Genomic DNA, 53264 nt, shown 5'->3' on the forward strand with positions numbered 1-53264 from the left:
AAGGTAGATAACTAGAGATGATTGCTGGTGTTATTCGACCTCTAAATTTGGTAGTTGGTTTGCTGCTATCTTGTTGTTTCTTGCTTACAAGCTGTCATCCGACACAGATGAAAAGCAAAGCATCTCAAGTAGCTCAATTAGTTCTAGTTTCCCTAAATGACCCGACTACTTTTAACTATGCCATTAATGACTCTCCATATAGTGTTTTTTCTTTAATTTACAAGGGATTGATCGATGAGAATGTTATAACTACCAACTTGGAGCCGGCACTGGCAGAATCGTGGTCAATATCTGCTGATCAAAAGCGAATTATTTTTACCTTAAAAACAGGGTTGAAATGGTCAGATGGTGAACCTCTCACGGCAGATGATGTAGTCTTTACCTATCGGGACATTTATCTGAATAAAAAAATTCCTACTTTATATAGAGATTTTTTGCGTATTGGCAACACAGAAACTTTCCCGTCAGTGAAGAAACTAGATGAGCGGCGAGTTGAGTTTACTTTTGTGGAACCTTTTGCCCCTTTTTTGAGATACGCTGAAAAACTAGCAATTTTGCCATCTCATGCCTTGCGTTCTTCTGTACTATCCAATGATGCCAATGGTAATCCTCAGTTTCTCTCAATGTGGGGAACCAATACTGATCCGCAAAAAATTATCTCCAATGGGCCTTACCAAATAGAAAGCTATACTCCTGCTGAACGGGTAATTTTACGACGCAACCCCTATTACTGGCGCAAAGATGTTCAAAGACATCCTCAGCCTTATATTCAACGGATTGTCTGGCAAATTATTTCTTCTACAGAAAATCAGTTACAAAGATTTCGCTCAGGGGAACTGGATACTTTGAATGTGACACCAGCAGTATTTGGGTTACTCAAGAAAGAGGAAAAGCGAGGAAAATTCATTATTTACAATGGTGGACCTACCGCAGGTTTTAGCTTTATGGGTTTCAATCTCAACCGAGCTATTAATTCCAAAGGTAAGCCTTTTATAGACCCAATCAAATCTCGATGGTTTAATAACTTAGTTTTTAGGCAAGCAGTTGCCTATGCAATTGACCGCAACCGAATTAAAACTAATATCTATCGCGGTTTAGGTGAAATACAACATTCGTCAATTGCTATTCAAAGTCCCTATTACTTGTCCCCAGCAGCAGGGTTAAAAGTTTATGATTATAATCCCCAGAGAGCTAGGCAGATGTTGTTAAAGGCTGGTTTTAGGTACAACTCCCAAAAAGAACTGTTAGACCAAGATGGAAATCGGGTGCAATTCAATATCTTGGTGAAATCGGAAGATCAATCAAGAATCGATGCCGCAGTTCAAATCCAACAAGACTTCAGTCAAATTGGTATCAAAGCAGATATGGAGGTAGTCAGTTTTAACATAGTATTGCAAAAGCTTCTCTCTCGTCGAGATTGGGATTGTTATGTCGGTGCGTTTGGTGTTCCTGGTGCAGATGTTGAACCTAATCTTCTATCTTTATTTTGGACTAGTCAAGGCTCATTTCATCAGTTCAACCAAGGTGCTTTACCAGGAAAACCCCCATTCCAAGGATGGGTAGTTTCTGAATGGGAGAGAGAAATTGACAGTCTTTTTGGCGCCGGATTCAAAGAACTAGACCAGAGCAAGCGCAAGGCGATTTATGACAGATTTCAGCAAATCGTTGCTGAACAGTTGCCGATATTCTGCCTTGTGAATCCAATCTCGTTTCAGGCGGTGCGTGAACGTGTCAATCCCATCAAGTTTTCTGCCTTGGGGTCAGCTTTTTGGAATATTGATGAACTGAAAATCACAGAAAATAATTCCAATCAGAGATTTAAGGCATCATAACTAATTCATAATTCGTATAGATCACCGTCAATAACTTGCAACTCTTTTAGTAGCTCCCTTGCAGTTTTCCCGCAGACAGCAAGGGAAATTTCGTCATCTGTCCTAGCGCCGTCAAAACCGCAGCCTAACATTTGACGAGTCAGGCTTGAACATCAGTGAGAAAACCTCTGGACTCTACCCAAGACTTGCGATGCCTAGATTGGGCTGCACCTACGCAAATTGCCTGTCACTCATACTCTTACTCAAGTGTTGAGTACAAAGTTTTTTTTCACCACCGCCAAGCGTTTGAGGTTATATAAGCGTTAGCCTAAGAAGAAGTCTTTTTTAGGGATTTCTAGGAAACTAGTAAATAACTATATAATGAAAAACTTTCAGGAGGAGCGATAGTGAGCCTACAAACTCTCGTTGACCAAGCCACCATCCCCCCAGATTCAGGGTCAGCATCCAGTCCCTTTGATGCAGATAGCTTTAATGAAGCTGTTATGTCCACCTACGCGCGGTTTCCCTTAGCCCTAGAACGGGGTGCTGGATGCCGGGTTTGGGATACACAGGGGCGAGAATATCTGGACTTTGTGGCGGGAATTGCCACTTGTACTTTAGGACACGCCCACCCAGCTATGGTAGAAGCGGTGACACGCCAAATCCAGAAGCTGCACCATGTCTCTAATTTGTACTACATTCCTGAGCAAGGTGAATTGGCAAAATGGATCGTTGATCATTCCTGTGCCGATCGCGTATTTTTCTGCAACTCTGGAGCTGAAGCTAACGAAGCCGCTATTAAACTGGCGCGGAAATATGCCCACACAGTATTAGACATTGAAAAACCGATTATTTTAACCGCCCATGCCAGTTTTCACGGACGGACTTTAGCGACCGTTACCGCCACGGCACAACCGAAGTATCAAAAGCATTTTGATCCCTTGGTTCCTGGGTTCCACTACGTAAATTACAACGATATTAATGCTGTGGAAGTGGCGATTAGCGAGTTGGATGAAGGTGATTATCGGGTAGCGGCGATTCTGATCGAGCCATTGCAGGGAGAAGGCGGTGTGCGTCCCGGAGATATTGCCTATTTCAAAAAGCTCCGGCAGATTTGCGACGAAACTGGCGTTTTATTGATTTTCGATGAAGTGCAAGTTGGCATGGGGCGCAGTGGCAAGTTATGGGGTTACGAACATCTCGGCGTTGAACCGGATATTTTCACCAGTGCCAAAGGCTTAGGTGGCGGTATTCCCATCGGTGCAATGATGAGCAAGAAATTCTGTGATGTTTTTCAACCAGGGGAACACGCCAGCACCTTTGGCGGGAATCCTTTTGTGTGTGGTGTGGCACTCAGTGTCTGCCAGACATTAGAGCGGGAAAATATTTTGCAGAATGTGGAAGACAGGGGTGAACAATTGCGAACTGGATTGAGAGCGATCGCAGCAAAATATCCTCAGCACGTTGGGGAAGTTCGCGGTTGGGGTTTAATCAACGGTTTGGAGTTGCGAGCCGACATTGGGCTAACCGCAGCCGATATCGTCAATGCTGCGATCAACGAGGGCGTATTGCTTGTACCCGCAGGGCCAAAAGTAGTTCGGTTTGTGCCACCGCTAATTGTCACAGAGCCGGAAGTAAACACTGCCTTGCAAGCTGTGGAAAAGGCGATCGCAACTCTCACAAAGTCAACTTAAGTTAAAAGGGCGGTTAGAAACCGCGTCTACACAGGCAAAACCCGCCTGCGCGGGTTAAAAAACCTTAATTTTCTCTTAGTCCAGGTAGCTGTAGCTCTTGTTTGTGTAGCTGCGAATTCTATTCGCCTTTTTCATTCTGAGGAAATTTCCCGATAAGCTTGGCGACACTGTTCATAATTGTCTGGGAAAATCTCGGCATTACCAAAACATAATTGCTCATGAGTGGTAATTAAAGTTTCATAAGGCTGTATGGGAGTCACAGACGATCGCAGCAATTGTAGATATTCTCCATCTGTGCGGCTGAGTTTGTGAGGTGCGATGGCGTTTTGATCCAACTGCTGCAACATCGCTAAATAGACACAACGGCAAGCCTCACGGTAGTTACCTTGACGGTAAAATTGTTGCGATCGCTCCAACAAAAGGGCTATGGATGACTCACTAGAGCGAGTTTTTACGCGAAAATCAGTGAGATTGCCAGTTTTATTCAGCCAAGAATATACATAAGGACTGAATTCTCGCCATAATCGCCAACCCACCCAAGCTATAAATAAGCCTATTACCAGCCAAAATAGGAATTTCAGCAACTCACCAAGCCTTGGGCTAATCGACCATCCAGTAAGCAATTCTGGCAAACCGCGTTCAAAGCGGTAAAACTGGTATTCCCACCATTCTCCCGCTTGTTGTTGAAATTGAGAAAGCTGCCAACTCCAGCTAGTTTTTTCAAAAGTATCTGTCATAGGGGGTAATGGGGAGTGGGGAGTGGGGAGTGGGGAGCAGGGGAAGCAGGGGAAGAAGAACTATTGATTATTGACCAATGCCCAATGCCCAACGCCCAATGCCCAATGCCCCATGCCCCATGCCCCATAACTATTGACTATTGACTACTGACTCTTTTTTTATCACTATCGAGCCGATAACAATAAGTAGCGCACCGAATGCAAGAAATCCTAGATCCCAAATTAACTGATTTGGGCCTGGTTTCACATGATGGATACCGAGAATTTGGTGGTCAATTAAACCTTCAACAAAGTCAAACAACCCAGTTCCAATCACTATTGACCCAATAAAGGTTTGTAATGACCAAGGAACATCATCACGCCCTCCTGCACGCCATAGCAACACAATTCCTACCACGGTGAATACCCAATCCAAGGCATGAAATAACCCATCCCATACCATGTTCAAATCTATATTCGTCGTGTTTGTCAGAGGTCGAATGCTACTGAGCATATGATGCCACTGGAGGAGCTGATGCAGTAATATTCCATCAAGAAATCCTCCAAGACCCACACCAAGACAAATTCCAGCAGTGATTAGCGGTGCGCGTCGGTTGAAGGTTTCACTTTTTGCCTCCATTGTCAACCTCATAGATAGGCTTTCTTACCAAAATACAACTCTTTTAGGAGAAATATCTTCTATCTTGAGGCAAGTACGATCATTCAAATCAAATATTATTTTCACGGTAACTGAAACTTTGGGCATTTGAAAACCCTAGTATAGTATATTGGTACACTAATTAATTGAAAGAAAGCCGTCGTAAAACGACGGGGCTTTAAACCCAATTTTTCGGTAATAAAAGCGATTCCTGGATAAAACAAAAAATTTATATGACTTCAGTTGATTCTAGCAAGCACAAAAAAGCTAAAGCCCTTAAACCTACAAGCCGCCGCCCTGCTAAAGAACTCTGTAGCGAGTGCGGACTATGCGATACATACTATATTCACTATGTCAAGGAAGCCTGCGCTTTTATTAATCAGCAAATAGGCGAACTTGAAGCAGAAACGCACACGCGATCGCGCCATCTCGATAATCCTGATGAACTCTACTTTGGTGTTCACCAAAACATGATAGCGGCGCGAAAACAGCAGCCCATTGAAGGCGCACAATGGACGGGTATTGTTAGCAGTATTGCCATTGAAATGCTCAATCGCGGCTTAGTTGAAGGTGTCGTCTGCGTGCAAAACACCAAAGAAGACCGCTTTCAACCTATGCCCATCATCGCCCGGACTCCAGAAGAAATACTAGCAGCACGGGTAAATAAACCAACACTTTCCCCGAATCTTTCCGTATTGGAACAGGTGGAAAAATCGGGGATGAAGCGGCTATTAGTAATTGGTGTTGGTTGCCAAATCCAGGCATTACGAGCCGTAGAAAAGCAACTTGGTTTAGAAAAGCTGTATGTTTTGGGTACGCCCTGCGTAGATAATGTTAACCGCGCCGGACTGCAAAAATTCTTAGAAACCACCAGCCGATCGCCTGATACAGTTGTGCATTATGAGTTCATGCAAGACTTCCGCGTTCACTTCAAACATGAGGATGGCTCATCAGAAACTGTACCTTTCTTTGGCTTGAAGACTAACCAACTTAAAGATGTCTTTGCCCCATCCTGTATGAGTTGTTTTGATTACGTTAACTCCCTAGCAGATTTAGTTGTTGGCTACATGGGCGCACCCTTTGGCTGGCAGTGGATTGTAGTTAGAAATGACACAGGTAAGGAAATGCTGGATTTGGTGAAAGACCAGTTAGATACTCAACCAGTGATGTCTAAAGGCAACCGGAAAGAAGCTGTACAGCAAAGTATTCCTGCTTACGATAAAGGCGTTACTCTCCCCATGTGGGCAGCAAAACTGATGGGTGTGGTAATTGAAAAAATCGGCCCCAAGGGTTTAGAATATGCGCGGTTTTCCATTGATTCTCACTTTACTCGAAATTATTTGTATGTGAAGCGGAATCATCCAGAGAAATTAGAAGCGCATGTTCCAGAGTTTGCCAAGCGTATTGTTGGGCAATATAAGTTACCAGAATAGAAAAGAATCTGGGGCATTGGGCATTGGGCATTGGGCATTGGGCACAAGAGGCTGAGTGGCAGGGCGCAGGGGGCAAGGGGGAGAATTAAAATTACCTCTTTCCCCTCTGCTCCCTACTCCCCATTCAGTCGCAACAAAGCACGAGCGATCGCTAATCTTTGCCATTGTCCCCGTGATAGATCAATCTCTATTTCACCTCGACAGGACTACACTTAACACCCAACTCCTAACCAATCTCTAACAATATCTTCAAAACACCCCGACTCTGAGCGTGTTCAAAAGCTGCAAGCCCTTCAATCAAGGGGTAGGTAGCATGAATCAGGGGTTGCACGTCAACTTGTCCTGTGGCTAGTAGCTGGAGGGCTGGGGGAAAGGGGCCACAACGAGAGCCGATGAGGGTGATTTCATCCACTACTAAAGAAGAGGCATCCAGACTGAGTTTGCCAGAATAAGTACTTTTAAGTACAAGCGTACCACGGGGACGTAGGGCGCGACGGGCGATCGCAAATCCTTCTGGATTGCCAGTACATTCTACTGAGATATCGAAATATCCATCTGTAACAGCGTCGGCTAGACTCGTTTTTATTCCCCGTACCTCTAAGTTGGCTAGTTTGTCTCGATGACGCCCCACAGCTAAGAGTTCACAGCCAGTTAGGGCTAATGTTTGGGCTACCAACTGCCCTAGTTTGCCATCTCCAACCACTAGCACTCGGTCATTTGGACGCAATGGTACTTGCTGCTGAATTTCCAAAGCTGCTGCTAAAGGTTCAGTAAATGTTGCTACTTCCGTTGACACATTATCAGGTACGAGATGCAAGTTCTCTATCGGTAAACAGAGATATTCACCAAAAGCTCCATTCCGGTTGACAATACCTAGAACTGTGCGATTTTCGCAGTGAGTTGGTTGTCCACTGCGACAAAACCGACAATGGCCACAGACAGCGTTGATTTCTCCAACTACGCGTTTGTTAACTAAGTGTTCTGGCCCTTGTTCCACGATGCCAACAAATTCATGACCTAAAATACCACTGTAAGGATAGTAGCCTCTGAGTAGTTCCAGGTCAGTGTTACAGATACCTGCACGCAAGACACGTACCAAGGCTTCTCCCGGTGGTGGTTCAGGAATGGCAATATCTGTGCGTAATTGCAACTGCTTGTTTTCGAGCCAAAGTCCTTTCATTTTTATTCAGTCCTTTGCCTAATATTTTGTCATACCATTTTCAAAAATTTTTCATCTCGTTCCCAGTCTCGGACTGGGAATGCCTATGTGCCTTGGTGTCAACTTAAGCCCAAACCCCTTTAAAATCTCGTTTACAGCCTCTGGCTGGAAATGCACCTCATTGCGCCTCTGCCGCAAGTTTTGAGGCGGAGCCTCACATAGTCTATGGGTGTCAATTTAACATTACGCTCTTGCTAGCAAACTTGCAATTTAGCACTACCTACCCTACCAAGGAGTTGCAGCAGGTTGGTCATTAATGTTAACCCAATAGCGGGTACACTGTGCTAAACCGTTTATATCGCCATAGGCTTCTGCCCAAAAACTCCATCCAGCATTAATACCAGTACCATCATGAAATTCTGCCATCCGATATCCAGAGGTACCACGAACGATTTGTCCTACCTGGTTGCATATATTATCTGCAACTGCTTGAGATGTTAATTGTTTTCCTTGTATATAGGGAATTACCAACACTGTACCACCAGACCAAGAGTTGTTAGTCGCACCGCCAGGACTGATAATGGACGGAGGTAAACCTGCTGGTGCAGGATCATTTGTCTTTTTAATGCAGAGCAGTGAACGATAGTCGTTGATATTAGTGTCGCCTTGATAAGGATCAGTGCCACCAAGTTGACCATTATCCGAACCAAACAAAACATAGGTTTTAGAGTTAAGCACTAGAGGCTTTCCGAACACTTTTCAGGTCATTGCTTTAGGGTTGGCTTGAGCCGCAGAAATTGAAACAGTCATCATCAATCCAACTGTTACAACACTTGTTGCAAAAATTTTGTGGAACATGGTATTTTTTTAGCTTTAGGACTTACGCACAAGTTACGGAATAACGAACCACAGAGGCGCAGAGGACACAGAGAAATCAGAGTTTGAGAGATATTTTGCGTAAGTCCTAAGCTTAAACAACGCCACATTTAAAATTACAACAAATTAGGTAATTTCTCATATCAGTAATGTAAAAATGCACGAGTGATACCGCTCCCGTCACGAGTGATACCGCTCCCATCACGAGTTAGACCGCTCCCATCACGAGTTAGACCGCTCCCATCACGAGTTAGACCGCTCCCATCACGAGTTAGACCGCTCCCATCACGAGTTAGACCGCTCCCGTCACGAGTTAGACCGCTCCCATCATGAGTTAGACCGCTCCCATCACGAGTGATACCGCTCCCGTCACGAGTTAGACCGCTCCCGTCATGAGTGATACCGCTCCCGTCACGAGTGATACCGCTCCCGTCACGAGTTAGACCGCTCCGATAGAAGCGATCGCATCCCTTGACTTTTAAGACAGTCGCTACAGATTTTTATTTTTAGGGCAAAACCTACGCAGTATTGCCCTAAAATTGATGGGTAAATAAGTTCAGCAAGATCAGAATACTTCATGCGGCGAGACTCGATATTTTACAAACTATTTCAACAATCTCCCACATTATTATTTGAATTATTAACTAATCCGCCGACAAATGCTAACGCTTATCGATTTGACTCAGTAGCAGTCAAAGAACCCAAATTTGAAATAGACGGCGTATTCCTCCCACCAGAAAATGCCGGTGCAGGAGTAGTGTATTTTTGTGAAGTCCAATTCCAAAAAGATGAACAGCTTTACGAAAGAGTATTTGCTGAGTCATCACTATATTTTTACCGCAACCGTGAGAGATTTAGCGATTGGCAGGTAGTCATCATTTACCCATCTCGCAGTTTGGAACAAAGCCAGATTCATCCCCATCGCTCATTGCTCAATGGCGGACAAGTGCATCGAATATACTTAGATGAATTGGGGGATATTCAGACCTTACCTTTATGGGTAGCGCTGATGGTATTAACGACAGTTAAGGAAGAAATTGCACCAGAACAAGCCAGGTATTTATTAACCAGAACTCGGCAAGAACTATCATCGCCCACAAGTCGCGCCATAATAGAGATGATCATAACGATTATGGTGTACAAGTTTGAGCAGTTAAGTCGAAGGGAGGTAGAGTCAATGCTGGGAATCACACTCCAGGAAACGCGAGTTTATCGGGAAATTAAGGAGGAAGGACGCGAGGAAGGACGCGAGGAAGGACGTGAGGAAGGACGCGAGGAAGCAACAGTTAATCTAGTTATGCGACTGTTAACAAAGCGATTTGGCGAACTGACTCCAGAAATGCGTTCCGCCATCAGTGGTTTATCTTTACCTGTTCTGGAAGACTTGAGTGAAGCACTGTTAGATTTTACCAGTGTGGCTGATTTGCAGTCGTGGTTAGAAGGGCGATAAGCCAGATCCTCTGTAGGTGCTGCTAAGATAGAAGCGATCGCATCGCTTGACTTTTAAGACAGTCGCTACAGAGTTGAAAGTGTAAAAAGTCTAAACTCAGAGCATCTGCTGTACCCGGTAAAAAACTAAGGAATCATCGCTACCTTAATAACCTGACGCGCCTTCATCTCACAAAACACCTGTTCTAAATCTTTTAATGGCCGCTGTTCACTAATAAGTAACTCAAAGGGAATTTTGCGACTAGCGATCAGTGCCAGCGCCTCCCGCACATACTTTGGTGTATTATGAAATACCCCTTTAATAGTAAGTTCGCTGTAATGTAACTGTTCTGTATTGACTGTAATGCTGGTATCCCGTGGACATCCACCGAATAAATTGACTGTTGCACCAGGACGGGCGCAAGCGATCGCAGTTTCCCAAACACTTGGTACACCAGTGGCTTCAATTACTACATCTGCGCCCCATCCTTGAGTGAGTTCTTTCACCACACTGGGAATATCTGGGATTCGATGATAATTAAAGGTCTGGATTGCACCCAATTTCTGACCAATTTCTAGCCTGTGGTTATTACCTCCCCACAACAAAACCTCAGCTTTCTCACTCAACGCCGCCACAAACATCAGCCCGATCGCCCCATCTCCTAAGACGACTACTTGATCTTTGGTTTTGACATCAGAACGCGCTACACCATGCAACACACAAGCTAAGGGTTCCGTCATCGCTGCCAATTCCCACGGCAACTCATCGGGAATCTGCAATAAATTATGCTGTACTATTGGTGCGGGAATCTTCAGGTATTCCGCAAAAGTTCCATTATTCCAGGTCAGATTCGGACATAATGAATACTCTTGGCGTTGACAAAAAAAGCACCGGCAGCATGGGGCGGAATTATTAGCGACAATGCGATCGCCTATTTGCCAATCAGTGACACCTGCACCCAAGGCAACTATTCGCCCAGCAGCTTCGTGACCAAACAGCGACGGCGGTTTCAGCATCTTGGCATGACCACCACGCCCCCAGACTTTCAAATCTGTACCACAAGTTGTTGCTACCCCCACCTGGATCACAACTTCGCCAGGCGCCGGAATGGGGTCAGCAACTTCCTCTAAGCGTAAATCTTCTTGACCATAAAGTAAGGCTGCTAACAAAGCTTTATACCTATCAATTAGCTCCATCCGATTTTATCAGTTGGAGCTAATTGATAGGTGTAAACTCGATTTTTATTAGGCTTGATATGTGGAAAAACTAGGTATTCACCACTGGGTGGGCAACCACTCCGGTGTTCCGAGTTTCCAGATTAGGCAAACGAGTAGCAGTTAATAGCGGTACTTCTTGTCGGCACGACAGGCAAAACCAATATAGTTCACCATGACGGGCATGACGCAGCAGGGAACCACCGCAACATGGGCAGGTGTTAGTTCTCGTACTCATACCAATGTGCTCCTTAAAAAAAGTTATTGTTTAAGCTGGATAAAAAAGCAGTTGATTAAAACTAGATTTTGGCAGCACGAATGCGGCCATTTGATTTTATGCGGTCTTTAATAATTTGTCTGTAAACAGCTTCATATCCGTTAACCATTTGGCTAACGCTAAAGTTGTTTTCCACATATTCTCGACAGGTTTGACGATTGAGTTCCAAAGCTAGTGGAATCATTGCCGCCATTTCTGTGTAGCTTTTGCAGATAAAACCTGTTTTATTGTGGGCAATCACTTCCGGTACAGAGCCTAAATTCATGGCAATCACTGGTGTACCAGTTGCCATTGATTCAATCATTACTAGGCCAAAAGGTTCTTGCCAGTTAATAGGGAAAAGAGTTATGGCAGCATTGCCCAGAAGTTCAGTCTTTTCGGCGTGGTTAATTTCGCCTAGATATTCGATTTGCTGACCATCTATCAGGGGGGCAATCTCTTGTTCAAAAAACTTAGAGTCTACTGGATCAACCTTTCCTGCCATCTTCAAGCGCCAACCACTCTGTTTCGCAATGGCGATCGCATGTTGTGGTCCTTTTTCTGGCGAAAAACGGCCTAAAAAGGCCAAATATGGAGGTGATGACGGTTGGGCTACGAATGGATAATCTGCTAGCTCAATTCCGTTATAAACTGTGCCAATATAATTGAGATCGATTTGACGCTGCGAGTTACTAATGCTGACGTATGGTTGCTTTTGGTGGTAACTAAATGCGTGACGGTTGTCCGTTGTAAACTTACCGTGCAGGGTGTGAACTGTAGAAGTTGCTGTAATCAAACTCGCTAAAGCTAATGCCGAAATCCCTACATGAGAATGGATAATATCGAATTGGGCAGCACTTTGGTAAACTTGGCTCAGTTCCAACATCTCGTACACTGCATACTCTTTGACATTTGGATCTAAGCGTAATGCCTGCGGAAAAACTGCTTCTAAGTGAGCTAAAGTTTGAGAATCGCCAGAGGCAAACAAAGTTACCTGATGACCGCGACGAACAAGTTCATCAGTCAAGCGACTCACGACCAATTCGATTCCTCCATAATTAGGAGGTGGAACCCTTTCCCATAAGGGGGCGACTTGAGCGATTTTCATAAGTTGTTTTGGTTCAGTCTATGAAATTGTCCTATATATAATGAGCTACATCATTATATTATGAGGAAAGAGGATTTGCACTTACTCTTTTGACATTTAAATTAACCTAACAGGCTACTAAAAGCGCAATAAGAGTTAACCCAACCGCAAATTTTCTACCGACAAATCTAATAGACTATCGGCAAAAGTCAACCTGGAGCTACCCTTCTAACCGTATAACTAATCTATTACTTGTTGCATCTGTCTTGGGGATCATAATGAGGTAAAATATTTTGTAGCAGAACTTACAAAATGGCAGAATTTGTAGCTGACAACACTAAAATATTCAACGGGATCAAGTAATTAAAGCTGCGTTTAAACGTAATTGGGAAATGGAACAGAAATTATAAGCATTAAGTAATTGTACAAAAACTACATAACGTGTAATTAGTAATTTACAAAAATTCTGATAACTAACGAATGAAAATCGCTACTTGGAACGTCAACTCAATTCGCACTCGCCTCGAACAGGTTATCGATTGGTTAACCCTGAATCCTGTTGATGTTCTCTGCTTGCAAGAAACCAAAGTTGTGGATGCCGAGTTTCCGCGATCGCCTTTTGAGCAGTTAGGCTATAACCTTTATATATCAGGACAAAAATCTTATAATGGTGTAGCCCTGATTAGTCGCCAGCCACTCCTAGACGTAAGTAGCGGGTTTCGGGCGATTTTGCCCGATTTACACCACGAATGGGATGACCAAAAGCGGGTGATTACAGGTGTAATTGATGGTGTTCGGATTGTGAACTTATATGTTCCCAATGGCGCAGCAGTCGGAACTGAAAAATACGAATACAAACTGCGCTGGTTGACAGCGTTACACGAGTATTTGCGGTTGCTCGTGCTGTCAGAACCGGCAATTTGTGTGTGCGGAGACTTCAACATCGCACTGGAAGACAAGGATATTCACGAGCAAGTGAGTACAGAAAATCATATTATGGCAACAGAAGCAGAGCGCCAAGCCTTACGGGCTATTCTGAAATTGGGATTTGCCGATGCTTTTCGCAAATTCACTACAGAAGGCGGAAATTTTAGCTGGTGGGATTATCGCGCCGCCGCCTTCCGTCGCAACTTAGGTTGGCGGATTGACCATCACTATCTTACACCCGTGCTATATGAGCGTGCTAAAAGTTGCATCATTGATGTCGCACCCAGAAAATTAACCCAACCCAGCGACCATGTGCCGGTAATTGTGGAATTTTGAATTGGGCATTGGTTCATCATAATTCGTAATTCGTAATTGAATAGGGGTTAATACTCCCGTTTATATAGGAACGTGGATTAAATAAAATGTAAAACTTCATCCTGTCTCACTATCCCTCTCCAATATATCGGAGAGGGATTGAGGGTGAGGTAAGCCAGGGATATAAATTGTATGTTATTTAATTCTTATTCCATAGCGGTTCTCAATTGCATGGAATACAGACCTAACAAGAACATCTGTAGAGCGACGAATTATTTGACCAAAACGGCAGATTATTTGTCACCAATTAAAATCCTTGTGCTAAAGATCCAGCGACTCTTCAATGTTCCGGTCAATCATACCAAAGTTGAGCATCAGATGCGCCATTGCGCGGTTGCGATGCCCTGTACTCCGTTCTGAGGTAAAAACTGAAATGTCAACGAACACGTCGCGGCCAATATATCGCTGGAACATATTTAGCATTCGGTTGAGGCGTTCGCTTGGGCCGGAACCTCTGATTAAGCTGGTGGTAGCGATCGCTCCAGGATTTACCATTGGATTATAAGGTCGCTTCGATTGTTCATCCAAAATAATCGCGTTGAATGCATCCCCCGTCAGTTCCACGCCAACTCTAGTCAAAACATAATCCAACCCATCATCTTCTAAGGCAAGTCCATAAGCAAACACCTTGGAAATTGACTGAATGGTAAAGAGTTGTTCCCAGTCCCCAACTTTGTAAACCTCACCATCTACTGTCACAATACAAATGCTGAACAAGTCCGGGTTTACTTTTGCCAGTTCGGAAATGTATTTTGCGACTGCACAGTTGCAAAGATTTTTGAAAAGACAGCTTGCTCTAAAAAATCATCCTTAAGTAATTACTTAGGCTAAAAAATAGCCATTGTAATTTTTGCTACATTTAAATTTTTATCTCCAAGCGATCGCGAAGATTTCCTAATTTTTTCATTATTAATCACAAAAAATATCAAGTTGAGTATTGCTCTTTTTTTATACTCAGTAACACTGTTGCCATAAGTTACATTCATCACTAGTTTAAGTCTAGTTATGGAGAATAAAAGTCATGATTAATCTAAGTAGAAAAAACTTGGAAAAAAGATATTACGCTCAAACTAATTTGGATAATTATCTCAGATATAACTCCGATGACGACTTATTCATAGGTAAATCAAAATATTTCATTAAATAAGGGATTTTAAGTATTTATGCCGATGATATTTAATTAAAATTATATTATGTCTTTAGAGAAAATCCCAAAATAGATGTTATCTATAATACACGGGTAGTTGTAAACCTTTAGAACTGACATCAATAGGGTATCGTCACTTTGGTGTGCAATCACCGTAACGTTTTTTTAAGAAATTTTTGACTTGCCGAAAAAAGCGTTACATAGCCAAAGTCCCCATTTGAAAAAGGTTTCGCCCTTAAAATTGGAATTATAATTTCAGGAGGTGGCCTAAAATTACGCTAAAACCCTGATCCCCAAGCCAAAAGGTTCATGTTAGTCTGTTGCAGTTATAAATAACAAAAGTGAAAGCGGAACGAGTTCGAGTTTTTCAGAAGGGAAATCACTTTCACAAAGTGACAAATCCCACGAATCATAAAACTAAAGTTCTACAGTCGCTTTAAAAACGAACGCATGAATCAAAGACATTTGTGGACTATTGTTGCCCTGTTTATGACTGTTTTGGGAATACCCACAGTCGGTTGCACTCAAACGACCAAGGCAAATCCGCTAGCTTCCCAAAAATCACCTGCACCTGATGTAGTGAAGGTGGGAGAGTATCAATCAACAGCAGGGAAACAAACCTTGGATGCTGTGATTACAGAAATTCACTCTCACAACATCGGAAAACGTAAGGCAGCAACCCTTTTTATCAAAAATATTCCTGTTCTCACTTTTTTGAGTTCCGTATCAAATGCGAGTCCTGAAACTAAAAAAGTTGGTACAATTGGAAATTCTGGGGGCATACAATCGTATGCCCTTATTGCTAGCAATTCACTAAAGGCAGTGAGTACTGGGGACGTCACAGATGTGAGTAACCAGATTAGCTCTGTTGACAATGACCCAGTTCAGATAGCTGGTGTAATAGCAGCTAAGATCAACCAGTTGAATCGGGAAAATGTGGACGGGACTAAGATTACCGTAAGTTGGAAAGCAGGGGAAAAATCTACTGCCAATCAAGCGCAAAACAAAAGCGCTCCCCTCCAGCAAAATGGCGATTGCTATATAATCAAAATTAATGGCGAAGAATTGGTCGAAATCAACGAAGATACGCAATTAGCAGGTACCACCAACAATCTGGCGCAAGATGCATTGCAAGCAACCAATCGTCTGCGAAGACTACTAGGCAATGCATCTCCATTAAAAGAAATTGCGAATTTACCAATTCGTCTGCCAATATCAATACCAAAACTACCCCAACAGATTGCCGTCGGAGTAGTGCGAATCTCTTTCGGAGGCATAGCTTCCTATTACGGGTATGATGGTTCTGGTAATAGTACTGCTAGCGGTCAGAGGTTCAATCCAGAAGGCATGACTGCCGCCCATCGTAGCTTACCCTTTGGTACACAAGTTCGTGTAACCAACACCCGCAATGGTCGTTCTGTAGTGGTGCGGATTAATGACCGGGGTCCATACGTTCGGGGTCGAGTCATAGACCTGTCTGCTGGCGCAGCTCGGATTTTAGGAATGATGGGCAGTGGAGTGGCACCAGTACAGATTGAAGTCTTAAAGTAGTTATTAGTAAGTAGGGAATAGGGAGTAAGAATTTTAGATTTTAGATTTTGGATTAAAGAATTGAAATTTAATCCAAAATCGTCAATCCAAAATCAAAAATTGAATTGCCCTGTTTGTCCAATGCCCAATGCACAATGCCCAATGCCCAATGCCCAATGCCCAATGCCCAATTCCCAATTCGCAGTTCCGTATCACTTAATTCCCCTAGATCAATCATCTCTTCCCCTATTTCAGATATAAACTAACGGGGGAGGGATCGATAAGAACTAGGGGTATTTTTGTGCGCCTGCTAACAACAGTCGCAGCTTTACGCTGCTATTTAACTAAACGCTGCTCAGAAAACAAGCTGATTGCTGTTACCGAGGATCAGAGACTAGATGAGATGACTGGCTGGTATCAGACGGCAGTCGGTCTGGTGCCAACGATGGGAAATTTGCATCAAGGTCATTTAAGCATGATTCAACGGGCGCGGCAAGAAAATTCTACGGTGATTGTGAGTATTTTCGTCAATCCCCTGCAATTCGCTCCCAATGAGGATTATCAACGCTACCCCCGCACTTTAGAGCAAGACCAACAACTTTGCGAACAAGCTGGGGTAGATGCCATTTTTGCACCGACTCCTGAAGAAATGGCAGTTCCCCAGAAAAGTATCCAAGAATCAAAGGTTACACAAGTTATCCCCCCATCTGCTATGATAACAGGCTTGTGTGGTCGTTCTCGGATAGGTCACTTTCAGGGTGTAACTACGATTGTTACCAAACTTTTCAACTTGGTACAGCCTGATCGTGCCTACTTTGGTCAAAAGGATGGTCAGCAACTAGCAATTATTAAAAGGCTGGTAGCTGACTTAAATTTGCCAGTAGAAATTGTTGTTTGTCCAACAGTGCGGGAAGCATCGGGTCTTGCCTTCAGTTCTCGTAATCAATATTTGACGGTGACGGCAAAAGAGCAAGCAGAGGTATTATATCGCGGCTTGAGACGAGCTGAAGCTGCGTTTCGGGCTGGCGATCGCAATAGCAACAAGTTGATAGCAGTGGTACAGCAAGAAGTGGCAATGGTCAGCACGGTTTTAGTGGAATATATTGAATTGGTTGAACCGACTACGTTGATGTCTTTAGAAAAAGTTGAGGAGGAAGGAATGTTGGCGATCGCAGCTCGTCTTGGTGCTACACGTTTGATTGACAATACCATATTGCGCGATCGTCAACCTATCATCGCCATTGATGGTCCAGCTGGTGCTGGAAAATCTACAGTGGCGCGTCAAGTGGCAGCAGACCTGGGCTTAGTGTATTTAGATACAGGAGCGATGTACCGTGCTGTCACTTGGTTAGTAGTGCAAAAGGGGATTGCTATTGATGATGAGTGTGCGATCGCAGAATTAACTAACCAGTGTAAAATTGAACTTACTCCTAACCCCGATTTACAATCTACCGTGCGGGTTTGGATTAACGGTACTGATATTACCCAGGTAATTCGCACCATTGAGGTAACATCTCTTGTATCGGCGATCGCGGCACAAAGCGCTGTACGTCAAGCACTGGTTAAACAACAGCAAAACTGGGGTAAAAGAGGTGGTTTAGTCGCTGAAGGACGGGATATCGGTACTCACGTATTCCCCGATGCCGAAGTGAAAATCTTCTTAACCGCTTCTGTGAGTGAACGCGCCCGTCGCCGCCAGCAAGACTTTAACAAACAAGGTCAACCCAAAGTTAGTTTAGAGCAGCTGGAACGGGACATTGCCGAACGTGACTGGAAAGATAGTACACGCAAAGTTTCGCCTTTACAAAAAGCAGCAGATGCGATCGAAGTTCAAACCGATGGTTTGGACGTGTCTGAAGTCACGGCACAAATCGTTAACTATTACCAGCAGCGTTTATCTCAGTGCTAATCACCACTATTTGCTGTTAGTTTTTTAGTTTCAAAGGGTGGTGGGTGAGTGATTATTCACTTACCATCCTCAAAACTGATTTAAAAACAAAATAGATAATTTGACGATTGGCTATCTTGATTGAAAATCAAGCCTTATACTAGAAATATTAAATTATTTAAGTATTAAATCATCTCGCTATCGAGTGATTTATCATATCGCAATTAATCCTACTAAAGATAGAAGTATGAAAACTCTAATTGCTAAATGCTAGTTACATATTGGACTTTCACTATGAGATATTAGCCATTTTTATTTAGATTCATTAATGACTAGCGATTTGACTAATCACAAAAGTATTTTGTTTTCATCTTCACTTGATCTTCACTTTGGTAGTAGAATAACGATGTTAAGTTTTATGTTTGATCATGAAAGACATAAAGCTATCAAAAACAAAAGCTGTTAATTTCCTAAGCTTCTGGAATAGTTTAAGACTAGAAACCGATAAAGAGAGGATTTCACACAATGGTATTTGTACAAGAACCACTACCCTTTGACAAGAATGCTCTAGAGCCATATGGCATGAAAGCTGAGACTTTCGAGTATCACTATGGCAAGCATCACAAAGCTTATGTAGACAATCTCAACAAGCTCACTGAAGGTACTGAACTTGCCGATAAGTCTCTGGAAGAGGTGATCAAAATTTCCTTCAAAGACTCCTCTAAGGCGGGAATCTTTAACAACGCTGCTCAAGTTTGGAACCACACCTTCTTTTGGAATTCCTTGAAACCCGCAGGTGGTGGCGCACCCACTGGTGAACTCGCAGCCAAGATTAATAAAGATTTTGGTAGCTTAGACAAATTCAACGAAGAGTTCTCTAACGCCGCCACAACTCAATTCGGTAGCGGATGGTCTTGGTTGATTGATGATGGTGGTACGCTGAAGGTGATTAAGACACCAAATGCAGAGAACCCTCTAGCTCATGGTAAGAAGGCACTCTTAACTTTGGATGTTTGGGAACACGCCTACTACATTGACTACAAAAATGCCCGTCCAGCGTTCATCAAGAATTTCCTAGAAAAGTTGGTGAACTGGGACTTTGTTGCTGAAAATTTGGCTAAAGCTTAATCAATTGCCAGTTTTGAAGTGGCTGTTATGCCTTTTGACAAGCTGCTTTGCGTCTACGTGGCTTGTGCCAGATAAGTAGTCAGATAAAATTAATTACACAACGTCATTGCGAATGTAGAAAAGCGTAATGTTCGCCCTACAGCCCTTCGGGCATCTTACGGCAGGCGTTTCCGCAGGGGTAGCAATTCCCTTGCGGTTGGGATTGCAACTCTTGGAGACACCCCGCGTAGCTTGCTTGTTTGTTCGCATAGCGTCCCGTAGGGAAGGAGTACGCCCTGTTCGCAATGACTGTAAATATTTTTGTTTAGCTACTTATGTAAAATAGAAACAATCAGTTAATTGACCAATCTTGTTAGCAGTCACGAACTAGTCTCGTGACTGTTTTTAGTTGACTGTTGAGGGGATGGGGGAGATGAGGGAGCAAAATCTAGCTTTTCTGAGAATTGCGATTCATTATGACCAGGATAATGCTGTTGGTTTTGGGTCACGAATCGTAAAATAGCATTTGGATCGTAACTGGGACATACTCTATTTGCCCCAGGTTAGAGCTAAAAACTTTGAAAACTGGACTTAGGAGTAAAAACAATGGTGCAAGCTGTACAACAAGAACTGACACTAGAAAAGGTAAATAAAGCTATTGAGGCAATCCTCAATGTTTTGGAAGTCCCCGAACCCGGAAATGATTTACACGCCAAGGCTTTATCTGCCTTTGCAAATGGCGATTACCAAACTGTAAAGCGGTTAGCCTCGACCAATTTATCTGATTGTTATGTTAAGGCACTGGGTTATTTAGGTGGGGCTTTGAAGCTAACGCCAAACACTGACACAATTCTGGCAGAGTCGGCACGGGCAGCGGCTGACTTTGCACGAGAGAGAACATTACGTAAACTTGGGGCTGCGATCGCATCTGCACTAAACTAATAATTTTTCTGAGAGGAAACGCAGAGGCACAGAGAGAAAAATGAGATTTTTCGAGTCACCTGGAAAGGGCTAGTTGAAACCCTTATCATATATAGATTTTATTAAATTCGAGCAAATGTCAAAAAATGAGCTAACGGGCAGTAGTAAAGAACTAGCGCAATACATCGAAGCAACGAATAGCATCACTAAGCCTTGGCTATTGGTACAACTGCGCCTCAAGAAATTGCAAGAGCGTCGAGCCACTCTTACAAACGATGTCTACACCAAAGAATTAGAAGACATTTACCAAGACTTGATGAATTTGGGTGAATGGTGGCGCGGTATTGAAGATGAGGTATTTTAAAGTGAGGAGTTATGAGCTACGAGCAATGAGTTTTCCTAACTCCTAACAGACGCGATTAATCGCGTCTGTTAACTTCTAACTTAAAACGCAACCTGATGGCTCAAGCTCTCGATCAAGTCGATTATCATACTCTCGATGCCGCAAAACGACGCTTCATCGATGCCGCAAAACGCACACTTGGCTTTGCAAGCGCTTATGGCATCGTGCCCGCGTCGGGTCTGGGAGCAAGTGCTAACGCTTTCAGCTTCAACCTCGCTCCGTTTCTAGAGGCGGGGGCTAGAGAACTTTCTATGACACTTGTCCCCGAAGGACTGGGCACCGCAGACGATACCCGCCCTGACGACCTCTGTGAAGAGGAGCTTCGACGATTCTGGTGGAACATTGGTATCAAGATCATCTCGTGTCTTACGAACGACGCCGCAACTTCCGGTATGCAGACTATACTTCTCGGTCTTTATCTGCCGTCGAGTACTCCTGAAACAATCTTTACCCCCGCTTTTCTTGATGGGTTTCTGGATGGAGTGGTTGAGGGGTGCAAACGAGTGGGATGTGTCTATCTCTCAGGGGAAACTCCTCAACTAAAAACTAAGATGATTCCAGGGCGGCTCGACATCGCCGGCTCGGTTTTTGGGGTTATGCCGGTTGGTATCGCTCCTATTGATAGCTCGCGTCTGGATGCCGGAAATACCATTGTTCTTGTCGAGAGTTCGGGACCCCATGAAAACGGCTTTACCCCACTGCGAAAGCTTGCCGAGTCTCTCCCTGATGGATACAGAACAAAACTTCCAAGTGGGCAGGAGTTCTGGGAAGCGATGAATGCTGCGTCGTATCTTTACACGCCGCTTGTACAGGCGGTGCTTGGCGAAGGAATTCGTCCTACGGCGATGGAAAATATCACTGGACATGGATGGCAAAAGCTGATGCGGTCGGTGAAGCCACTCCGGTATGTCATCGAAACGATGCTCCCAGTGCCGGAGATATTTACGTTTGTCGAAGGTCATCTTGAGGGCGGGGCAACGACGATGCTTTCCGTATTCAATTACGGTGCAGGATTTGCATTCTATACTGAGTCGGAGCAGGATGCAGAGAGGATCGTTCTGCTGGCAAGAGAACATCAGCTAACGGCCGTGATTGCAGGAAGGGTTGAAGCGTCCCTTAGCCGAGAGGTAGTGGTAAAACCGCTTGAAGTCACCTTGAAGGGAGATTCTTTTGGGATTGCACGAGGAGTATAATCAGCCCCAAGTGTAGGCATAGCCCGTCGTAGACATCGCCACTTTTCTGGGAGCTATTGTAGATTCACAGGATTTTCTTACTTTTGCGATGCCTGGGTTGGGCTACGCCTACGCACAATTTATTACTGGTTAGATAAAACCAGTGTAACTATTGAGATAAATAAGGATTTTTACACACAAAATAAAATTGCATTTCCGGCTTATTAGAGATAATTACTCTAGTAAGCCTTTAGTATATAAGTAATTCAACACAGATACTATAGACGTATTTATGAAACTTTGGATGCAATATTGATTACTACCTAAAATTGAAGTAGTTCAAAATACCCATGACCACTTAGATTAAGATTTGCTAACGTAGTCTTAACATATTAAAAAATTTGCTGACAAAGCTGAGAAAGTAGCAGCCAACACTAATTTTATATTGTTGGGTCTTTCTTATCTGTAGATGTAGCGTTTTAGTGTGTTAAGAATATACATTTTTGTTCCGAGGGGGTTATGGTTGTAAATTTGGCCCAAACTACTGCTTCGGCAGAACTTTTGAAGCAAGTATTCCATAACATTGATGCACATAGTTGTCCAAGGTTATTCAACTTTCATATGCACACTGTCTACTCGGATGGGAGATTGCAGCCGAGTGCATTGATGGAGCAGGCGATCGCGATTGGACTAAAAGGTTTAGCCATCACGGATCATCATGGTATTATCGGCTATCAAGCATCACTTGCTTGGTTAGAAGACTGGAAGTGGAGTAATCCTGGTGCAAGCACTCCTCACCTGTGGAGTGGCGTGGAAATCAATGCCAAGCTTTTGGATATAGAAGTTCACATTTTGGCTTACGCTTTTGAAACAGAACACCCTAGTATAAAACCCTATCTGCAAAGAAGGGCGACTACAGGGCAAGAATATCAGGCAAGTAACGTGATTGCCGCTATTCATGAAGCTGGGGGATTGGCAATTTTGGCTCATCCAGCTCGTTACAAGCGATCGCATTTCGACTTAATTCCAGCTGCGTCCCAAAAGGGTATCGATGGCGTGGAAACTTTCTACGCCTACAATAATCCTAACCCCTGGCAACCCAGCATAATGGAATCAGAACAAGTGCAAAAGTTGGCTGATGAATACTTTCTTTTCAATACCTGTGGTACTGATACCCACGGTTTGAGCCTGCTACAACGCTTGTAAAGCAATACCTTGTCCGTAAAGGACACGCTACGCGAACGCCAATTTACCAGGCTTGGGAATAGGGTTTAAGCCCATCTTAAAGGTCAAACAACAAAAATCCATCGGCTAAATTAATTGGCCACAGGTGGAGCGTCTCCGGCTCCGCAAAATTCTTCTGTCCAGTAGTACTTGCGGCTAATATCAGCTTGTCTATTAGTCACGCCCATCAACTGCTATGCGATCGCGTTGTGCCATTACTAGACGTAAAATCAAACTTACACAATTGACGTTTCCTCAGTAGGTAATAACCACCTCACTTTAATTCAAAAGTTATTTTTATTACAATCTATATAATTGTCTTGTTAGTAGAAAGACAGATGAAATCCTTGTCCATATTAGTAAATAACAAAAAATCTAACTCTAATCCGCAAAAATTACGTAGACATCATATATTTATATTAAAAGATATACCAGTATATTGGCTGGTTGCAATCTAGCATTAGCATCAATATAATGTATTAAAATAGACATAATCTTCTACTTAGGTAGGAGGTTTTGAGCTAATGACTATCAATACAATTACCCTCACCCCTCTTACCTTCGGTGATCCGAATCAGTTGGTTGTGAGTTGGTAATTGAATGTGTGCTTTTAATACTTTGATATTCCTGCAACAAAGTGGGAAAGTTCCTTTCGCTCTAATATTAAACATTGAAATTGAGTGTAATAAACATGCAAGAAGTACTAGCGTTGATTGAACAAAAAAAACAAGAATATGCTCAACTGCCCTTGTTTGATTTTATGCAAAACAAAACTATAAATCCCAGACAAAGGTTAGCTTGGGCACCATGTGCTGCTCATTTTATTATGAATTTTGGAGAACTGAATAAGTATTTTTTGCGAGTAGAACCAACTAGTGATCCAATCCAGACACTAATTAACAGGCATACTTATGAAGATGACCATCATTGGCTGTGGTTTTTGGAAGATTTGAAAAACCTAGAACTTGACAGATCATTGAAATTTACTGACGCATTAAAATTTCTTTGGAGTGAAGAAACTAAGAATGCTCGCTGGTTAAACTATCAACTCTATCGATATAGTTCACAAGCTACTCCTATTCAGAAAATTATAGTTATTGAAGTTACCGAAGCGACGGGTAACATAATGTTTTCAACGGCAGCAGAGATTGGCAAGGAAATTAAAGCAATTACCCAAAAACCATGCAGATATTTTGCAGATTTTCATTTGGATGTTGAAACTGGTCACACGACAGGTGCATCTGGAATAGAAGGAATTTTACAACATATTCAACTATCAGAAGTAACTCGACAAGAAGCTTTGGAATTGGTTGAGAACTTATTTACAGCTTTCACGCAATTTACAAATGAGCTTTTGGTATATGCTGAAACCCATAAAATCGAGCAACAATTGAAAGCCGCAGAAATTCTTGAACAAGCTTTTTGAATTTTGAATTCCCCAAAGGGGTTGACTTTCATACTTAACTTTAGACTAAAAGAGGAATTTTAAATATGTCACAGCATATACAAAATGTTGTAATTGTTGGTGGTGGTTCAGCAGGTTGGATGACGGCAGCTTATTTGAGTAAAGCACTAGATAAAAATATTCAGATTACTCTGGTGGAATCATCTAACATCACAAAAGTTGGAGTTGGAGAAGCAACTTTTAGTACCATCAAACTATTCTTCGATTTTCTTGGGCTACAAGAATATGAATGGATGCCAAAGTGTAATGCCACATATAAGATGGCAATTAAGTTTGTCAACTGGAATGCGAAGGGGCAAGATTTCTACCATCCTTTCCAGAGATATGAGGTGATTGACGGCTTTGATATCTCTGAATGGTGGCTGAAAATGAAAAAAGATCAAGAAGCATTTGATTATGCCTGTTTTCTAATTCCCTGGCTGTGTGACCATAAAAGTTCTCCTAGATATCTTGATGGGAAAGTCTTTGATAACAAAGTTCAAAATGAATTTTCTCAGGAGCATATTCTCAAGAAAAACATCCTAGATAATTTGAAGATTCAGTATCCCTACGCCTATCATTTTGATGCGAATCTACTCGCCAGATTCATGAAAGATTATGGAATGGAAAGGGGAGTGAAGCAAATTGTTGATGATGTGGTGGATATCAAGTTAACTGAAGATGGGAGTATAGATAGCCTGACAACCAAAGAGCATGGCATTCTCAGTGGGGATCTTTTCATTGATTGTACTGGTTTTAGTGGTCTTTTAATCAACAAAGCGCTTGGTGAGCCATTCATTTCTTATTCAGAGTCGCTGTTGTGCGATCGCGCGATCGCAATGCAGATACCAACTGATCTAAAAAAAGATGGCATCAACCCTTACACCACAGCAACTGCGCTTTCGTCTGGTTGGGTCTGGAATATACCTTTGTATGGCAGAAATGGTACAGGGTATGTTTATTCGAGCGCATTCATTTCTCCTGAGGAAGCAGAACAGGAATTTCGCCAGCATTTGGGAGCCGTTGCTGATAATTGCAAGGCATCTCATATCAAGATGCGGATTGGACGTAACAGAAACTCATGGGTGAAAAACTGTGTAGCAATTGGTCTTTCTAGTGGATTTGTGGAACCACTAGAATCTACTGGCATCTTCTTTATTCAACATGGAATTGAAGAGTTAGTTAGCCACTTTCCCAGCAAATCTTTCAATGAAGAGCTAATTCACAGCTATAACAAAGTTATCGCTAACTGCATAGATGGTGTGCGAGAATTTTTGACACTTCATTACTATGCTAGCGATCGCACTGACACAGAGTTCTGGAAAGCGACTAAGAACAATATCAAAGTCTCAGAAGAACTACAGGAAAAATTAAGATTATGGAAGAATAGACTGCCAAGCAATAAGAGTATCAACCCGAAATACCACGGCTTCGAGTCTTACTCTTATTCGGTAATGTTGATGGGGCTAAACTATATGCCTGAAAGCAGTCTTCCCATTTTAGAGCATATCGGAAATCACAATGCCCAAGCTGCATTTGGGGAAATTAAGGAAAGAGCCAATTACCTGACTTCAACCTTGCCGTCTCAGTATGAATACTTAACTCATATAATTAAGTCACAAGAACAGTCGGAGTATCTGAGTGTGGTTAGCGATCGGCCACAGCAGATTCCTGCACTAATTTCATAATTTAGGAGAACCGAAGATGACGGTCAAAAAAGTATGCGTGATTGGCTCTGGAGTTAGCGGATTAGTCTCAGCAAAGACATTTATTGAGGAAGGTTACGAAGTTACATTATTCGAGAAACGGCAGGGACTTGGTGGTGTGTGGGAAAAATCGAGGATGTACCCCGGACTGTCGCTCCAAAATCCCAGAGACACATATGCTTTCTCAGACTATCCGATGCCAGCCTCTTATCCAGAATGGCCTTCAGGAGAGCAAATATCCGCTTACCTTGAATCCTATGCCCAATACTTTGGCGTAGCAGAAAAAATTCAGTTCGGTGCGAAAGTAACTAAAGTAGAGCGCAAATCAGAAAATACTAATGGATGGATGGTTAGTGTTAGCTTTCAAGAAGATGGTAAGGAAATAAGAAAACAAAATTACGAGTTCGACTTTGTTATTGTGTGCAATGGCACTTTTGATATTCCCTACATTCCGAACTTGCCGGGAATGGAAGAGTTCATTGCAGCCGGAGGTCAGGTAATACATAGTAACGACTTTAATGACAGCTCTGTAATTGAGGGCAAGCGAGTGGTTGTTGTCGGTTTTGGCAAGTCAGCCACCGATATTGCGAATATCGCAGCTAGCAAGGCCAAGGAATGTACCCTTGTGTTCCGTCAAGCGCTGTGGAAAGTTCCCAACTTCTTTCTCGGTCTGTTCAACATCAAGTATATTTTCCTGACTCGGTTTGCAGAAACTTGGACACCCTATCATAAACTTCAAGGATGGGAAAAGTGGCTGCATAGTTTTGGGAAGCCACTGGTGTGGGCATTCTGGCGGCTAAATGAGACTATCCTGCGCTTACAATTTCCGCTTGATGCTTGTGGGATGGTGCCCAAAGAACCTATGAGCAAATTGATCGGTTGTGGTATCGGCTTGGTGCCTAAAGGCTTTTTTGAGTATGTACGCGCAGGCAAAATTCATGCTGTCAAGACAAAGATCAACAAATTTTTTGCTAGTGGCGTAGAATTGGATAACGGTGAGCAAGTACAGGCAGATATTGTTGTCTTTGGCACAGGATTTCTTCAGGATATCCCCTTTTTAGAAGAGAAGTACCACAAGCAAGTATTTGATCAGCAAGGCACTATCCATCTTTACCGCCATCTGATTCACCCTCATGTTCCACAGATGGGTTTTGTTGGTTATAACTATACTTTCTGTGCCCAATTATCAGCAGAAATTGGTGCTAGGTGGTTATCAGAGTATATCAAAGGAACTATACCTTTACCGTCTGAGCAACAGATGCTAGAGGATGTAACGGCAGAGTTGGAATGGAAGAAGAAAGATCGGCCATATGCTTTCGTTAGTGGAGCATGTATAATTCCTTTTACATTCCATTACATTGATGAGTTGCTTCGGGATATGGGTCTGAATAGCCGCCGTCAAGGAGGGAACTTGCTTGGGGAGTTGCTGATGCCAATAGATCCATCTGCCTACAAGAATCTGGGCCAGGAATTACAGGTAAAACAACATCCATCTCTCAATGATTCAGCGATCGCGGCGGCAAGTGTAGAGGTAAGAAGCGTTCGTTGATAAGCTGATGTGCAGCTAAATTGTATAACACGAAAACGTAAAATTATTGTAGTGCGGGCATCTTGCCCGCGTCGCATATACAGCACTTCCTGCTGCTATGAGGTACAAATACTTGGAATGCTATTAGCACAGACAAACGGTAATTCGATCAATTAGTGTACCTCATAACTTCGGTAAGTGCTGTACAAATTACAGCTATTTTCAGGTAAATAGACCACGCAGTAAGGGCACAGCATTGCTCATTGGTGTCAACTTAACGTGAAAGCTAGTTATAGACTGGCTTTTAGAGATTGTCTCCTTTCTCTACAAGTACCATCGGTGCGAGAGTTACATCGATTATTAAATCGAGAAGACAATGCTTGTTGTGCAAAGCGACTTGCGTATCACAACAAGCATTGTCTAAGCAATTTCTAGTGTCTCTAATCGAGAACTTGACCACGACCTTATTGCTTATCTTACTTCTCCTAAAAATCGAGATTTGGGAATTGTTAAATATCAACCCAAATCTCGATTGCGAGATCCTTTGGACTTATCTCCATACCCCACTTGACATTTTGGCGTAGGCGTAGACCGTCGTAGACATCGCTTTAAGTATGAGGTAAATTATCTTCAATCCGAAATTAGTGTCGCCATCCGCGCAATACTGCTCCTAATGTAGCGATTCCCTCAACAATCTTCTGTGTTGGCTGAAAGCTAAAAGCTAATCTGATGGCATCATCCCCCTGTCCATTGGCGTAGCAGCGAGTTCCTGGCAGAAAACTGATGCCGTGTTCACTGGCGGCAGTTAGGAGTGCTTTGGCGCTGATGTCTGGCGGCAATTTACACCAAACGAAGAAGCCCCCGCCTGGTCGTAAGGCAACTATATCACTGGGAAACTCGTGAGCGATCGCTTCTAACAACAAATTACACTTATGCTTATAGCAGGCGATTAACTCTTGAATATGATGATCTAGTTTGCCTGTAGCACAGTAGCGGGCGACCACATGGCTGACAAATGGCCCCACAGGTCCCTCACTTTTGAACATTGCCAACCGCTCAATAATTGCTGGATCTCCACAAGCCCAGCCTAGCCGGATACCAGGCGCAATAATTTTCGAGAAGGTACTCACATATAATACCCACCCCTCCTTGTCGAGGGTTGCCAAGGGTGGCACCGTTTCCCCTTGGAAGCGCAAATCGCTATAAGCATCGTCTTCCACCACTAGCACGCCATATTCCGCCGCTAACCCTACCAGTTTTTGGCGGCGAAATAACGGCATAGTCGCGCCTGTGGGATTATGGAAAGTGGGGATGGTGTAAATAAACCGGGGTCGAATGCCCTGTTTCTTCAAGTCGCTCAATGTTACTTCTAATGCATCGACATCCATCCCCAACTCATCCACGGGAATGGTAATTATGCGTGCGCCAGCGTGGACAAATCTGGCAACTACTCCCAAGAAAGTTGGACCTTCCACAATTACGACATCACCAGGTTCCACAAACACATCTGGCAGCAAGCCGAGAATCTGACTAGAACCGTAGCCAATGAGCAGGCGATCGCGATCGGCAGCAATTCCTTTAGCCTGCAAGCGGAGGATAATTTGCTCATACAATTGGGCTGAAGGTGGCCCGTAATTGAGGGCGATCGGAGCCTCTTCTGCCAGCACAACGGCACTTGCAGCAGCCAAGTCAGCGTGAGGAAAAAGAATTGGGTCCGCTAGACCGTAGTCAAAGCTAACAGTGATAATTTTGGTTAACTCTGTACCATAGGTTGGTGGTGTCAGATTTCTAGCTCTTTTGGCGAACAAATCAGTAATTCGGTAAGCAGAAGTAGTGGGAGCCATAAGTAGTTCAAAATTGAAAGTCAGAATACAGAACACACAAAAAGGCAATTGGCGAAAAGTCAGATCGGAAGCTTCCCCTGATCTAAACTTTTCAAGAGAGTGGGGGTCTTAAACTTTCCTTAAGCGCTCAGAATTCATGGTGGATTCTGGCTCCTGACGAATGTATTCTTTTTTATAACATCATGACAAGTATCGTGAATATTGACTGATAGAAGGGAATTACTAGAGTGAAATCAATTAACTTGAAGTGGCAGCAGCTAATTCTAGGCTTAGGCTGTCTGCTACTAATCATTGCCTGTAAAAGTTTCTATCCCACTACTAACTCAGATGCTAAACTTCTCAAGGTGGCGACAGACCCCACCTTTGTCCCTTTTGAAATCCAAACAGCTAGCGGTAACTTTGAAGGTTTTGATATTGATTTGATGAATGTGCTCGCTAAAGTAGCAGGTTTTGTAGTCCAGTTTGAAAGTCTACCGTTTGATGGTATGATCTCGACTTTGCAAGCCAAAAGAGTCGATGCCGCAATCAGTGGGATTACGATTACGCCCGAACGCCTAAAAACAATTGCTTTTTCACGACCTTATTTTAAAGCCGGACTAGCGATCGCTGTCCGCGAAGACAACCAAAATATTAAAGACTTCAAAAGTCTCCAGGGGAAAAAAATTGCTGTACAAATTGGTTCAACTGGGGCAGATTTTGCCAAAACCATCCCCAATGCCAAAATTAGTACTTTTAATTCTGGGCCAGAATTTTTCCAAGACTTGCTCAATGGCAACGTTGATGCTGTGGTTAGCGATGCTTTTGCTACTTTGTATGCGATTAAAAATGGCAAACTCAAAGGCATCAAAGTTGTTGCCAATCTGCTCACCCAAGAATACTACGGGATTGCTACGCCTAAAAACTCTCCCCATTTAGATGCAATTAACAAAGGTATAGAAACTTTGTTATCCAATGGCACTTACAAGCAAATTTATCAAAAATGGTTTAACGCTGAACCTCCGCAATTGCCAGACTCTTGGGCATTGGGCATTGGTCATTAAACTTATCTGTAAATTAGGTTTTAACCCCTGATTTATAAGGCTTTGAGGTTAATTCGCGGATATCTCTATTGGAAATTGGTGATTGTTCTTTCTTTTTATTACCCATGCCCCATGCCCAATGCCCAATGCCCCATTTCCCATTTATAAGCAATTGACTGCCAATATATTAAATATTTATCTAATATGCGTCACAATTAATACTGCCACCAAAATTCATTGATAAACTACAATTTCTTGTAGGTCTACTGTAGTCAGGGACAGCCAATTGTGGCATCTTGGATCTTAGTGGCTAAAAGCACCTTGGAACGGGAATTAAGGAACTTCCACTATGCTGATTTGCCCTCAGTGTAAATTTGAAAACCCCAATAGCAACAAATTCTGTCAAAACTGTGGCACGTCTCTGACTCACAAAGTCTGTCCTGAATGCAGTACCGATGATGTAGCTGTGAATGCACTACGTTGTCATAAATGTGGCACGGACTGTGGAACAGTGTTTTGGGCAATTATTGCTAAGGAAACGACTGGGGAAGCTTTGGTAGTAGAGGGGGATAAGGGAGATGTGGAAATAGAGAAAGATCAGGGAGATATGGGAGATGAGGGAGCAATCTCTTCCTCATCTCCTCTATCCCCTAGTTCTCAAATTGCATTAGGCTCCTATTTAGACTCCCAAGAGCGCTATCAATTGTTAGATCCGCTACCTGCCCAAACGGAAACTGCCACCATTACTGATGTAGGTGTAAGAGTTCTAGACTGCCAGCCGTATGAAATATCACCCATTGGGGCGATACTAGCAAGTCAGCAATCAGATTTAGTCACGCCATCAGTGGAAGCAAGTGGAATTCCTCGCCTTGCTAAACTTTATATTGCCCTACAATCCCAAGATCAGCGAGGGATACCGCCGATTCACGATGCATGGCAGCAGGGGGATATGCAGATAGTCATAATCGAAGACCGCTCGCATTGGCAGCTTTTACTCGACCTCTGGCAAGAAGAAACGACGAGTTCGTTAAAAATTTTACACTGGTGTTATGAAATGACCCAACTTTGGGCATTATTGGAACCAGTAAATTGTCGTCAAAGCCTTTTAGATTTGTCGAATTTGCGATTGGATGAAGACCAAACACTGGCGCTGCAAAGGTTGTATGTGGAATCATCGAATTCTCAGCCCACCACCGAGTCGTCAGAAGATGCCCAAGCCCAAACATCTGCTATTCTAGAGCAACCGTTAACTATCCAAGCTTTGGGGCGGGTTTGGCAAGCGCTATTTAAGCAGTCTCAACGCACTCAATTTGGCTCTGTAGTCCAGATGTTGGGGGATTTAGATGTAGGTAAGATTCAGACGATCGCCCAGTTGCGATCGCGTTTGGAGGAAATCTCTATTGAACTGGAAACACTATCAAGCGCAACTTTACCCCCAATAAAGGAGAAAAATACTGCTGTGGCCACTATCCCGCAATCAGATGAGCCAGAAGATATCATTAGGAAAATTGATGATATGCCAACTGTTGTGCTGGCGATGCAGTTAAGTAGCTTGGAAGATGCAGGATGCACAGATGTGGGGCGTCAACGTCATCATAACGAAGACTACTTTGGCATTGAAACCAAAATAATTAAACTAGAGTTGCCTAAAAGTCAAGTTCTGCAAGGGCATGGTTTATATATTCTCTGTGATGGTATGGGTGGACACGCTGGCGGCGAGATAGCCAGTGAGTTAGCAGTCAACACCCTACGGCAATACTTTCAAGAACACTGGATTGCCAACCAACTACCAACAGAAGATAGCATTCGTGAGGCAGTGTATTTAGCTAATGACGCGATTTACAAGCTCAATCAACAAGATGCCCGTTCTGGAGTCGGGCGCATGGGTACAACTTTGGTAATGCTCTTAATTCAAGATACTCAAATAGCAGTTGCTCATGTGGGAGATAGCCGTCTCTATCGCTTGACGCGCAAGCAGGGACTAGAACAAGTCACAGTAGATCACGAAGTTGGGCAACGGGAAATTACGCGCGGAGTGGAAGCAAGCATAGCTTATGCCCGCCCGGATGCCTACCAACTCACTCAAGCCTTGGGTCCTCGTGATGAAAACTCGATTAATCCTGATGTCGGCTTTTTCGAGATCAATGAAGATACTCTTCTGTTGTTGGCATCGGACGGTCTATCAGATAATGATTTATTAGAAACTCATTGGCAGACTCACTTAGAACCCTTACTTAGTTCTGGCGCTAACTTAGAACGGGGTGTAACAGGCTTAATTGATTTGGCGAACCAACACAATGGTCACGACAACATTACTGCTATACTTATTCGGGCAAAAGTACGCCCAAATCTGGAAAGTTAATAATCCAAGTTGCGGGTTATCAATTGATGTGTACTTATAATTCTCAATTCATGCGATGCCTGGGTTGGGCAACGCCTTAATACGCTTGGGTTAAGGATAATTGTAGGTTGGGTTGAACATTCGTGTTACCCAACATTAAACGTTAATTGTTGGGTTTCGTTCCTCAACCTAACCTACGCAGATTAAGGCTTTTGGCACTAATCCAAGCGTATTGATCTACGCCTACCCTTACAACAAAATGACGCCACCGCCCCTTAGACTTGATTGAGAATTCAGTTACGTAAAAGAAAAAATAAATACTTGTATGATATTTTAGAGGGTAGAAAAATCTAGATGTTTTGGTTGTCTCGATGGCTAGTGTTAGGAACTATACTTGTTAGCTTAACTTTTAGCAGACCTCTATTTGCCAGTCAATCTATGAACCAAAAAGATATCCAGATATTAATAGAAAAGGCTAAAGATGCCTGGGTTGCTCAAGATGTCGATGCTCTTGCACAGCTGTTTACGGTTGATGGGGAACTAATCGTGCCTGGTGAATGCTGGCGGGGGCAAGAAAGAATTCGAGAAGAAGTTACCCATTTTAAACAACAATATTCAGATGTCAAAATAGACATCCAGAGGATTATCGTTGGAGCAAATCAGGCAGCAGTAGAATGGTACTACGAAGATACGGAAAAGGCAACAGGTCGTCGTAATAAAGCTGATGATGTAATTGTCGTAGATTTCAAGGATGGTCAAATTAGTCGTTGGCGTGAATATTTTGATACACAAACGCCAGCTAACAGCTAGTTGCACTAGCCGGGTAGTCAAGTCTCCTTAGTTCAAAATTAATTAAGGAGATTTGACTATCAGAACTAAGTTATAATTTACAAAGACACAAGACGTTTACCACCTCAGACCGCTCTGATGAAGAGTTTAATCTTCCCTTAGTGATAATAAAATGGAGGAAGCGACAAAAACTCCACACCGTCAATGCCTTTGATTGATTAATACTGTTCAAACATCTGCGATCGCTCTCCTTCGATGTCTAATAATGGGTCACAGCGGCATAACACCCAGACAGTATTCTTTGTTTTCATTTACAAGAATAGCTAACAGTTGGGTGAAAAACCCAGACTCTAGGGTAGGATACTAAGTAGCTAAGGGAAAGAGCTATATTGGTTATACAAGCCTATCTAAAGTAAGATTTTAATTCTTTATCTTTGAATTGTTACCTGCTCATTTGACGCCGTTGGGATTGTGCTTGGTTGAACTGCTTTTGTTGTGGTGTTAATTGGTTGTAATCACTTGAAGATTGCATATCCCACTGTAATTCCGCTAGTAACAGTAAACTAACAGTCATAATTAGCCCCGTTGAGAGAAACTGCATGACACCGCAGTACGGTAAAACTAAGATTCCCAGCAAATGAATAAACCCCATGAAAACATTTCAAGGCTTTTAGCTAGATTTTTCAACTACCTTTTGGCGATCGCAGCACGAAGATATCAAATAAGCGTGGTAGAGTGGCGATCGCTCCTTCACTCATCCACGCTTAAGTGTTAACTAATCTAACCCTCTATTTACGTACTAGGTTGAGCAGTTCTTTAGGAGAAGCGAGTAAGTCAATCCCTACAAAGAAGATTTTGCCTTCGGGATTTAGCAAAAACCGCCATGCAATATTCATACCCACACTGGCACCGAACCAAGGGCTTTGAACTTTGCCTGTGACTTTAACTTGTGTATAGCCATCTTCCACTGGCTCAGAGACACCGCGCTCTGGGATCATCTTCAATCCCTGGCATTCTTCACGCATATAAACGCGGATTCCGTCCTGACCAACAATCGGTCTTTCAAAGGGAGGTTGTAAGGCACCTTCAGAGGTAAACAGAGCAACCGCAGCATCAAAGTCATTGGCATTCATGTTGTTGATATAGCCCAGCACCGTAGCATTCTCAACGCCTTCGATGGTGACTTTAGTCCGAAATGCTTGTGCAGTGGGAGGAGATACCGGCTCTGAGACTTTTTTGTAACTACCGGGAGCGTTCGGGTCAAATCCCATGCTGACTACGGTATTGCGTAGGATTGTGATTTGTTGACCTGAATCAGCATTGCGGATGGCTTCCAACACCTCGGCAGCCTTTGGAGAAAGCTTGTAGCCTTCTGGGATTGGAGCAACGATTCCCTGGGCCATCCATTCTCCTAACTGATACCAGAAGCCCAACTTGATGTTCACGGTGAAAGATGCATAGGAACGGCAGAAGGGAGTGTCAGCAGAGTTAGCCAAATCGTACATGACTTGCGTTTGAGCCTCAAAAGACATCTGCTTAATTTGTTCGAGTAAGCCTTGTGCGAGGATCATGTTGGCTGCTCCAGGAGCAGCAACCGTAATACTTTTACCCATCTCGGTATAGGCAAACCAGAGTAATGCTAGTTGATCTTCAGCATTGAGCTGAGAGAATGATTCGATAACAGTTGGAACAACGTCAGCAATTAGGGTGCCGGGAAAAATACTTTGAGCCGACTGGATGGTAAAAGGCATAGCAGAAATTCCCAAAAGAAAATTACAGTTCTATCGAATCTAAAAATCAAATGTGCAAAGACGGAGGGTAAATGCGTTTAGCTGTTAACAAAGGCACTCAGCAGTCTTTGCAATTGCTTTACCAAAGACCATAGCAATTAATGTTGCCATTGAGTTTGGATACTCGGCAAGGCAAATCGCAGGCTCAACTGCATAGTTATTTAGATACCTTTAATCAACAGTGGTTTAACGCATTATATTGCTTTGTATCTTTCTGTAAAGAAAGATATCAATTTTGTTACAAAGAAGCAATACTTCCTCAGTTATACATTAATAATTTCTGTTTATACAAATAAGTAAGTTTTACTGAAGTCAAATTAAAGGCAATTGATGCCTTTGTGTGTATTCACTTCCAAGAGTGATGCCGAACAGCCCGCACTTCCACAAAGCTCAGTGACCATCGTAGACATCGCACTCACGCATCAAACTTCCGTAAATAATCCTTAATTGAACCTATAGCAGCTCTGTGTTGGGTGCAATACGCCCGCTTTTTGGGAAGTCAGAAGCCAGAATTCAGGTAAAAATCGCTATATTGCGATGCCTACCTTCTCGCACAAATCCAAAATACGCTAGTTGCTTAGTACGGATTTTACCACCTTATCTTTATGTCAAGTACTTGCAAAGAATATTTACAATAGTTTATATTGATTTACAGATAACAAAAATAGAGAGTAAAAGATGACAAATAAAGGCTTTACCATTAACGAGCGCGGTCAACTCAACAGATTTGCGATTGAACCCAAGGTTTATGTTGATGAAACCTCACGGACAGGCTTCACCGAATATGCCAAAAAACTCAATGGCCGTTTGGCAATGATTGGTTTTGTCTCACTCATCGCTTTGGAAGTTCTCACCGGACATGGTTTGATTGGATGGCTAACCAGCCTTTAGATAAGACACTTCAGATTTACAACTTTTCCTTACTTGACAAATAAAACAATTTAGAGAGAAACTATGAAAACTGATTTTGATTACCCCAAAAAAGATTTAATTGGGACTGTTGTTTTTAGACCTGATTTCAACAACTTTGAGATTATCAATGCAAATCAAGCCTGGTCATTGTTTTTCACAGTCGGTCAAGACGACAAGGGACTGGGACAAGAAATTGAATTCGGCAGATTTTTCACTAACTTTTTAATTGCCATTGGAGCAACTGGAATTCTTTGGGCGATTTACTTCAGCCAATTGGGATGAGCAAGTTTGTTCATTTCTAGTGTGTGATAACTTCAATGGAGGTCTTGGATTTGGATACCAGCACTTCTTTTAACTTTTCAATAGGTCTAAAAAACTCTGTTTAGCTTTGGAAAAAGTTTGATGTTGATTGGATTTATAAAGCTTCCCAATTTGTCGCGGTATTGTGGATACGTGGGCTTAGAAGTAGCACAAACGGTTTCTAAATATCTTGCAGTTCAAAATAAAACCTATGTAATTCAAAATAGAAGGTTATTAATACATCAACTTTTAAAATCTGGTCTGGATTCTCATACAGCAAATCGAACTATTACAGTACTTATATCAAGCCCGTCTTTACAATTAACCAACAAAAACCAGTGTGCAATTAATTATAGTATAGGCGAAACTAACTATACAACAGGCATTGATAACGATATTAGACCTGCTTTGAAAGAGTGGTGAGTGGTGAGTGCTGAGTTAAAAGTTAGGAATTAATTTTGAAATTTGAAATTTGAAATTTTCTTGTTAACTCTCTTTTCTCCTCAGTCCACAGTTCAACGCAAACAACGAATCGCCTCTAATAGACCTCTAGCTTTATTCAGCGTCTCTTCGTATTCTTTCTCTGGCTCAGAATCAGCCACCAAACCTGCACCAGCTTGTACGCTGACCGTATTATCATGCACTACCATTGTGCGAATTGCGATCGCAGTATTTAATTGTCCTTCAAAATCGTAATATCCATACACACCGGAATAAACTCCGCGACGGCTAGACTCTAACTCGTGGATAATTTCCATCGCCCGAATCTTGGGTGCGCCACTTACCGTACCTGCTGGGAAGCAAGCTTTCAATAAATCCCACGCTGTTTTATCAAGTGCTAATTTACCCACAACATTGCTGACAATGTGCATCACATGGGAGTAGCGCTCAACTACCATTAATTCATCAACTTTGACGCTACCATTTTGACAAACACGCCCCAAATCATTCCGCCCTAAATCAACAAGCATCACATGTTCGGCAATTTCTTTCGGATCTTGGAGTAAATCCTGAGCGAAGGCTGCATCTTCCTGGCTAGTTTTACCCCGTGGACGCGTCCCGGCAATTGGGCGTACCGTTGCTATCACTCCACCATCAGGATCGGTTTCGGCTTTCACCATCACTTCAGGACTGGAACCGATGATTTGCCAATCTTGAAAGTTAAAGTAAGCCATGTAAGGCGAAGGATTTATCTGACGTAGGGAGCGGTAAAGGGCAAATGGATCGCCTGTGTATGGTGTTGATAGTCGCTGGGAAATTACTACTTGAAAAATATCGCCTGCTTTGATGTGAGCTTTTGCTTTTTGGACACTGGCACAAAAATCAGGACGGGTGAAGTTGCTAGTATATTCCTCTGCTCCTCCAGATACGCGACTTTCAGGTGGTTTCCATTCCAATCTGGTTTTTTCTGGAGATAGTGGCAGAGATAGCTTTTCAAGCATTTGGGTGACGCGATCGCACGCTTGTTGATATACTGCTTTGAAGTCTACTTTCTCTTCACGTAAATCAGCATAAGCGATCGCCCAAATTTTCCGCTTCACCTGGTCAAAAATCAACAGGTGGTCTACCTGCATCCACAACCCATCAGGGATATTTCGCTCATCTGGTGGATAAATTGGCACGCGCGGTTCAATCCAGCGAATCAATTCATAGCCCCAAAACCCAAACAAACCGCCAATTCCTGGTGGTAGCTGTGGTAATTTAACTGGGTGATAAGATGCTAAACATTCGGCTAAAGCTGTAAAAGGGTCGCCTGCGAAAACGACTTGCGAACCATCGCGGTTTTTCTGGGTGGTGCTCCCGCCCCTTGCTTCCAAAACCCACACCGGATCACAGCCCACTAAACTATAGCGTCCTAGTTTTTCCCCACCTTCTATCGATTCCAACAAAAAGCTATAGGGCTGACCTGCACAAACTTTATACCAAGCAGATACGGGCGTATCTAAGTCCGCTACCCATTCTTGATATACCGGGACGAAGTTGCCTTGTAGAGCTAGCTGAGAAAATTCTGAGAAATCGGGGAATACCATAAATTGCTTAGGGATAGGGCATGGGCATAGGGCATTGAGAAGAGGCAGAGGAGCGGGGTGCAGGGGGCAGAGGGGAAAACTCTTCTCCCTTGATCCCTGCTCCCTGCGCCCTTGCTTCCTCACCAGTCCCTAGTCCCTATGGCTCGTAGGTAGCTTTACCACTGAACTTGAGTTGTGATTGATTGGGGTTTTGCCCAATGCCGCGTGGGACATAACCGACTTTTCCACGACCTTCATTCACCTTCTCAGGGAAGACACCATCAGCTGGGTGAAGTAAAGTAGTTTCTCCGTTGGGTAAAATCCGGTAAACTTTGTAATCTGTAATTTTGAGTTTACGGAGTTGCTGACCGCCCAAAAAGATGCCATATTCTTTACGAGCTATATACAGCAGGTTTTCACCTTTCCGCATAATAGCAGCACCACCTGTAGGTAATTCAAAAACTTGCTCTTTCGGGCTAGTCCAAGTGATAGCGTACTTTTCTTCCACTTGTGCTTTGTTTAGCAAGCCACCAGTGCTGCCAGCAAATAGCGGGGTTTGTCCAGAGAGTGTTTCTGCCATAAATGATGATTCTCTCAACGTTTTTAGGGAATCCTAACACCGCAACCAGGATCATATTGCGATCGCGTCATAGACTGTAACAGTTTTTAGTCATTTGTCCTTTGTTCTTTGTCATTTGTTAAAAATTAGTACCCAATGCCCCATGCCCCATGCCCAATGACCTATTTACTCTTGACTTTTGTCCGCTTTTCCTCATAGCTATTGTGAACAATCGGTATAGTGAAGTGAAGCTGACTACCCTGGTCTTTGCCAGTTGACTCTGCCCAAATTTCCCCACCCCAGCCATTAACAATTTGACGGCAAATAGCTAAACCAAGTCCAGTTCCGCCAGTGGTGCGGCGTAGCGCTCCCTCTTCTTGATAGAAGCGGTCAAACACTACTTCTAAACGATTCGGTTCAATGCCGCGTCCAGTGTCAGCCACAGTCACCTCGACGACCATTTGATGGCTATTGTGAATCGCTTTAATGGTGATTTCTCCTTCGGGTGGCGTAAATTTATAAGCATTGTCCATGAGTTTTGCCAGTACCTCTACTAGCCAATCACCGTCAGCTCTTACCAGAGGTAGGTTTTGAGCAATTTGAGTTTTGATTTGGGGCGGCTTTTCCGTTGAGGAGCGTATGCGATTTCGGCTGAGTGCTAAATCTATACACTCTTGTAAGGTGAGGGATTCTGGATGCCATTCCACCCGACCGCTTTCCAAATTAGAAAGTGTGAGGAAATCTTGTACCAATTTTCGCATCCGCTCTGAGTCGGAAAGAGCAGTGTTGAGCATGATCTGCTGCAACTCCAAGGGCATATCCGGCTCACTAGCGAGACTTTCTAGGCAGACTTGAATTGTAGATAGGGGGGTACGTAGTTCATGTCCGGTAATGGCTATGAGGTTGCTGCGGGTGCGGTCTAGGGCTTCTAGCTGCTGGTTAAGTTCTTCTAGGTTGGCGTAAGCTTCCGCTTGGATAAGAGCTGCTCCCACTTGGGTAGCGATCGCTTCTACCAGATCCAATTCCCCAACTTGGCACTCGTGAGGTGGCATCCGGCAATAGTGTAACTCCACAATGCCTAATAATCGCCCCTGATAGAACACTGGTTCCATCAGCCAAGAACGAATGGCAAACTTTTTGGCGATCAATGAAAGTCCTGGCGAATTGGTAACGCGAGGGTCACTCAGCGTATCGCTTACACAAACTCCTTCGCCTTGTTCCACTATGTCCCGAAATAGGGAATTTTTCTCTAACTCCCAGGTTTGCCCACAAACAGATAAAATACCGGGAGTCAAAAACTCGTGTTCAATTATGGCTTGCCTATCTGCGGATTGAGCGCGGTAAATTAAACAGCGACAAGCTTCTAAGTGTTGTCCTAATTCTTGTGCCGCCACCTGGAGAACTTCGTGAGGATCGAGCGATCGCCGAATGGCAGTGCTAATGGAGTTGACTAATCGTTCTTTTCGTGCTTGAGCAGCAATGGAACGGTAGGCTTTGTGCAATTTATACTGGCTAGCTTGCAAATAAGTTACTAAGCGCTGCACAAAGGGATCTGTATCGATGTCACAAGCATATTCGTTTACTTGTTCTGCTCCAGAGTAGCTTCTCGGCTCCCCGATGCCAAACCTCTGACGGGCTTCCTCAATTTTACTTGCCAGTTCTGGTCTGTAAACCAAAATCCTGTCTAATAGCAATTCGGCTGCTTTGAGGCTAACTCCCCTTTCCGATGTCCAAATTCCCTCAAATCTTCGCGCTGTGTCGATATCCAGATTATGGCTTAGTTCCGGTAGTTGCTTGTTTTTGGCAATAGAACCAAGGTTTTCCCGGCAAACCAGACAAGTTGCATAATTGTCAGCAATAACTACCAAATGCCACTCTTGACTCAAGCCATCCTTTGGCTCAAAAGCCACCTTTTCGTAGTGTTCCGAACTGTTGGTGAAATCCGTTTCTGGAGCAGATAATACGTATACTTGATTACTTCGTAAGGCAAGTCGCTGGTAGCGATGAGCTTCTTGCCGGTAGAATCGCTCTCGCTGAAAACTAGCAATTACAAGGGGTTGGGCTAAAGTCGCAGCCAAAACTTGATCTTCCATCGCGTGGGAGAGCGCCGTTAGTGAAGCCTTAAAATATAGCTGGGGCCGCAAGTATGGTAGGGACTTTAGCAGATCACTCAGCACAGAAGTCGAAATGCTCATGAATTATTGTTAAACGCTCAACCTCGATAAGATCCAAGTCACAGCTGCATTGTACAAATTCCAAGGGACTCTGAAGTTAAATAGACAGTTGCAATATGTAAAGAACGCTAAAAAGCACTTTCCGCCAAGCAGGCGCAACATTTTGTTACCAAATTGATTTGTTGATTGACAACTTACTACGCCCAATATACATTCTTGACTAACTTTGAAATATGCTTGCACAGCTAAAATCTTTCAATCATAAGTACAACATAAATAATTATTGTATTCTTTAACTCTTTTCTTTTCAATAACTACTGATAATTGATCGCCCACGCATTGGCGTAGCCGGTGGTAGACATCGCCTACTTAATATTTACACCCACTCAATAAATTTTCTTACCCAAAAACCATTACTGCCACATACCATATAATTTAATCCGTAATGATTGATTAATTTTAATCAATCAATTAATTATCATAAATTTGTGTAATTAAACATCAAGATATTTAAAACAAAATCGTATAATAGTTTCGGGAAGAAGTGCTACCTGTACCCGATAAAGACTAGGAATTTCGCATTTTTGCTGAGTATACTATATGTCTTGTATCTTGAGAAAGTTCAACGACTAAGGAATTATCTCAAAATTCTCAGTTTTCAGTCTTGAGTTTAGACTTATACAATATAAATATTATCAAAATTTACTTATATTGATTTGAGCGCTGCTATTTTGTCAGCAGTACGTAAAAATTATTTTGGCTAGAATGGCTCAAACAAGTTTTATAGAGCGTCTTTTTTCTACAATTTGTGAGGCTTCAAGACCTCTACTGCGAATACCACAAATATCTACGACCTGTACACGGAACTTTGGCTAATGACACCGGATACGCTAATCACCCCGGAAAAAATTTTCCTGGATGGAAAAACTTTTATTCCAGCCGAACAATTACCGATCCCGGAGTGGCCTTGTGTTGTGAGTGAAAGACCACAACCGACACTGACCGTTAAAGATGATGATTTATTTTTTGTGACAGATACTATTGGGAATATTTCTGGCTGTTCCCTCAACGATGGCAATCCCAGCATGGGACTGTTTTGTTGTGATACGAGATTTCTGAATCGGTTGGAGTTGCAAATTGAAGGGCGATCGCCTGTACTCCTCAGTAGTACTGCTGAAAAAGGGTTTTCACTCTCAGCTTTGTGTACTAACCCCAGAATTGACGAACGCCTGAAACCCGACACTATCGGAATTCGCCGGGAAATCGTGCTGAATGGGGCATTATTTGAAGAAATAGAAGTATCTAACTACAGCACAACAACCGTCAGTTTTGAACTAAGCATCAGCTTTGATGCAGATTTTGTTGATTTATTTGAAGTCCGGGGTTATGACAGAGAAAAACGAGGTCGGCTTTTACGCCTAGTGGAACTGACGGCTGAGGAAGGAACATTTTCTCAGGTCGATGGCGTTGCGGCTGTACCTAAAGAGCCATCCGCCTCTAGGGAAGAATCCTTAACACTCGCCTATCAAGGTTTGGATGGCTCGGTGATGGAATCCCGGATTCTATTTCAACATCGGCAACCAGACTCTTTCAAGGGTTACACTGCGGTTTGGCAGCTAGAGTTGGCTTCTCACGAAACTCAAAAGCTGGGCTACCGAGTGAATATGTTGAGAAACAACCAATCCAGTTCAACTGTGAGCGCCGCCTTCACGTTAGGACAGGCAAAAGCCGCTGAGTTGATGGAGGAGCAAAACTGGGTACAACAAATTACACGCATTAGCTCAGATAAGAATACCTTCAATCGAGTGATTGAGCGGGCTGAACAAGATATGTATTTGTTGCGCCAATCTTTTGGTAAGCATAAAACTGTTTCTGCCGGAGTGCCCTGGTTTTCGACACTATTTGGGCGAGATTCGCTGGTTACAGCTTCTCAAACCCTGATGTTAAACTCGCAAATCGCCAAAGAAACCCTGCTACTACTTGCGACATACCAAGGTAAATTCGACGACGAATGGCGCGAAGAAGAACCGGGTAAGATTTTGCACGAGTTACGTTTGGGAGAAATGGCTCGTTGTCAAGAAATTCCCCATACACCTTACTACGGTACAGTTGATGCGACTCCCCTGTGGCTGATGCTCTATGCCGAACATTATGCTTGGACTCACGATCAAGAACTCCTAGAGCAACTTTGGCCGAATGCTCTAGCAGCAATGGAGTGGATTGATCGCAATAGCAAACAAACCAGCTACCTCAGTTACTTCCGTAAATCCAAACGAGGTCTTGTTAACCAAGGTTGGAAAGATTCTGGTGACTGTATCGTAGACCACAAGGGAGAATTAGCCAACGGACCAATTGCCCTGTGTGAGGTGCAAGCTTATGTTTATGCTGCAAAAATGCGCCTAGCAGAAATAGCTAGGATGAAGAAGCGGCTTGATTTGGCAGATCGTTGGCAAGAAGAGGCTAGAAGTCTTAAGGTTCGTTTTAATCGAGATTTTTGGGTGGAAGACCAGGATTTCTGCGCTCTAGCTTTGGATGGAGATGGCAAGCCAGTAGACAGTATTACCTCAAATCCAGGTCAATGTCTGCATTTGGGTCTGTTCAGCCACGAAAGAGCCTATAGTGTGGCAGAACGCTTGCGGGCACCAGATATGTTTAATGGTTGGGGTGTACGTACCTTGAGTAGTTTGTCACCTGCTTACAATCCAATGGGCTATCACACTGGTTCGGTTTGGCCCCATGATAACGCTCTGATTGCAATGGGATTGCGATCGCTCGGTCTGATCGATCAAGCTCTGGAAATATTCCAAGGTTTATTCGACATGACTGACCAGCAACCCTATCAACGTCCTCCAGAACTTTTCTGCGGCTACGAACGGAATGGTGATAATGCCCCTGTGCAGTATCCAGTTGCCTGCACTCCCCAAGCTTGGGCTACTGGTAGTATCTTCCAACTACTACAAATGATGGTCAACTTGGTACCTGATGCTCAAAATAACTGCTTGCGAATAATCGACCCCGCTTTGCCAGAATCGATTAATCGCTTGTCTTTCCATAATTTGCGAGTTGGCCCCACCATCCTCGATTTGGAATTCGAGCGTTCTGGAACTACCACTGCTTGCCGCGTTGCTAAAAAACGGGGTAATTTGCGAGTAGTTATCGAAGCTTAAAAAGGGAGTAGGGAGTAGGGAATTTATCACTCCCTATTTTATGATTAGTGCGATCGCTCGGCGGCATGACCTGAAATTCAGCATCAGGGCTTGTCCTACTATCTACTACAACCAAGACAGTGTTAGTGGGACTTAGACAAAAAATACCCCAAAAATAGCCTCAAATCTATATACAGAAACACTTTGACATCGCTTTGGTTAGTTTCTTGATATATCTGGGTTTGGGCTATTTTTGAGCCTTTGGTGTATTTCCCTTACCCTGCATAGATTTGAGGCTTGTTTCTCCCTCAAAAATGTTTAAGTCCCATTAGTCTGCTTCATCGCCAGTGTGTAGAGTTTTCAAGAGTTGCTCTGTAAGCTCGATCAATTCATATACAGAATTTTGCGTAAGTTCTGTAGTTTTGAAGCCATGAGCAATAGAATTACGTAATGGGAGTAAATTCATTAGTAACTGATACTCAGATTTTGAAATTACACCTTCAGTTGCTAATTGGTTTATTAAGTAGCGTGGATCAAATCTTTCTAAACTTAGTGAAATTATTGTCAGCAGTGAAGAGATAGCTGGGTAATAATTTCATCTTCCTTGCCAGATGCAAAATGAGCAAAGTGCTTTGCCAAAGGTGGTATGATTACCAAAGCATTGCTAAACCCAGAGAATAGATAAACGCTCTCAAATCCTGGGATAGTACCAATCAAGGGTAAGCGATCACTACTAAATGCCACCAGACAATGATGGCAGGTTCCTGGTAAATTTTCCAAAGCTGGTAAAAACTGACCGACACTTTTTCGCAGCCACTTTTCACTCGCTTCTGAGTTTACCTTGGCATAAGGATCTGTGAGAACACGGCTAATCTGACCAATACGAAAGCTACCATCTTGAAACTGAATCGCACCCGCATCTAAAATTGGAAGTACTGGCTCATTACCTAGTTCATCCCACAATTTATCAACTTGAGTAGATTCAGCTTCTAGTTGAAACCTTTGTACATTAGCTGGCATAACTAAGGTGCGTAACTGCACATCCATAGGTGGGGTTTCAATTATTTCTGCATGGGTAAAATACAGCTTGACGGGAATACCAGCAAATTTTAGTAGTTGGCGGCTGAGTCCACCCGCACAAATGACAACTTTAGCACTGTGGAAAGTTCCAGTAGTTGTTTTTACACCATCTTGCAGGACTTGCAATACTGAGGTAATCTGTATTTTACCCCCAGCACGTTCAAAAGCTTGGATGTAAGCTTGTGCTGTTTTTTCTGGGTGAATATGACCGTGTTTGATAGTTAAAGCACCAGATATCACCTCTCGATTTAGCTGTGGTTCCAACTCATAAGCTTCTTGAACACTCAGTAAACGGGGTGGAATGGCAAAATTATTATATGATGCAGCCGTTGCTTCTGGGTCATTAGCGGCTGAAATAGTAAGTAATAAATCTAATTCCCGAAATTGGATATCAGCGTCTAACTCTTGAGATAAGATATTGTAACGCGCGATCGCATCTTCGCACAATTGGCGAGTTAGTGGCGTATTCCCCGACCAATAAGCAAGCCCACCATAACTATAGCGAGTTGCATTCTGTGGTGTTTCGTATTGCTCCAGCAAAAGTACAGCAAAACCCGTTTTTACTAATTCATAAGCGAGTGTAGCACCCGCAATTCCACCACCAACCACAATCCAGTCATAGGTTTTCATATATGAATTACGAACTACGAATTTTTATAAGTTGCTTGTAAACGACTTAAAAGATATTCTCCCGCTAGGATAGACAGATAAATAGGCGATTGTTCTTTCTGGCAACTTTCCAGACAAGCAATTTCTGTATCATCATTATATGCTAGTAACCCTGAACACAAGCAGATAACTCCCGCTACTCATTATTGCGGCTTGCATCAACAACCACTAGAAAAGGATCGAAGAAAGCTTCTACGGCTTGCTGAAATGTTATGCCGTCATGATTGCTTGGATTAATCCCAGCTTTCTACTCGTTCCAAAGGAAGGTGACACCATTCACCACGAAAAAACATCCATACCTCATAATCTAGGCAAGATGTATTTACGTTGTTAATACGCTTTGTTGTAAAAGTTTACAATTACAATTCAAGGCTGAATCATAATTTACACCCAAACAGACGCGATTAATCGCGTCTCCTAACTCCTGTACAGACGCGATTAATCGCGTCTCTTTTACGCTTCCTCAGAATTTTCTCTTTTATGTCCTGGAGATGCTTCGTAAAGTGCATCAAGATGTTGACGCGCATCTTCAACGTTAATCGAACGCATTACCAAAAGTGGCTCTTTAATTAAGTTGCCCGCGCTATCTAATAACTCTGGATGGGGTACAAACTGTTTTTTTGATGAATAATAACCATAGTTGCCTTGATTATTCATTGGCGAGGAATTTGTCGGGTAAGTTCGATCGCGATCAAAACTGAACATGATCAGGTTACGAATTAAGTTGCCAACAGCTATAAATGCAAGGATTGTAAAAGCAAGAATGTAAAGCAGGTGTAACATTAGATTTTCCTCCAGGGCAGCAATTTTTTAAACTTTATTTTTTAACGCTTTGCTTCGCCGACACTGTTACTCACAGTTAAGACGAGTATTTGACGCACTCTTTGTGCGATTACATCCATATGAAGCTATTTGTCAACCGTTATTCCACTTACGGTAGCATAGGATACATTATTTTGTTAATCTAAATAATGTTAAGAAGTTGTTAAGAATTTTCTACTATCTCTTTGACGACTGAGCTAGCGTCTTGTCGTTAGACATTACTAAGTAGTCTGCCGAAATTTAGCAGATGCTCTCAACTGCTGCTTAGACTTCACGCCCTTGACGAAAGCGCATTGCGACATTCCAACATTCTGTTACTAATTGATGCCAAGGCATTAACGTTGCCATCTCAATCCCGACTTGTTTATCAGTAGCATTAAACAGCATCTTCACTGTGTTTAGTTCATCCTGCGCTTGCTTAACCCGGAAGAGCAAGTCTGATTGCTCTTGGTCACTCATAAATGATAGTTGCTCAGTTTCGAGTAAATGGCGCGATCGCGTAAACCAATGCTGAAAATCTTCAAGCAGGGGTTCTAAAACCGTTTTCAGCAATTCAGTCCCTGGTAAATTTGAGTCTGACATAAATGAGAAGCATATTTTCAACTTGCTTACTAATATTAACGTTATTTATGTTTCTTAACATTTTTCTTATTTTTCTCATAATTCCGAGGATCTAAAAATATGTAACAAAGAACACAAAATTTATCATATAGTCTTGATATGGAGTTTGTATAGTTCCTTTGGAGAGGCGTCTATAGGTATATATGACAGCGAGTTGTAATTCATCAGATAATTTAGCGATGTCTACGACGGGCTACGCCTACGCGTGGAATCCTGAATTTCACACTCAGGTAAGCAATCAAAAATTTATCTTTATCGCCGATTAAAAATTAATCCAGTAGTGGGAACATAAAGCTGAACTGGCAAAAACCAAAGTCGTTATAGTTGAATAAGCCTACAGATTCAGATAAATCACCTTTTGTAATCACTTCGCCAATGGTTCAGCAGCCAATGTCGCCAAATTCATCAAATCAGTCACAACAGTCAGAACAAGTTGAAAAAATCTATTTACCGCGTACCAGCGAATCGGAGAACTTAAAAAAGATTCGCCACACTGCTTCCCATGTAATGGCAATGGCAGTACAAAAGCTGTTTCCCAAGGCGCAAGTTACAATCGGCCCTTGGATTGAAAACGGTTTTTACTATGACTTTGACAACCCAGAACCATTTAGCGAAAATGATCTCAAAGCCATTAAGAAAGAGATGGCGAAGATTATCAATCGCAAGCTGGGAATAAGTCGGGAAGAAGTCAGCCGCGAAGAAGCCGAACGCCGGATTCAGGAAATTAAGGAACCTTATAAGCTAGAAATTCTGGCAGATATCAAACAGGAACCAATCACGATTTACCACCTGGGGAATGAATGGTGGGATTTGTGTGCCGGACCTCATCTGGAAAATACCAGTGAATTAAACCCGAAGGCAATTGAACTAGAAAGCGTTGCTGGTGCTTATTGGCGTGGGGATGAAACTAAAGCCCAATTACAACGCATCTACGCCACCGCTTGGGAAAGTCCAGAACAACTCACTGAATATAAGCGACGCAAAGAAGAAGCGCTGCGGCGAGATCACCGGAAACTTGGGAAAGAACTGGGATTATTTATATTTTCTGATCTAGTCGGGCCGGGTTTACCTTTGTGGACGCCAAAGGGTACTCTGTTGCGGAGTACTTTAGAAGACTTCCTCAAGCAAGAACAATTAAAACGGGGTTATCTACCTGTGGTGACTCCCCATCTTGCTAAAGTCGATTTATTTAAAAAATCTGGACACTGGCAGAAATATAAAGAAGATATGTTCCCTTTGATGGCGGATGACGAGGAAGCTGCTGCCAAAGAAGAGGGCTTTGTCCTCAAGCCGATGAACTGTCCCTTCCATATCCAAATATATCAAAGTGAGTTACGCTCCTATCGGGAACTACCGATGCGACTGGCAGAATTTGGTACTGTTTACCGCTACGAACAATCAGGAGAATTGGGCGGTTTAACGCGGGTGCGCGGTTTTACCGTAGATGATTCTCACTTGTTCGTCACCCCAGAACAGCTAGATAGTGAATTCCTCAGTGTGGTGGATTTGATTTTGTCGGTGTTCAATAGTCTGCAACTGAAGAACTTTAAAGCTAGACTCAGTTTCCGCGATCCTGCTAGTGATAAGTACATCGGTGATGATGAAGTTTGGGACAAAGCCGAAGGTGCAATTCGCCGTGCAGTTGAAACCTTGGGGATGGAACACTTTGAAGGTATTGGAGAGGCAGCATTTTATGGGCCGAAACTCGACTTTATCTTTAGTGATGCTTTAGATCGGGAGTGGCAATTAGGAACTGTGCAGGTAGATTACAATTTGCCAGAACGCTTTGAGTTGGAGTATGTCGCCGAAGATGGGGTTCGCAAACGTCCGGTAATGATTCACCGTGCGCCTTTTGGTTCACTGGAAAGGTTGATTGGGATCTTAATTGAAGAATATGCGGGCGATTTCCCTTTGTGGTTAGCGCCTGTGCAAGCTAGATTACTGCCAGTGGGTGATACACAGTTAGATTTTGCTAAAGATGTGGTGGCGAAGATGAGAGCGTTGGGCATCCGTGCAGAAGTTGATACCAGTGGCGATCGCTTAGGTAAACAGATTCGGAATGCAGAGAAAGAAAAAATACCCGTGATGGCTGTGGTGGGAGCGAAGGAAGTGGAAACTAACACCTTGAGTATCCGTACCCGCGCCTCTGGGGAATTGGGAGTTATAGCTGTAGATGAGGTGGTGGATAAGATGAAAGATGCGATCGCTAAGTTCGAGAATTTCTAAAATTTAACCTCGATCATTTCTAAAATCTAACCCCAGACGCACACTAATTATAATTGGTGTGCGTTTTGTTTAGTAGATCGGAGCATTGGCTAGCTGGTAGGTTTTGGTAAAGGTGCGATCGTAACGTATGTAATACAATACGCTTGGGTTAAAGCCAAAAACCTTAACCTACGTAGGTTGGGTTGAGGGATGAAACCCAACATTTTCGGGACTTTGTTGGGTTTCACTACGTACCCCTATGGGGAAGCAAGCTACAACCCAACCTACAATTATCCTTAACCCAAGCGTATTGGTATGTAATATCAAAAACTCATTAATGGAGTTCAAAGACTCGTTAACGCAGTTCAAAGGTGGATTCATCCAGTTCAAAGACTCCTTAACGGAGTTCAGAGGTGGATTCATCCAGTTCAAAGACTCGTTAACGGAGTTCAAAGGTGGATTCATCCAGTTCAAAGACTCGTTGACGGAGTTCAGAGGTGGATTCATCCACTTCAAAGACTCGTTGACGGAGTTCAGAGGTGGATTCATCCAGTTCAAAGACTCGTTGACGGAGTTCAGAGACTCATTTTAATTAAATCAAGAATTTACCCTCAACCTATAAGTCTCTTTCTTAATTACGAATTACGTTAGCGTCGAGGGGCGTAGCCGATTACCAATTACGAATTAATCTCACGCCCTTGGCCGCAACAGTTGCACAAAGGTATCACTCACAGTATGGTCTTTGGTATCGGCGGCGTATTGAACTAATTTTTCCTTCAGTTCTTTAGCAGCATCTAAAGGCAGTAAGTTGACTAGCAAAAAGTACACACCCCGAAAACGGGAGTCGCCCATCTGGTCAATCAGTCGATTTTTAGCTTCATCTTTCTCGCCGAGAAAGTTCTGCACCAAAAAGAAATCCATAATCTTATCGTGGCGGAAATACCATTCTCTCTTGGCTGCACCTTCTTCGTTTTGCCACTGACGGCTGACGACCATTTTATATTTCTCATCTTCTAAAGATTCTAATACTTTGAAAAATTCATCTGCGGGTAGGGCCTGTTCATCGTTCAACCGCATTTGATAAACAGCATCGGAGAATTTTTTTAAGGGAAATTCCTGGTTCCACTCTTGCAGGTATTCTCCTGCCATCAAATTATATTGCTGTTCTTGCAAGTGAAACAGGTCGGGGTATGCGCTTTGGGAGATCATTAACGCCACAACAGTTAAATCCATTGGGTTAGAGAGAACCCTTTGATTAGCAGCTAATTCCTCTGATGATTGCTGGTTGCTGAAGGCTTGAGTTAAGTAATTATTGCAAGCTTGTTTGTAATCATCACCTTGTACTTTGGCATTTTTGGGCAGTCGTGGCTGACGGGAAATCAAAAATTGCTGAATTTGGGCTGGCTCAAGGGGCTGTAATTTATATATCTTGGCTGTTGAAGGTGGTGTCCACTCTAGGGGCTGGGTAGTCATGATGATGTTACCCCGGAAATAGCTTTCGACAAACTGACAAATTTTTGCCCTGGTGTCGGCTGTGACTTCGTTAAGTCCGTCAATGCAGATATCTAAAGCACCACTATAAATTAAATTCTTGAGAAAATCAGCATCTTGTGCTTGCCCGTGTAGCTTGGCTTGAATTGCTTCAATTACCCCCTTGTCGCACTTGCGGGCTGGTAGATAAACCACAATGCGCGGTGAGGTTTTTACCAGATGGCGCAGAAACATCGACTTACCCAAGCCGGAATCACCTTCTAGAACAATCTGCCCGGTGATGCTGGGTAGCACCTGGGTAATTGCTTGGGGTTCTTCTGCACTGGGAACTTTCACCTGAGATTCTGGGAAGTATGTTTGGGGGTTAAAATTATCTAACCCGGCATCGGCTAACAGGGAAGGCTTGAAGGGTTCAAATAATTTGCGACGGAAAAAGGGAATCCAAGCGAGGAGAAAGCCGACGTAGCCCACGCCTAAGATGCGCCTTACCCAAGGGTTCCAGAAGAAGATAGCTTGGACTTGGGGAAATTTGGGATAGGCAAAGATGAGGAGAAGCCAAAAGATGATGTGAATTAAGATTATATTTCTGGCTTTGAAAAACCACTGCCAATATTCCAAATGACTAATTACTGTCTGTAGTGTATCAGCTTGGGTAAAGTTAATTTTTTTGAGGTTGCTATAATGAGTTTGCAGTAAGTTAATATCCTCGGCTTTCCAATAAACTTTTTTGTTGGCAGCAACTTCAGAAATTTTTTGTGCTAAATCTTTTATTAATTCATCTAGTCCTTGGCTGGCTTCCCAGGCTTTGCGAAAGACTTCTAGTGTTTTTACACCTTCAGCGTGTGTCAGCTTATCAGGAATTGCTTTCGGTTTGCCTAGCCATGTGAGCAAGGTTTTGACATCATCAGTGCCGCCACCCAGGAAATATGTCAAAAATCGCCACTGTTTAAGTTCCTCATAATCTGCGTAATAGATGCTATCTAGAATTACAACAATATTATTCAGGTTGAGTTGTTCTATCTTACCCAATGCCTGTGCTGCACCGGAAGCAACATAAGACTCAACGGATTTATCCTTGAGGAAGTCGAGGATGTCTTTGACGTAGGGTTTTGCAGCCTCCCCCAGATTTCCCAATGCCACTGCTGCACCGGAACGAACATTTGAGCGAAGGGTTTTATCCTTGAGGATGTCAAGAATGTCTTTGATGTAGGGTTTGGTTAGCTCCCGCAGATTTCCCAATGCAGAACTTGGAAAGTCAACATAAAAACTGCCAACAATTTCATCCTTGGGGAAATCGAGGATGTCTTTGACGTAGGGTTTGGCTGCCTCCCTCAGATTTCCCAATGCCTCTGCTGCACCGGAACGAACCATAGTTTCAACAGTTTTATCCTTGAGAATATCAGCGATGTCTTTGACGTAGGGTTTGGCTGCCTCCCCCAGATTTCCCAATGCCACTGCTGCACTGGAACGAACAGTTGAGTCAACGGTTTTATCCTTGAGGATGTCAGCGATGTCTTTGAGATAGGGTTTGGCAGCCTCCCCCAGATTTCCCAATGCCTCTGCTGCACCGGAACGAACCATAGTTTCAACAGTTTTATCCTTGAGAATATCAGCGATGTCTTTGACGTAGGGTTTGGCTGCCTCCCCCAGATTTCCCAATGCCGATGCTGCACCGGAACGAACTCTTGAGTCAACGGTTTTATCCTTGAGGATGTCAGCGATGTCTTTGACATAGGGTTTGGCAGCCTCCCCCAGATTTCCCAATGCCGATGCTGCACCGGAACGAAC

The 53264-nt window shown here is 43.1% G+C and carries 45 protein-coding genes and 1 pseudogene; 25 read left to right on the forward strand and 21 right to left on the reverse strand.

Going from position 1 to position 53264, the window contains the following annotated elements; all coding sequences use genetic code 11:
• The first annotated feature begins 17 nt into the window (after nucleotides 1-17).
• On the forward strand, nucleotides 18-1832 hold the full coding sequence (locus V7K31_RS00265) for an ABC transporter substrate-binding protein (RefSeq protein WP_335091892.1): 1815 nt from the start codon (nucleotides 18-20) through the stop codon (nucleotides 1830-1832).
• 386 nt (nucleotides 1833-2218) lie between these two features.
• Nucleotides 2219-3505, forward strand: coding sequence for an aspartate aminotransferase family protein (locus V7K31_RS00270; RefSeq protein ID WP_335091894.1), 1287 nt, complete (start codon nucleotides 2219-2221; stop codon nucleotides 3503-3505).
• Nucleotides 3506-3636: 131 nt separating this feature from the next.
• On the opposite strand, the gene V7K31_RS00275 is transcribed toward V7K31_RS00270, so the two are convergent.
• Complete coding sequence (locus V7K31_RS00275; protein ID WP_335091895.1) at nucleotides 3637-4242, reverse strand: DUF4129 domain-containing protein; 606 nt, start codon at nucleotides 4240-4242, stop codon at nucleotides 3637-3639.
• A 15-nt stretch (nucleotides 4243-4257) separates the two neighbouring features.
• Here V7K31_RS00275 and V7K31_RS00280 point away from each other — a divergent pair, with 15 nt between their 5' ends.
• The gene (locus V7K31_RS00280; protein WP_335091896.1) at nucleotides 4258-4386 is read left to right on the forward strand and encodes a histidine kinase; all 129 of its coding nucleotides are present in this window, start codon (nucleotides 4258-4260) and stop codon (nucleotides 4384-4386) included.
• Here the strand turns inward: V7K31_RS00280 and V7K31_RS00285 are convergent.
• A complete protein-coding gene (locus V7K31_RS00285; protein WP_335091897.1) occupies nucleotides 4373-4861 on the reverse strand; it encodes a DUF2243 domain-containing protein in 489 nt (162 codons plus the stop codon). The two genes, V7K31_RS00280 and V7K31_RS00285, sit on opposite strands and share 14 nt — an antisense overlap.
• Nucleotides 4862-5112: 251 nt before the next feature.
• On the opposite strand from V7K31_RS00285, the gene V7K31_RS00290 reads away from it, so the two are divergent.
• Entirely contained in the window at nucleotides 5113-6312 is a 1200-nt protein-coding gene (locus tag V7K31_RS00290; protein ID WP_335091898.1) for a Coenzyme F420 hydrogenase/dehydrogenase, beta subunit C-terminal domain, read from the forward strand.
• Here V7K31_RS00290 and V7K31_RS00295 read toward each other — a convergent pair.
• The 3 genes from V7K31_RS00295 to V7K31_RS00305 form a co-directional block, all read right to left on the reverse strand.
• Complete coding sequence (locus V7K31_RS00295) at nucleotides 6301-6477, reverse strand: hypothetical protein (RefSeq protein ID WP_335091900.1); 177 nt, start codon at nucleotides 6475-6477, stop codon at nucleotides 6301-6303. The genes V7K31_RS00290 and V7K31_RS00295 overlap by 12 nt on opposite strands.
• A 61-nt stretch (nucleotides 6478-6538) precedes the next feature.
• Entirely contained in the window at nucleotides 6539-7492 is a 954-nt protein-coding gene (locus V7K31_RS00300) for an MDR/zinc-dependent alcohol dehydrogenase-like family protein (RefSeq protein ID WP_335091902.1), read from the reverse strand.
• A 264-nt stretch (nucleotides 7493-7756) separates the two neighbouring features.
• The gene (locus tag V7K31_RS00305) at nucleotides 7757-8209 is read right to left on the reverse strand and encodes a hypothetical protein (protein WP_335091903.1); all 453 of its coding nucleotides are present in this window, start codon (nucleotides 8207-8209) and stop codon (nucleotides 7757-7759) included.
• Nucleotides 8210-8924: 715 nt separating this feature from the next.
• Between V7K31_RS00305 and V7K31_RS00310 the strand changes: the two genes are divergently transcribed.
• Entirely contained in the window at nucleotides 8925-9797 is an 873-nt protein-coding gene (locus tag V7K31_RS00310; RefSeq protein WP_335091905.1) for an Rpn family recombination-promoting nuclease/putative transposase, read from the forward strand.
• Between the two features lie 125 nt (nucleotides 9798-9922).
• Here the strand turns inward: V7K31_RS00310 and V7K31_RS00315 are convergent, their stop codons facing one another.
• The 3 genes from V7K31_RS00315 to V7K31_RS00325 all read right to left on the reverse strand — a co-directional run bounded on the left by V7K31_RS00315 (nucleotide 9923) and on the right by V7K31_RS00325 (nucleotide 12354).
• Nucleotides 9923-10945 carry a zinc-dependent alcohol dehydrogenase gene (locus tag V7K31_RS00315; RefSeq protein WP_335091955.1) on the reverse strand — a complete coding sequence of 341 codons (1023 nt, stop codon included), beginning with the start codon at nucleotides 10943-10945 and terminating at the stop codon, nucleotides 9923-9925.
• A gap of 97 nt (nucleotides 10946-11042) precedes the next feature.
• On the reverse strand, nucleotides 11043-11228 hold the full coding sequence (locus V7K31_RS00320) for a hypothetical protein (RefSeq protein WP_335091906.1): 186 nt from the start codon (nucleotides 11226-11228) through the stop codon (nucleotides 11043-11045).
• 61 nt (nucleotides 11229-11289) lie between these two features.
• Nucleotides 11290-12354: a glycosyltransferase family 4 protein gene (locus V7K31_RS00325; RefSeq protein ID WP_335091907.1), complete on the reverse strand. Its 1065-nt coding sequence runs from the start codon at nucleotides 12352-12354 to the stop codon at nucleotides 11290-11292.
• Between the two features lie 459 nt (nucleotides 12355-12813).
• Here V7K31_RS00325 and xth point away from each other — a divergent pair, with 459 nt between their 5' ends.
• Complete coding sequence (gene xth, locus V7K31_RS00330; protein ID WP_335091908.1) at nucleotides 12814-13596, forward strand: exodeoxyribonuclease III; 783 nt, start codon at nucleotides 12814-12816, stop codon at nucleotides 13594-13596.
• A gap of 303 nt (nucleotides 13597-13899) precedes the next feature.
• Here the strand turns inward: xth and V7K31_RS00335 are convergent.
• Nucleotides 13900-14394 (reverse strand): annotated as a pseudogene (locus V7K31_RS00335) (glutaminase); the annotation flags it as partial.
• An 838-nt stretch (nucleotides 14395-15232) separates the two neighbouring features.
• Between V7K31_RS00335 and V7K31_RS00340 the strand changes: the two are divergent.
• Nucleotides 15233-16333: a septal ring lytic transglycosylase RlpA family protein gene (locus tag V7K31_RS00340; protein ID WP_335091909.1), complete on the forward strand. Its 1101-nt coding sequence runs from the start codon at nucleotides 15233-15235 to the stop codon at nucleotides 16331-16333.
• A 67-nt stretch (nucleotides 16334-16400) separates the two neighbouring features.
• Here V7K31_RS00340 and V7K31_RS00345 read toward each other — a convergent pair whose 3' ends face one another.
• On the reverse strand, nucleotides 16401-16550 hold the full coding sequence (locus V7K31_RS00345; RefSeq protein ID WP_335091910.1) for a hypothetical protein: 150 nt from the start codon (nucleotides 16548-16550) through the stop codon (nucleotides 16401-16403).
• Nucleotides 16551-16613: 63 nt separating this feature from the next.
• On the opposite strand from V7K31_RS00345, the gene V7K31_RS00350 reads away from it, so the two are divergent.
• The 9 genes from V7K31_RS00350 to V7K31_RS00390 all read left to right on the forward strand — a co-directional run bounded on the left by V7K31_RS00350 (nucleotide 16614) and on the right by V7K31_RS00390 (nucleotide 27726).
• Entirely contained in the window at nucleotides 16614-18221 is a 1608-nt protein-coding gene (locus V7K31_RS00350) for a bifunctional pantoate--beta-alanine ligase/(d)CMP kinase (RefSeq protein ID WP_335091911.1), read from the forward strand.
• Between the two features lie 504 nt (nucleotides 18222-18725).
• Complete coding sequence (locus V7K31_RS00355) at nucleotides 18726-19328, forward strand: superoxide dismutase (RefSeq protein WP_335091912.1); 603 nt, start codon at nucleotides 18726-18728, stop codon at nucleotides 19326-19328.
• 585 nt (nucleotides 19329-19913) lie between these two features.
• Nucleotides 19914-20249 (forward strand): hypothetical protein, encoded by a 336-nt coding sequence (locus tag V7K31_RS00360; RefSeq protein WP_335091913.1) that lies wholly within the window; start codon nucleotides 19914-19916, stop codon nucleotides 20247-20249.
• Nucleotides 20250-20364: 115 nt separating this feature from the next.
• Entirely contained in the window at nucleotides 20365-20592 is a 228-nt protein-coding gene (locus V7K31_RS00365) for a hypothetical protein (protein WP_334830232.1), read from the forward strand.
• 95 nt (nucleotides 20593-20687) lie between these two features.
• Entirely contained in the window at nucleotides 20688-21824 is a 1137-nt protein-coding gene (locus tag V7K31_RS00370; protein WP_335091915.1) for an AIR synthase related protein, read from the forward strand.
• A 498-nt stretch (nucleotides 21825-22322) separates the two neighbouring features.
• Nucleotides 22323-23009: a PHP domain-containing protein gene (locus V7K31_RS00375; RefSeq protein ID WP_335091917.1), complete on the forward strand. Its 687-nt coding sequence runs from the start codon at nucleotides 22323-22325 to the stop codon at nucleotides 23007-23009.
• A 688-nt stretch (nucleotides 23010-23697) separates the two neighbouring features.
• A complete protein-coding gene (locus tag V7K31_RS00380) occupies nucleotides 23698-24453 on the forward strand; it encodes a hypothetical protein (protein ID WP_335091919.1) in 756 nt (251 codons plus the stop codon).
• Nucleotides 24454-24518: 65 nt separating this feature from the next.
• A complete protein-coding gene (locus V7K31_RS00385) occupies nucleotides 24519-26159 on the forward strand; it encodes a tryptophan halogenase family protein (protein WP_335091921.1) in 1641 nt (546 codons plus the stop codon).
• Between the two features lie 16 nt (nucleotides 26160-26175).
• Nucleotides 26176-27726 (forward strand): flavin-containing monooxygenase, encoded by a 1551-nt coding sequence (locus V7K31_RS00390; RefSeq protein ID WP_335091922.1) that lies wholly within the window; start codon nucleotides 26176-26178, stop codon nucleotides 27724-27726.
• A 620-nt stretch (nucleotides 27727-28346) separates the two neighbouring features.
• Here the strand turns inward: V7K31_RS00390 and V7K31_RS00395 are convergent.
• The gene (locus tag V7K31_RS00395) at nucleotides 28347-29549 is read right to left on the reverse strand and encodes an aminotransferase-like domain-containing protein (protein WP_335091924.1); all 1203 of its coding nucleotides are present in this window, start codon (nucleotides 29547-29549) and stop codon (nucleotides 28347-28349) included.
• A gap of 227 nt (nucleotides 29550-29776) precedes the next feature.
• Between V7K31_RS00395 and V7K31_RS00400 the strand changes: the two genes are divergently transcribed.
• The 3 genes from V7K31_RS00400 (at nucleotide 29777) to V7K31_RS00410 (ending at nucleotide 33719) form a co-directional block, all read left to right on the forward strand.
• The gene (locus tag V7K31_RS00400) at nucleotides 29777-30589 is read left to right on the forward strand and encodes a basic amino acid ABC transporter substrate-binding protein (RefSeq protein WP_335091926.1); all 813 of its coding nucleotides are present in this window, start codon (nucleotides 29777-29779) and stop codon (nucleotides 30587-30589) included.
• Nucleotides 30590-30917: 328 nt separating this feature from the next.
• Nucleotides 30918-32930, forward strand: coding sequence for a serine/threonine phosphatase (locus V7K31_RS00405; protein ID WP_335091928.1), 2013 nt, complete (start codon nucleotides 30918-30920; stop codon nucleotides 32928-32930).
• A gap of 417 nt (nucleotides 32931-33347) precedes the next feature.
• Nucleotides 33348-33719, forward strand: coding sequence for a nuclear transport factor 2 family protein (locus tag V7K31_RS00410; RefSeq protein WP_335091930.1), 372 nt, complete (start codon nucleotides 33348-33350; stop codon nucleotides 33717-33719).
• Between the two features lie 421 nt (nucleotides 33720-34140).
• On the opposite strand, the gene V7K31_RS00415 is transcribed toward V7K31_RS00410, so the two are convergent.
• Nucleotides 34141-34350 carry a hypothetical protein gene (locus V7K31_RS00415; RefSeq protein ID WP_335091932.1) on the reverse strand — a complete coding sequence of 70 codons (210 nt, stop codon included), beginning with the start codon at nucleotides 34348-34350 and terminating at the stop codon, nucleotides 34141-34143.
• 136 nt (nucleotides 34351-34486) lie between these two features.
• Entirely contained in the window at nucleotides 34487-35449 is a 963-nt protein-coding gene (locus tag V7K31_RS00420) for an orange carotenoid protein N-terminal domain-containing protein (RefSeq protein ID WP_335091934.1), read from the reverse strand.
• A 717-nt stretch (nucleotides 35450-36166) separates the two neighbouring features.
• On the opposite strand from V7K31_RS00420, the gene V7K31_RS00425 reads away from it, so the two are divergent.
• The 3 genes from V7K31_RS00425 to V7K31_RS00435 all read left to right on the forward strand — a co-directional run bounded on the left by V7K31_RS00425 (nucleotide 36167) and on the right by V7K31_RS00435 (nucleotide 37123).
• A complete protein-coding gene (locus V7K31_RS00425; RefSeq protein ID WP_335091936.1) occupies nucleotides 36167-36379 on the forward strand; it encodes a high light inducible protein in 213 nt (70 codons plus the stop codon).
• Nucleotides 36380-36442: 63 nt separating this feature from the next.
• Nucleotides 36443-36682: a hypothetical protein gene (locus tag V7K31_RS00430; RefSeq protein WP_335091938.1), complete on the forward strand. Its 240-nt coding sequence runs from the start codon at nucleotides 36443-36445 to the stop codon at nucleotides 36680-36682.
• Nucleotides 36683-36802: 120 nt separating this feature from the next.
• Entirely contained in the window at nucleotides 36803-37123 is a 321-nt protein-coding gene (locus tag V7K31_RS00435; protein ID WP_335091939.1) for a hypothetical protein, read from the forward strand.
• Between the two features lie 92 nt (nucleotides 37124-37215).
• On the opposite strand, the gene trpE is transcribed toward V7K31_RS00435, so the two are convergent.
• The 3 genes from trpE to V7K31_RS00450 all read right to left on the reverse strand — a co-directional run bounded on the left by trpE (nucleotide 37216) and on the right by V7K31_RS00450 (nucleotide 41463).
• Nucleotides 37216-38730 carry an anthranilate synthase component I gene (gene trpE, locus V7K31_RS00440; RefSeq protein WP_335091941.1) on the reverse strand — a complete coding sequence of 505 codons (1515 nt, stop codon included), beginning with the start codon at nucleotides 38728-38730 and terminating at the stop codon, nucleotides 37216-37218.
• 136 nt (nucleotides 38731-38866) lie between these two features.
• On the reverse strand, nucleotides 38867-39289 hold the full coding sequence (locus tag V7K31_RS00445) for a photosystem I reaction center subunit II PsaD (RefSeq protein ID WP_335091943.1): 423 nt from the start codon (nucleotides 39287-39289) through the stop codon (nucleotides 38867-38869).
• Between the two features lie 161 nt (nucleotides 39290-39450).
• The gene (locus tag V7K31_RS00450; protein WP_335091944.1) at nucleotides 39451-41463 is read right to left on the reverse strand and encodes a DICT sensory domain-containing protein; all 2013 of its coding nucleotides are present in this window, start codon (nucleotides 41461-41463) and stop codon (nucleotides 39451-39453) included.
• 854 nt (nucleotides 41464-42317) lie between these two features.
• Here V7K31_RS00450 and V7K31_RS00455 point away from each other — a divergent pair.
• Nucleotides 42318-44609, forward strand: a complete 2292-nt coding sequence (locus V7K31_RS00455; protein ID WP_335091946.1) for an amylo-alpha-1,6-glucosidase — start codon at nucleotides 42318-42320, stop codon at nucleotides 44607-44609.
• Between the two features lie 543 nt (nucleotides 44610-45152).
• On the opposite strand, the gene V7K31_RS00460 is transcribed toward V7K31_RS00455, so the two are convergent.
• The 3 genes from V7K31_RS00460 to V7K31_RS00470 form a co-directional block, all read right to left on the reverse strand.
• On the reverse strand, nucleotides 45153-46298 hold the full coding sequence (locus V7K31_RS00460) for an NAD(P)/FAD-dependent oxidoreductase (RefSeq protein ID WP_335091947.1): 1146 nt from the start codon (nucleotides 46296-46298) through the stop codon (nucleotides 45153-45155).
• A gap of 492 nt (nucleotides 46299-46790) precedes the next feature.
• Nucleotides 46791-47120 carry a DUF2973 domain-containing protein gene (locus V7K31_RS00465; protein WP_335091948.1) on the reverse strand — a complete coding sequence of 110 codons (330 nt, stop codon included), beginning with the start codon at nucleotides 47118-47120 and terminating at the stop codon, nucleotides 46791-46793.
• A 303-nt stretch (nucleotides 47121-47423) separates the two neighbouring features.
• Nucleotides 47424-47741, reverse strand: a complete 318-nt coding sequence (locus V7K31_RS00470; RefSeq protein WP_335091949.1) for a DUF2605 domain-containing protein — start codon at nucleotides 47739-47741, stop codon at nucleotides 47424-47426.
• 182 nt (nucleotides 47742-47923) lie between these two features.
• On the opposite strand from V7K31_RS00470, the gene V7K31_RS00475 reads away from it, so the two are divergent.
• Entirely contained in the window at nucleotides 47924-48046 is a 123-nt protein-coding gene (locus tag V7K31_RS00475) for a hypothetical protein (protein WP_335091950.1), read from the forward strand.
• A gap of 109 nt (nucleotides 48047-48155) precedes the next feature.
• A complete protein-coding gene (gene thrS, locus V7K31_RS00480; RefSeq protein ID WP_335091957.1) occupies nucleotides 48156-50006 on the forward strand; it encodes a threonine--tRNA ligase in 1851 nt (616 codons plus the stop codon).
• Between the two features lie 168 nt (nucleotides 50007-50174).
• Here the strand turns inward: thrS and V7K31_RS00485 are convergent, their stop codons facing one another.
• The gene (locus V7K31_RS00485) at nucleotides 50175-50534 is read right to left on the reverse strand and encodes a hypothetical protein (protein WP_335091951.1); all 360 of its coding nucleotides are present in this window, start codon (nucleotides 50532-50534) and stop codon (nucleotides 50175-50177) included.
• 141 nt (nucleotides 50535-50675) lie between these two features.
• Nucleotides 50676-53264: HEAT repeat domain-containing protein (locus tag V7K31_RS00490; RefSeq protein WP_335091952.1), on the reverse strand; the 2589-nt coding region annotated here is incomplete at its 5' end.

This window comes from Nostoc sp. (assembly GCF_036917675.1).
In the GTDB taxonomy this organism is placed as follows: Bacteria; Cyanobacteriota; Cyanobacteriia; order Cyanobacteriales; family Nostocaceae; genus Nostoc.

What these genes read in the sequence shown, in the direction of transcription:
- V7K31_RS00265 (WP_335091892.1), top strand. Translation starts at nt 18, where the DNA reads ATGATTGCTGGTGTTATTCGACCTCTAAATTTGGTAGTTGGTTTGCTG.
- V7K31_RS00275 (WP_335091895.1), bottom strand. Translation starts at nt 4,242, where the DNA reads ATGACAGATACTTTTGAAAAAACTAGCTGGAGTTGGCAGCTTTCTCAA.
- V7K31_RS00285 (WP_335091897.1), bottom strand. Translation starts at nt 4,861, where the DNA reads ATGGAGGCAAAAAGTGAAACCTTCAACCGACGCGCACCGCTAATCACT.
- V7K31_RS00290 (WP_335091898.1), top strand. Translation starts at nt 5,113, where the DNA reads ATGACTTCAGTTGATTCTAGCAAGCACAAAAAAGCTAAAGCCCTTAAA.
- V7K31_RS00295 (WP_335091900.1), bottom strand. Translation starts at nt 6,477, where the DNA reads ATGGCAAAGATTAGCGATCGCTCGTGCTTTGTTGCGACTGAATGGGGA.
- V7K31_RS00300 (WP_335091902.1), bottom strand. Translation starts at nt 7,492, where the DNA reads ATGAAAGGACTTTGGCTCGAAAACAAGCAGTTGCAATTACGCACAGAT.
- V7K31_RS00310 (WP_335091905.1), top strand. Translation starts at nt 8,925, where the DNA reads ATGCGGCGAGACTCGATATTTTACAAACTATTTCAACAATCTCCCACA.
- V7K31_RS00320 (WP_335091906.1), bottom strand. Translation starts at nt 11,228, where the DNA reads ATGAGTACGAGAACTAACACCTGCCCATGTTGCGGTGGTTCCCTGCTG.
- V7K31_RS00325 (WP_335091907.1), bottom strand. Translation starts at nt 12,354, where the DNA reads ATGAAAATCGCTCAAGTCGCCCCCTTATGGGAAAGGGTTCCACCTCCT.
- xth (WP_335091908.1), top strand. Translation starts at nt 12,814, where the DNA reads ATGAAAATCGCTACTTGGAACGTCAACTCAATTCGCACTCGCCTCGAA.
- V7K31_RS00340 (WP_335091909.1), top strand. Translation starts at nt 15,233, where the DNA reads ATGAATCAAAGACATTTGTGGACTATTGTTGCCCTGTTTATGACTGTT.
- V7K31_RS00345 (WP_335091910.1), bottom strand. Translation starts at nt 16,550, where the DNA reads ATGATTGATCTAGGGGAATTAAGTGATACGGAACTGCGAATTGGGAAT.
- V7K31_RS00355 (WP_335091912.1), top strand. Translation starts at nt 18,726, where the DNA reads ATGGTATTTGTACAAGAACCACTACCCTTTGACAAGAATGCTCTAGAG.
- V7K31_RS00360 (WP_335091913.1), top strand. Translation starts at nt 19,914, where the DNA reads ATGGTGCAAGCTGTACAACAAGAACTGACACTAGAAAAGGTAAATAAA.
- V7K31_RS00365 (WP_334830232.1), top strand. Translation starts at nt 20,365, where the DNA reads ATGTCAAAAAATGAGCTAACGGGCAGTAGTAAAGAACTAGCGCAATAC.
- V7K31_RS00370 (WP_335091915.1), top strand. Translation starts at nt 20,688, where the DNA reads ATGGCTCAAGCTCTCGATCAAGTCGATTATCATACTCTCGATGCCGCA.
- V7K31_RS00375 (WP_335091917.1), top strand. Translation starts at nt 22,323, where the DNA reads ATGGTTGTAAATTTGGCCCAAACTACTGCTTCGGCAGAACTTTTGAAG.
- V7K31_RS00385 (WP_335091921.1), top strand. Translation starts at nt 24,519, where the DNA reads ATGTCACAGCATATACAAAATGTTGTAATTGTTGGTGGTGGTTCAGCA.
- V7K31_RS00390 (WP_335091922.1), top strand. Translation starts at nt 26,176, where the DNA reads ATGACGGTCAAAAAAGTATGCGTGATTGGCTCTGGAGTTAGCGGATTA.
- V7K31_RS00395 (WP_335091924.1), bottom strand. Translation starts at nt 29,549, where the DNA reads ATGGCTCCCACTACTTCTGCTTACCGAATTACTGATTTGTTCGCCAAA.
- V7K31_RS00405 (WP_335091928.1), top strand. Translation starts at nt 30,918, where the DNA reads ATGCTGATTTGCCCTCAGTGTAAATTTGAAAACCCCAATAGCAACAAA.
- V7K31_RS00410 (WP_335091930.1), top strand. Translation starts at nt 33,348, where the DNA reads ATGAACCAAAAAGATATCCAGATATTAATAGAAAAGGCTAAAGATGCC.
- V7K31_RS00415 (WP_335091932.1), bottom strand. Translation starts at nt 34,350, where the DNA reads ATGGGGTTTATTCATTTGCTGGGAATCTTAGTTTTACCGTACTGCGGT.
- V7K31_RS00420 (WP_335091934.1), bottom strand. Translation starts at nt 35,449, where the DNA reads ATGCCTTTTACCATCCAGTCGGCTCAAAGTATTTTTCCCGGCACCCTA.
- V7K31_RS00425 (WP_335091936.1), top strand. Translation starts at nt 36,167, where the DNA reads ATGACAAATAAAGGCTTTACCATTAACGAGCGCGGTCAACTCAACAGA.
- V7K31_RS00430 (WP_335091938.1), top strand. Translation starts at nt 36,443, where the DNA reads ATGAAAACTGATTTTGATTACCCCAAAAAAGATTTAATTGGGACTGTT.
- V7K31_RS00435 (WP_335091939.1), top strand. Translation starts at nt 36,803, where the DNA reads ATGTTGATTGGATTTATAAAGCTTCCCAATTTGTCGCGGTATTGTGGA.
- trpE (WP_335091941.1), bottom strand. Translation starts at nt 38,730, where the DNA reads ATGGTATTCCCCGATTTCTCAGAATTTTCTCAGCTAGCTCTACAAGGC.
- V7K31_RS00445 (WP_335091943.1), bottom strand. Translation starts at nt 39,289, where the DNA reads ATGGCAGAAACACTCTCTGGACAAACCCCGCTATTTGCTGGCAGCACT.
- V7K31_RS00450 (WP_335091944.1), bottom strand. Translation starts at nt 41,463, where the DNA reads ATGAGCATTTCGACTTCTGTGCTGAGTGATCTGCTAAAGTCCCTACCA.
- V7K31_RS00455 (WP_335091946.1), top strand. Translation starts at nt 42,318, where the DNA reads ATGACACCGGATACGCTAATCACCCCGGAAAAAATTTTCCTGGATGGA.
- V7K31_RS00460 (WP_335091947.1), bottom strand. Translation starts at nt 46,298, where the DNA reads ATGAAAACCTATGACTGGATTGTGGTTGGTGGTGGAATTGCGGGTGCT.
- V7K31_RS00465 (WP_335091948.1), bottom strand. Translation starts at nt 47,120, where the DNA reads ATGTTACACCTGCTTTACATTCTTGCTTTTACAATCCTTGCATTTATA.
- V7K31_RS00470 (WP_335091949.1), bottom strand. Translation starts at nt 47,741, where the DNA reads ATGTCAGACTCAAATTTACCAGGGACTGAATTGCTGAAAACGGTTTTA.
- V7K31_RS00475 (WP_335091950.1), top strand. Translation starts at nt 47,924, where the DNA reads ATGACAGCGAGTTGTAATTCATCAGATAATTTAGCGATGTCTACGACG.
- thrS (WP_335091957.1), top strand. Translation starts at nt 48,156, where the DNA reads ATGGTTCAGCAGCCAATGTCGCCAAATTCATCAAATCAGTCACAACAG.
- V7K31_RS00485 (WP_335091951.1), bottom strand. Translation starts at nt 50,534, where the DNA reads ATGAATCCACCTCTGAACTCCGTCAACGAGTCTTTGAAGTGGATGAAT.